Source organism: Pseudomonas sp. S4_EA_1b (genome assembly GCF_016307435.1).
Taxonomy (GTDB): domain Bacteria; phylum Pseudomonadota; class Gammaproteobacteria; order Pseudomonadales; family Pseudomonadaceae; genus Aquipseudomonas; species Aquipseudomonas rhodesiae.
Genome location: NZ_JAEILC010000035.1, coordinates 111,615 through 166,312, shown reverse-complemented (window position 1 = coordinate 166,312; position 54,698 = coordinate 111,615). Strand labels below are relative to the sequence as shown.

General features: G+C 60.7%; 55 protein-coding genes and 1 pseudogene (1 of these 56 only partly in view). 33 read left to right on the top strand and 23 right to left on the bottom strand.

Annotation, left to right across the window (positions count from 1 at the left end; translation table 11 throughout):
• Window positions 1-1,129, bottom strand: the 5' portion of a protein-coding gene (gene coaBC / locus YA0848_RS12345) for a bifunctional phosphopantothenoylcysteine decarboxylase/phosphopantothenate--cysteine ligase CoaBC (protein WP_034101477.1). It extends 80 nt beyond the left edge of the window; the window shows 1,129 of its 1,209 coding nt (coding positions 1-1,129); the start codon lies at window positions 1,127-1,129; the stop codon falls past the left edge of the window.
• A gap of 143 nt (window positions 1,130-1,272) precedes the next feature.
• On the opposite strand from coaBC, the gene radC reads away from it, so the two are divergent.
• On the top strand, window positions 1,273-1,947 hold the full coding sequence (gene radC, locus YA0848_RS12340; protein ID WP_034101476.1) for a RadC family protein: 675 nt from the start codon (window positions 1,273-1,275) through the stop codon (window positions 1,945-1,947).
• Window positions 1,948-1,976: 29 nt separating this feature from the next.
• Here radC and YA0848_RS12335 read toward each other — a convergent pair whose 3' ends face one another.
• The gene (locus YA0848_RS12335) at window positions 1,977-3,569 is read right to left on the bottom strand and encodes an ABC transporter substrate-binding protein (protein WP_034101475.1); all 1,593 of its coding nucleotides are present in this window, start codon (window positions 3,567-3,569) and stop codon (window positions 1,977-1,979) included.
• Between the two features lie 458 nt (window positions 3,570-4,027).
• Here YA0848_RS12335 and rpmB point away from each other — a divergent pair, with 458 nt between their 5' ends.
• Window positions 4,028-4,261, top strand: a complete 234-nt coding sequence (gene rpmB / locus YA0848_RS12330; protein ID WP_034101474.1) for a 50S ribosomal protein L28 — start codon at window positions 4,028-4,030, stop codon at window positions 4,259-4,261.
• An 11-nt stretch (window positions 4,262-4,272) separates the two neighbouring features.
• On the top strand, window positions 4,273-4,428 hold the full coding sequence (gene rpmG / locus YA0848_RS12325) for a 50S ribosomal protein L33 (protein ID WP_003176906.1): 156 nt from the start codon (window positions 4,273-4,275) through the stop codon (window positions 4,426-4,428).
• Window positions 4,429-4,499: 71 nt separating this feature from the next.
• Here the strand turns inward: rpmG and YA0848_RS12320 are convergent, their stop codons facing one another.
• On the bottom strand, window positions 4,500-4,862 hold the full coding sequence (locus YA0848_RS12320; RefSeq protein ID WP_034101473.1) for a cupin domain-containing protein: 363 nt from the start codon (window positions 4,860-4,862) through the stop codon (window positions 4,500-4,502).
• A gap of 229 nt (window positions 4,863-5,091) precedes the next feature.
• On the opposite strand from YA0848_RS12320, the gene YA0848_RS12315 reads away from it, so the two are divergent.
• On the top strand, window positions 5,092-6,585 hold the full coding sequence (locus tag YA0848_RS12315) for an aldehyde dehydrogenase (RefSeq protein ID WP_034101472.1): 1,494 nt from the start codon (window positions 5,092-5,094) through the stop codon (window positions 6,583-6,585).
• Window positions 6,586-6,767: 182 nt separating this feature from the next.
• Window positions 6,768-7,913: an MFS transporter gene (locus YA0848_RS12310; protein ID WP_047881773.1), complete on the top strand. Its 1,146-nt coding sequence runs from the start codon at window positions 6,768-6,770 to the stop codon at window positions 7,911-7,913.
• Here YA0848_RS12310 and YA0848_RS12305 read toward each other — a convergent pair.
• Together YA0848_RS12305 and YA0848_RS12300 are read right to left on the bottom strand one after the other, a co-directional pair.
• Window positions 7,910-9,478: a phospholipase D family protein gene (locus YA0848_RS12305; RefSeq protein WP_047881772.1), complete on the bottom strand. Its 1,569-nt coding sequence runs from the start codon at window positions 9,476-9,478 to the stop codon at window positions 7,910-7,912. The two genes, YA0848_RS12310 and YA0848_RS12305, sit on opposite strands and share 4 nt — an antisense overlap.
• 62 nt (window positions 9,479-9,540) lie before the next feature.
• Complete coding sequence (locus YA0848_RS12300) at window positions 9,541-10,965, bottom strand: aminotransferase-like domain-containing protein (RefSeq protein ID WP_034101469.1); 1,425 nt, start codon at window positions 10,963-10,965, stop codon at window positions 9,541-9,543.
• 164 nt (window positions 10,966-11,129) lie between these two features.
• On the opposite strand from YA0848_RS12300, the gene YA0848_RS12295 reads away from it, so the two are divergent.
• Window positions 11,130-11,354 (top strand): DUF1127 domain-containing protein, encoded by a 225-nt coding sequence (locus tag YA0848_RS12295; protein WP_047881771.1) that lies wholly within the window; start codon window positions 11,130-11,132, stop codon window positions 11,352-11,354.
• Here the strand turns inward: YA0848_RS12295 and YA0848_RS12290 are convergent, their stop codons facing one another.
• On the bottom strand, window positions 11,355-12,647 hold the full coding sequence (locus YA0848_RS12290) for an NAD(P)/FAD-dependent oxidoreductase (RefSeq protein WP_169902315.1): 1,293 nt from the start codon (window positions 12,645-12,647) through the stop codon (window positions 11,355-11,357).
• 113 nt (window positions 12,648-12,760) lie between these two features.
• Here YA0848_RS12290 and YA0848_RS12285 point away from each other — a divergent pair, with 113 nt between their 5' ends.
• Window positions 12,761-13,114, top strand: coding sequence for a YkgJ family cysteine cluster protein (locus YA0848_RS12285; RefSeq protein WP_169902316.1), 354 nt, complete (start codon window positions 12,761-12,763; stop codon window positions 13,112-13,114).
• On the opposite strand, the gene YA0848_RS12280 is transcribed toward YA0848_RS12285, so the two are convergent.
• Window positions 13,111-13,599, bottom strand: coding sequence for an Lrp/AsnC ligand binding domain-containing protein (locus YA0848_RS12280; protein WP_003176896.1), 489 nt, complete (start codon window positions 13,597-13,599; stop codon window positions 13,111-13,113). The genes YA0848_RS12285 and YA0848_RS12280 overlap by 4 nt on opposite strands.
• Window positions 13,600-13,754: 155 nt before the next feature.
• Between YA0848_RS12280 and dadA the strand changes: the two genes are divergently transcribed.
• The 6 genes from dadA to YA0848_RS12250 all read left to right on the top strand — a co-directional run bounded on the left by dadA (window position 13,755) and on the right by YA0848_RS12250 (window position 19,849).
• Window positions 13,755-15,056 (top strand): D-amino acid dehydrogenase, encoded by a 1,302-nt coding sequence (gene dadA, locus YA0848_RS12275; protein WP_034101464.1) that lies wholly within the window; start codon window positions 13,755-13,757, stop codon window positions 15,054-15,056.
• Window positions 15,028-15,381 (top strand): RidA family protein, encoded by a 354-nt coding sequence (locus tag YA0848_RS12270; RefSeq protein WP_034101463.1) that lies wholly within the window; start codon window positions 15,028-15,030, stop codon window positions 15,379-15,381. Before dadA ends, YA0848_RS12270 begins: the two co-directional genes overlap by 29 nt.
• A gap of 79 nt (window positions 15,382-15,460) precedes the next feature.
• Entirely contained in the window at window positions 15,461-16,534 is a 1,074-nt protein-coding gene (gene alr / locus YA0848_RS12265) for an alanine racemase (RefSeq protein WP_169902317.1), read from the top strand.
• 116 nt (window positions 16,535-16,650) lie between these two features.
• Window positions 16,651-17,199, top strand: coding sequence for a cupin domain-containing protein (locus tag YA0848_RS12260; protein ID WP_005792468.1), 549 nt, complete (start codon window positions 16,651-16,653; stop codon window positions 17,197-17,199).
• Between the two features lie 182 nt (window positions 17,200-17,381).
• Complete coding sequence (locus tag YA0848_RS12255; RefSeq protein WP_123479213.1) at window positions 17,382-17,792, top strand: c-type cytochrome; 411 nt, start codon at window positions 17,382-17,384, stop codon at window positions 17,790-17,792.
• Window positions 17,793-17,926: 134 nt separating this feature from the next.
• A complete protein-coding gene (locus YA0848_RS12250; protein ID WP_169902318.1) occupies window positions 17,927-19,849 on the top strand; it encodes an acetyl-CoA hydrolase/transferase family protein in 1,923 nt (640 codons plus the stop codon).
• 74 nt (window positions 19,850-19,923) lie between these two features.
• Here the strand turns inward: YA0848_RS12250 and YA0848_RS12245 are convergent, their stop codons facing one another.
• Complete coding sequence (locus tag YA0848_RS12245; protein WP_003195447.1) at window positions 19,924-20,496, bottom strand: xanthine phosphoribosyltransferase; 573 nt, start codon at window positions 20,494-20,496, stop codon at window positions 19,924-19,926.
• Window positions 20,497-20,554: 58 nt separating this feature from the next.
• On the bottom strand, window positions 20,555-22,564 hold the full coding sequence (gene rep, locus YA0848_RS12240) for a DNA helicase Rep (protein ID WP_034101459.1): 2,010 nt from the start codon (window positions 22,562-22,564) through the stop codon (window positions 20,555-20,557).
• Window positions 22,565-22,832: 268 nt separating this feature from the next.
• On the opposite strand from rep, the gene YA0848_RS12235 reads away from it, so the two are divergent.
• Window positions 22,833-24,506: a putative bifunctional diguanylate cyclase/phosphodiesterase gene (locus YA0848_RS12235; protein WP_034115448.1), complete on the top strand. Its 1,674-nt coding sequence runs from the start codon at window positions 22,833-22,835 to the stop codon at window positions 24,504-24,506.
• Window positions 24,507-24,531: 25 nt separating this feature from the next.
• Here YA0848_RS12235 and YA0848_RS12230 read toward each other — a convergent pair whose 3' ends face one another.
• Window positions 24,532-25,935 carry a NorM family multidrug efflux MATE transporter gene (locus YA0848_RS12230; RefSeq protein WP_099312914.1) on the bottom strand — a complete coding sequence of 468 codons (1,404 nt, stop codon included), beginning with the start codon at window positions 25,933-25,935 and terminating at the stop codon, window positions 24,532-24,534.
• 153 nt (window positions 25,936-26,088) lie between these two features.
• On the opposite strand from YA0848_RS12230, the gene YA0848_RS12225 reads away from it, so the two are divergent.
• Both YA0848_RS12225 and YA0848_RS12220 read left to right on the top strand, forming a co-directional pair.
• The gene (locus YA0848_RS12225) at window positions 26,089-27,009 is read left to right on the top strand and encodes a LysR substrate-binding domain-containing protein (RefSeq protein ID WP_034115446.1); all 921 of its coding nucleotides are present in this window, start codon (window positions 26,089-26,091) and stop codon (window positions 27,007-27,009) included.
• 180 nt (window positions 27,010-27,189) lie between these two features.
• A complete protein-coding gene (locus YA0848_RS12220; RefSeq protein ID WP_040266788.1) occupies window positions 27,190-29,166 on the top strand; it encodes a methyl-accepting chemotaxis protein in 1,977 nt (658 codons plus the stop codon).
• A 25-nt stretch (window positions 29,167-29,191) separates the two neighbouring features.
• Here the strand turns inward: YA0848_RS12220 and YA0848_RS12215 are convergent, their stop codons facing one another.
• Window positions 29,192-30,688, bottom strand: a complete 1,497-nt coding sequence (locus YA0848_RS12215; RefSeq protein ID WP_047881765.1) for a YifB family Mg chelatase-like AAA ATPase — start codon at window positions 30,686-30,688, stop codon at window positions 29,192-29,194.
• Between the two features lie 165 nt (window positions 30,689-30,853).
• Complete coding sequence (locus tag YA0848_RS12210) at window positions 30,854-31,114, bottom strand: accessory factor UbiK family protein (protein ID WP_034101453.1); 261 nt, start codon at window positions 31,112-31,114, stop codon at window positions 30,854-30,856.
• A 421-nt stretch (window positions 31,115-31,535) separates the two neighbouring features.
• On the opposite strand from YA0848_RS12210, the gene glnK reads away from it, so the two are divergent.
• From glnK to sutA, 4 genes are all read left to right on the top strand, one after another.
• Window positions 31,536-31,874 (top strand): P-II family nitrogen regulator, encoded by a 339-nt coding sequence (gene glnK, locus YA0848_RS12205; RefSeq protein ID WP_002555808.1) that lies wholly within the window; start codon window positions 31,536-31,538, stop codon window positions 31,872-31,874.
• Between the two features lie 34 nt (window positions 31,875-31,908).
• A complete protein-coding gene (locus YA0848_RS12200; RefSeq protein WP_034101452.1) occupies window positions 31,909-33,246 on the top strand; it encodes an ammonium transporter in 1,338 nt (445 codons plus the stop codon).
• A gap of 210 nt (window positions 33,247-33,456) precedes the next feature.
• A complete protein-coding gene (locus YA0848_RS12195) occupies window positions 33,457-33,882 on the top strand; it encodes a secondary thiamine-phosphate synthase enzyme YjbQ (RefSeq protein WP_034101451.1) in 426 nt (141 codons plus the stop codon).
• Between the two features lie 102 nt (window positions 33,883-33,984).
• A complete protein-coding gene (gene sutA / locus YA0848_RS12190) occupies window positions 33,985-34,323 on the top strand; it encodes a transcriptional regulator SutA (protein ID WP_034101450.1) in 339 nt (112 codons plus the stop codon).
• A 187-nt stretch (window positions 34,324-34,510) separates the two neighbouring features.
• Here sutA and YA0848_RS12185 read toward each other — a convergent pair whose 3' ends face one another.
• From YA0848_RS12185 to lptM, 6 genes are read right to left on the bottom strand one after another with little or no spacing between them, the layout of a single operon-like run.
• A complete protein-coding gene (locus YA0848_RS12185; RefSeq protein ID WP_034115442.1) occupies window positions 34,511-35,206 on the bottom strand; it encodes an HAD family hydrolase in 696 nt (231 codons plus the stop codon).
• On the bottom strand, window positions 35,203-36,102 hold the full coding sequence (gene xerC / locus YA0848_RS12180; protein WP_184316009.1) for a tyrosine recombinase XerC: 900 nt from the start codon (window positions 36,100-36,102) through the stop codon (window positions 35,203-35,205). The genes YA0848_RS12185 and xerC overlap by 4 nt, the downstream gene beginning before the upstream one ends.
• 2 nt (window positions 36,103-36,104) lie before the next feature.
• Complete coding sequence (locus YA0848_RS12175) at window positions 36,105-36,821, bottom strand: DUF484 family protein (RefSeq protein WP_034101447.1); 717 nt, start codon at window positions 36,819-36,821, stop codon at window positions 36,105-36,107.
• A gap of 13 nt (window positions 36,822-36,834) precedes the next feature.
• The gene (gene dapF / locus YA0848_RS12170; protein ID WP_034139781.1) at window positions 36,835-37,665 is read right to left on the bottom strand and encodes a diaminopimelate epimerase; all 831 of its coding nucleotides are present in this window, start codon (window positions 37,663-37,665) and stop codon (window positions 36,835-36,837) included.
• 3 nt (window positions 37,666-37,668) lie between these two features.
• A complete protein-coding gene (gene lysA / locus YA0848_RS12165; RefSeq protein ID WP_034101445.1) occupies window positions 37,669-38,916 on the bottom strand; it encodes a diaminopimelate decarboxylase in 1,248 nt (415 codons plus the stop codon).
• Window positions 38,917-38,925: 9 nt separating this feature from the next.
• Window positions 38,926-39,096: an LPS translocon maturation chaperone LptM gene (lptM, locus tag YA0848_RS12160; protein ID WP_034101444.1), complete on the bottom strand. Its 171-nt coding sequence runs from the start codon at window positions 39,094-39,096 to the stop codon at window positions 38,926-38,928.
• A gap of 238 nt (window positions 39,097-39,334) precedes the next feature.
• On the opposite strand from lptM, the gene cyaY reads away from it, so the two are divergent.
• The 3 genes from cyaY (at window position 39,335) to rnk (ending at window position 40,433) form a co-directional block, all read left to right on the top strand.
• Complete coding sequence (gene cyaY, locus YA0848_RS12155; protein WP_034101443.1) at window positions 39,335-39,667, top strand: iron donor protein CyaY; 333 nt, start codon at window positions 39,335-39,337, stop codon at window positions 39,665-39,667.
• 2 nt (window positions 39,668-39,669) lie between these two features.
• Window positions 39,670-39,888: a DUF1289 domain-containing protein gene (locus YA0848_RS12150; RefSeq protein WP_034101442.1), complete on the top strand. Its 219-nt coding sequence runs from the start codon at window positions 39,670-39,672 to the stop codon at window positions 39,886-39,888.
• 131 nt (window positions 39,889-40,019) lie between these two features.
• Window positions 40,020-40,433, top strand: coding sequence for a nucleoside diphosphate kinase regulator (rnk, locus tag YA0848_RS12145; protein ID WP_034101441.1), 414 nt, complete (start codon window positions 40,020-40,022; stop codon window positions 40,431-40,433).
• On the opposite strand, the gene YA0848_RS12140 is transcribed toward rnk, so the two are convergent.
• From YA0848_RS12140 to YA0848_RS12130, 3 genes are all read right to left on the bottom strand, one after another.
• A complete protein-coding gene (locus YA0848_RS12140) occupies window positions 40,430-43,270 on the bottom strand; it encodes a class I adenylate cyclase (RefSeq protein ID WP_169902320.1) in 2,841 nt (946 codons plus the stop codon). The genes rnk and YA0848_RS12140 overlap by 4 nt on opposite strands.
• A gap of 168 nt (window positions 43,271-43,438) precedes the next feature.
• Window positions 43,439-43,693 carry a TIGR02647 family protein gene (locus YA0848_RS12135; protein WP_034101439.1) on the bottom strand — a complete coding sequence of 85 codons (255 nt, stop codon included), beginning with the start codon at window positions 43,691-43,693 and terminating at the stop codon, window positions 43,439-43,441.
• A 94-nt stretch (window positions 43,694-43,787) separates the two neighbouring features.
• On the bottom strand, window positions 43,788-44,072 hold the full coding sequence (locus YA0848_RS12130) for a hypothetical protein (protein ID WP_034101438.1): 285 nt from the start codon (window positions 44,070-44,072) through the stop codon (window positions 43,788-43,790).
• Window positions 44,073-44,198: 126 nt separating this feature from the next.
• On the opposite strand from YA0848_RS12130, the gene YA0848_RS12125 reads away from it, so the two are divergent.
• Window positions 44,199-44,858, top strand: coding sequence for a glutathione S-transferase family protein (locus tag YA0848_RS12125; protein WP_034139776.1), 660 nt, complete (start codon window positions 44,199-44,201; stop codon window positions 44,856-44,858).
• Between the two features lie 39 nt (window positions 44,859-44,897).
• Here YA0848_RS12125 and argH read toward each other — a convergent pair whose 3' ends face one another.
• The gene (gene argH, locus YA0848_RS12120; RefSeq protein ID WP_169902321.1) at window positions 44,898-46,292 is read right to left on the bottom strand and encodes an argininosuccinate lyase; all 1,395 of its coding nucleotides are present in this window, start codon (window positions 46,290-46,292) and stop codon (window positions 44,898-44,900) included.
• A 393-nt stretch (window positions 46,293-46,685) separates the two neighbouring features.
• On the opposite strand from argH, the pseudogene YA0848_RS36660 reads away from it, so the two are divergent.
• The 8 genes and pseudogenes from YA0848_RS36660 to YA0848_RS12090 form a co-directional block, all read left to right on the top strand.
• A pseudogene (locus YA0848_RS36660) lies at window positions 46,686-46,802 on the top strand (sensor histidine kinase); the annotation flags it as partial.
• Window positions 46,799-47,545, top strand: coding sequence for a LytR/AlgR family response regulator transcription factor (locus YA0848_RS12115; RefSeq protein WP_169902322.1), 747 nt, complete (start codon window positions 46,799-46,801; stop codon window positions 47,543-47,545). The pseudogene YA0848_RS36660 and the gene YA0848_RS12115, both read left to right, overlap by 4 nt.
• Window positions 47,546-47,682: 137 nt before the next feature.
• On the top strand, window positions 47,683-48,624 hold the full coding sequence (gene hemC, locus YA0848_RS12110; RefSeq protein ID WP_034101434.1) for a hydroxymethylbilane synthase: 942 nt from the start codon (window positions 47,683-47,685) through the stop codon (window positions 48,622-48,624).
• Complete coding sequence (locus YA0848_RS36005; RefSeq protein WP_169902323.1) at window positions 48,621-49,370, top strand: uroporphyrinogen-III synthase; 750 nt, start codon at window positions 48,621-48,623, stop codon at window positions 49,368-49,370. The genes hemC and YA0848_RS36005 overlap by 4 nt, the downstream gene beginning before the upstream one ends.
• 42 nt (window positions 49,371-49,412) lie before the next feature.
• Entirely contained in the window at window positions 49,413-50,525 is a 1,113-nt protein-coding gene (locus YA0848_RS36000; protein ID WP_169902324.1) for a uroporphyrinogen-III C-methyltransferase, read from the top strand.
• A gap of 5 nt (window positions 50,526-50,530) precedes the next feature.
• A complete protein-coding gene (locus tag YA0848_RS12100; RefSeq protein WP_034101431.1) occupies window positions 50,531-51,772 on the top strand; it encodes a heme biosynthesis protein HemY in 1,242 nt (413 codons plus the stop codon).
• A 235-nt stretch (window positions 51,773-52,007) separates the two neighbouring features.
• The gene (locus YA0848_RS12095; protein WP_047881760.1) at window positions 52,008-52,529 is read left to right on the top strand and encodes a disulfide bond formation protein B; all 522 of its coding nucleotides are present in this window, start codon (window positions 52,008-52,010) and stop codon (window positions 52,527-52,529) included.
• A 210-nt stretch (window positions 52,530-52,739) separates the two neighbouring features.
• Window positions 52,740-53,198 (top strand): Rsd/AlgQ family anti-sigma factor, encoded by a 459-nt coding sequence (locus YA0848_RS12090; protein ID WP_034115436.1) that lies wholly within the window; start codon window positions 52,740-52,742, stop codon window positions 53,196-53,198.
• A 55-nt stretch (window positions 53,199-53,253) separates the two neighbouring features.
• Here the strand turns inward: YA0848_RS12090 and YA0848_RS12085 are convergent, their stop codons facing one another.
• Window positions 53,254-53,931, bottom strand: a complete 678-nt coding sequence (locus tag YA0848_RS12085; RefSeq protein WP_034101428.1) for an FKBP-type peptidyl-prolyl cis-trans isomerase — start codon at window positions 53,929-53,931, stop codon at window positions 53,254-53,256.
• Window positions 53,932-54,123: 192 nt separating this feature from the next.
• Here YA0848_RS12085 and YA0848_RS35995 point away from each other — a divergent pair.
• The coding region (locus tag YA0848_RS35995) for an AlgP family protein (protein ID WP_232925099.1) at window positions 54,124-54,698 on the top strand (575 nt) is incomplete at its 3' end.

Here is a 54,698-nt window from a genome sequence, read left to right as displayed (position 1 = left end):
TGGCGTGCAGCTGGCGGTCGATCACGCTGCAAGCGTTTTCCTCGCTGTTGAAGCCGATGCTCGGGTTGGCGACATCATTGGCAACGATCAAGTCGAGGTTTTTGTCTTTCAATTTGCGTGCGGCGTAGTCCAGCAGGTGCTCGGTTTCGGCAGCAAAGCCGACGCTGAACGGGCGGTCGGGACGCGTGGCGATGGTTGCCAGGATGTCCGGGTTGCGCACCATTTGCAGGAGCAGGCCGTCGCCGCTTGTAGGGTCTTTCTTGAGCTTTTGCGGGGCGACGACTTCCGGCCGGTAATCCGCCACCGCCGCCGAAGCGATAAACAGGTCGCACGGAATGGCTGCTTCACAAGCTGCAAGCATGTCGCGAGCGCTGACTACGTCGATTCGCGTGACGCGGTCCGGGGTCGGCAAATGCACCGGGCCGGTGATGAGCGTGACGCGTGCGCCTGCCTCAACCGCAGCTTCGGCCAGGGCGAAGCCCATTTTCCCTGAGCTATGGTTGGTGATGTAGCGGACCGGGTCGATGTTTTCCTGGGTCGGACCGGCGGTGATCAGTACGTGCTTGCCCGTCAGGGCCAGGTGCTGGAAACACTCGGCGGCGCATTGCGCCAGGTCAGTGGCTTCGAGCATACGGCCCAGGCCCACGTCGCCACAGGCCTGGCTGCCGGACGCGGGGCCGAACACTTTGAGGCCACGGTCTTGCAGGAGTCGGGTGTTGGCCTGGGTCGCCGGGTCGCGCCACATCGCCTGGTTCATGGCCGGGGCGATGGCAACGGTAGCGTCGGTGGCCAGTACCAAAGTGGTCAGCAGATCGTCGGCGATGCCTTGGGCCAGGCGGGCGATCAGATCGGCGGTGGCCGGGGCGATCAGCACCAGGTCGGCCCATTTCGCCAGCTCGATATGGCCCATGGCTGCTTCGGCGGCAGGGTCGAGCAGATCCAGGTGAACCGGGTGGCCGGACAGGGCCTGCATGGTCAGAGGGGTAATGAACTCACTGCCGCCGCGGGTCATGACCACGCGCACCTCGGCGCCCTGGTCGAGGAGCCTGCGAACCAACTCGGCGCTCTTGTAAGCGGCAATGCCGCCGCCGACGCCGAGAACGATGCGTTTCCGATACAGACGCTGCATTGGTTTGCCTTTCCAGTTCAGTGAAGCCAGTTTCAGTGACGCCTGCGATGCCCCTCCCCAGGTGAAATCGCAGGCAAAAAAGAGGGCCTACGATAACACAGCGACCGCCACGCAACAGCGGCGCACATGCACAGGGAGGTGGGATGAGTATTCGCGATTGGCCGGCGGCAGAGCGGCCACGGGAGAAACTTTTGGAATGGGGCGCGGCAAGTCTGTCCGACGCCGAGCTGCTGGCGATCTTCCTGCGTACAGGAGTGGCAGGCCGCAGCGCGGTGGACCTGGCGCGCCATCTGCTGACACAGTTCGGCGGCTTACGACCTTTGCTCGAGGCCAGCCAGACCTTGTTCAACCAGCAGTTGGGACTGGGGCCGGCGAAATTTGCGCAATTGCAGGCCGTACTGGAAATGTCCCGGCGGCATATGGCCGAACGCTTGCGCAAAGACTCCGTACTGGATAGCCCGGTGGTGGTGCGCGACTACCTCAAAGCGATGTTGCGGCATGAGCCTCACGAAATATTCGGCTGCTTGTTTCTCGACTCGCGGCACCGGGTGTTGGGTTTCGAGGCGTTGTCCCAAGGGACGATCGATGCCGCGATAGTTTATCCGCGACAAGTGGTCAAGCGCGCCCTGGCCTACAACGCGGCGGCGTTGATCCTATGTCATAACCACCCTTCCGGCAGCCTTGAGCCCAGTGCAGCTGATCGAAAATTGACCAAGCTGCTGCAAAAGGCGTTGGAGGTCGTGGATGTGCGGGTGCTGGACCACATCATCGTCGGCGACGGCGACCCGCTGTCGATGGCCGAGCATGGCTGGATGTGACCCCGCCCGGTGGGGGGCGGGGCCGGGGCTCAGGGCTTGACGCTGACCTTGGAGAAATCCTGGCGTCCGAATGGACTGACCTGATACCCCTCGACACCCTTGCGCGTCAGGGCGAAGGCGGTCGGGTGTGCCAGCGGTAGCCACAGCGCCTGTTGCTGGATCTGCGCCTGGGCCTGTTGATACAGCTTGCTGCGCACGCCTTGTTCACTGGTGGTCTTGCCGGCGCTGATCAGCTTGTCGAGCGTCGGGTCGCAGTAGCGCGCAAAGTTGGTGCCGGACTTCACCGCCGCGCAGGAAAACTGCGGCGTCAGGAAGTTGTCCGGGTCGCCGTTGTCGCCGGCCCAGCCCATAAACAGCAGGTCGTGCTCGCCGGCCTTGGCGCGGCGGATCAGCTCGCCCCACTCGATCACACGGATCTCGGCCTGGATGCCGACCTTGGCCAGGTCCGCCTGAAGCAATTGTGCGCCGAGGTTAGGGTTGGGATTCAGCAGGCTGCCGGTGGGGCGCGTCCAAATCGTGGTCTTGAAGCCGTCCTTGAGCCCCGCGCGGTCCAGCAGCGCTTTGGCTTTGGCGAGGTCCTGTGGATAACCCGGCAACTCCTTGGCAAAGCTCCAGGTGTTCGGCGGGTAAGGCCCGCTGGCGGCTTCGGCGGTGCTTTCGAATACGGCCTTGAGGTAGCTGGCCTTGTCGAATGCCAAGTTGATAGCCTGGCGCACTTCGGGCTTGTCCAGGGGTGGGTGCTGGCTGTTGATGGCCACGAAAGCGGTCATGAACGCAGCGGTTTTCTCCACTTTGAGAGCGGCATCCTTTTGGGCCTCGCCCACATCCAGAGGCTTGGGCGACAGGGCGATCTGGCATTCGTCGCGATGCAGTTTCTGTAGGCGCACATTGGCATCGGGGGTGATCGCGAAGATCAAGTTATCCACAGCCGGTTTGCCAGCGAAGTAATCCGGGTTGGCCTTGTAGCGAACTACGGCATCTTTTTGAAAGCGCACAAAAACGAAGGGGCCGGTGCCGATAGGGTGGCTGTTGAGTTTCTCCGGCGTGCCGGCCTTGAGCAGTTTGTCGGCGTACTCCGCTGGGTAGATAGACGCGAAGCCCATGCTCAGGGCCGAGAGAAATGTGGAGTCGGCGTGGTCCAGGGTGAAGCGCACCGTCAGTGGGTCGAGGGCGTCGATCTTCTTGATCAGCGTGGGCAATTGCAGGGATTGTGCATGGGGGAAGCCACTTTGAGCGATCTTGTGCCAAGGGTTGGCCGGGTCGAGCATGCGTTCGAAGCTGAAGCGCACGTCTTCGGCCGTCAGCGTTCGGCTTGGGGTGAAATACTCGGTGCGGTGGAATTTTACGTTGGGGTGCAGTTTGAAGGTGTAGGTCAGGCCATCGGGCGAGACTTCCCAGCTGTCGGCCAGGCTGGGCACGAGCTTGCCGCTGGTGGCGTCGTAGTCCACCAGACGGTTCATCAGCACATCGGCCGAGGCGTTGGTGGTGGTCAGCGAGTTGTACTGCACCACATCGAACCCCTCGGGGCTGGCCTCGGTGCAGACGCTCAAATTGCTGGCGGCAGAGGCCAGCGGCGTAATAAAGAGAGGGGCAAGCAAGAGCGGCAGGGCTGCGAGGCGCATATTAGGTTTCCTTTGCAGATCGTAGGCCCATCTGCGAGTGCAGTCTGGAAAAGTCCTACCGTAGAGGTCTGATCGATAAATGACTAGCCCATTTTTGCCTGTGCTTTTGCCGAAAATACTGTTTTGATGGCGCCTCGGTGAGTTTCTGCGTGCGCCTGATCGCGTGGGTGGGGGCTCGAACTGATTCTGTGCGACGAGCGGTCAGCTGTAAGGGCGGCCCCTCCTGGCAGCGGTTCGGGCGTTAGCGGCTTGGAATTAAGTCGGTAAAAACACACGGGCTGTTGTTGCACCTGGGTCTTTCTGGTATAAAGCAGCGCTCTTTTCTAGGGGCCCGGTTCCTTCGCTTGTAGGTGTAGCCGGTAAGACCCTAAAGAAACGCGGCGCCTGGCGCCAAATGACTGAGAGATTAAGCGGCCAACCCATGCCGGGTTGGGCATGTGGTTTTAGAGGGCTGAGGCATGTCGAGAGTCTGTCAAGTTACCGGTAAGGGTCCGGTGACTGGGAATAACATTTCCCACGCAAATAACAAAACCCGTCGTCGTTTCCTGCCGAACCTGCAGCATCACCGCTTCTGGGTTGAAGAAGAGAAACGTTTCGTGCGTCTGCGCGTATCCGCCAAAGGCATGCGTATCATCGACAAGCGTGGCATCACTGCCGTGCTGGCCGACATCCGCCGCGCTGCCAAGGTTTAAGGAGCTATATCATGCGTGAATTGATTCGAATGATCTCTAGCGCCGGTACTGGTCACTTCTACACTACCGACAAGAACAAGCGTACTACCCCGGACAAGCTCGAAAAGAAAATGTTCGACCCGCGCGTTCGCAAGCACGTGATCTACAAAGAAGGCAAAATCAAGTAATTGATTTCCTTCCTTGTGAAAAAAAGCCCGTATCTCACGATGCGGGCTTTTTTTTGCGTGCGATTTGCTGATCAGGCTTTCTGTTCGAACACCACGTAGATTTTGCGACAAGGTTCGAGCACTTCCCAGGTCCCGGTGAAACCGGCGGGGATCACGAAGCGGTCGCCAGCGCGCAGGGTCTTGGCGTTGCCCTGATCATCGCGCAGCACGGACACGCCTTGCACGATCTCGCAGTATTCATGTTCGGTGTAGTTAACTTTCCATTGCCCCACTTCGCCCTCCCAGACCCCCGCATTCATCTGACCACAGGGGCTGTTGTAGTGGTTGTAGAGGGTTTGCTCGGGGTCGCCCTTGAGGATTTTTTCCGCGCCAGGGCGGTAGCGTTCGGGGGCGGTGTTGGCTTGGCTAAAGTCGACGATGTCCTGGATGCTCATGTGCATGTCCCGTCTGGCCTGCGGTTGGTGAGGCCAAAGTCTATGTTTATTAAAATGAACATCGCAAGGGCGTTTGCCGCCGTTATGTCAAATATATTGAAACATCCCTGGCCGCTGGTTTAGGGTGGCAGCTGCCTTGGGCCGAACAGCTGGCTGGCGGGCAAGAATTCTTTGAGGCTGCCGGGCGACATCGCCTGGCCCTCGTATTCAATAAGAGGAGGACACTCGCATGACCACCCTGACCCGTGCCGACTGGGAACAACGCGCCAAGGATCTGAAGATCGAAGGCCGCGCCTACATCAATGGCGAATACACCGCCGCCGTTTCCGGCGACACCTTCGAGTGCATCAGCCCGGTCGATGGCCGCCTGCTGGCCACCGTTGCCAGCTGTGACGCCGACGATGCCCAGCGCGCCGTGGAAAACGCCCGTGCCACCTTCAATTCCGGCGTGTGGTCACGCCTGGCGCCGGCCAAACGCAAAGCCACCATGATCCGTTTCGCCGCGCTGCTCAAAGCCAACGCCGAAGAGCTGGCGCTGCTCGAAACCCTGGACATGGGCAAGCCTATCAGCGACTCCCTGTATATCGACGTGCCCGGTGCCGCCAATGCCTTGAGCTGGAGCGGTGAAGCCATCGATAAGATCTACGATGAAGTCGCGGCCACCCCCCATGATCAACTGGGCCTGGTGACCCGTGAGCCGGTCGGCGTGGTTGGCGCCATCGTGCCGTGGAACTTCCCGTTGATGATGGCCTGCTGGAAACTCGGCCCGGCACTATCCACCGGTAACTCGGTGATCCTCAAGCCGTCCGAAAAATCTCCGCTGACCGCCATCCGTATCGCGGCCCTGGCCGTTGAAGCCGGGATTCCGAAAGGCGTATTCAACGTTCTACCAGGCTACGGCCACACCGTGGGTAACGCCTTGGCGCTGCACATGGACGTCGACACGCTGGTGTTCACTGGCTCGACCAAGATCGCCAAGCAGCTGTTGATTCGTTCTGGTGAGTCGAACATGAAGCGTGTTTGGTTGGAAGCAGGCGGCAAGAGCCCCAACATCGTGTTCGCCGACGCCCCCGATCTGCAGGCCGCTGCCGAGTCGGCCGCCAGTGCCATTGCCTTCAACCAGGGTGAAGTGTGCACCGCCGGTTCGCGCCTGCTGGTGGAGCGCTCGATCAAGGACACATTCCTGCCCCTGGTGATCGAGGCCCTCAAAGGCTGGAAACCTGGCAACCCGCTGGACCCGGCGACCAATGTCGGCGCCCTGGTGGACACCCAGCAGATGAACACCGTGCTGTCCTACATCGAAGCCGGTCACGCCGACGGCGCCAAGCTGGTGGCGGGCGGCAAGCGCACGCTGGAAGAGACCGGCGGCACCTACGTCGAACCGACGATTTTCGATGGTGTGACCAATGCCATGAGAATCGCCCAGGAAGAAATCTTCGGCCCGGTGCTGTCGGTGATCACCTTCGACAGCGCCGAAGAAGCGATCAAGATCGCCAACGACACCCAATACGGCCTGGCTGCGGCGGTGTGGACTGCGGATATCTCCAAGGCGCACCTGACCGCCAAGGCGCTGCGCGCGGGTAGTGTGTGGGTCAACCAGTACGATGGCGGCGACATGACTGCGCCGTTCGGTGGCTTCAAGCAATCGGGCAACGGTCGCGACAAGTCGCTGCATGCGTTCGACAAGTACACCGAGCTGAAGGCCACCTGGATCAAGCTGTAAGCAACACTGCCGGGCCTGTGTAGGAGCGAGCTTGTGTGGGAGCCGGCTTGCCTGCGATAGCATCACCGAAGTGTGGCTGACACACCGAGGCGTTTGCATCGCGGGCAAGCCCGGCTCCCGCACAAGCTCGCTCCTACAGTTCGTTTTGAACCTAGAAAATAATTATCCACAGGAGCGTGGCAATGCGTTGGGCGACTTACTTTGCCGTCCTGGCTTCGGTACTCAGCGTGGGCTTGGCCCTGGGCGTCAGTATGCCGCTGGTCTCCCTGCGCCTGGAGAGCTGGGGCTACGGCAGTTTCGCCATTGGCGTAATGGCCGCGATGCCGGCCTTCGGCGTGCTGCTCGGCGCTAAGCTTTCCAGCCGCTTGGCCGCTTGGCTCGGTACGGCAAACCTGATGCGTTTGTGTCTGTGGGCGGGTGCGGTGTCCATCGGTTTACTGGCGATCCTGCCCAGTTATCCCGTGTGGCTGGTGCTGCGTTTGATGATTGGGGTGATCCTGACCATTGTTTTTATCCTTGGCGAGAGCTGGATCAATCAATTAGTGGTGGAGCAATGGCGTGGCCGGCTGGTGGCGCTGTATGGCTGCAGCTATGCGCTGAGCCAACTGTCGGGCCCGTTGTTGTTGGGTGTGATCGGCACCGGGCATGACTACGGTTTCTGGGTCGGCGTAGGGCTGCTGATGGTTGCGCCGTTGCTGTTGCTGGGGCGTTCCGGTGCGCCGACGGCCGATTCGTTTAGCGTCACTTTCGCCGAGCTTTGGCGTTTTTGCCGGAGCCTGCCGGCCATTGCATGGGCGGTGGCGCTGTTCGCCGCGTTCGAAGCGATGATCCTGACACTGCTGCCGGTGTACTGCCTGCAACAGGGATTCAGCGCCGAGATTGCCCTGGCGATGGTCAGCACGGTGGTCGTCGGCGATGCGTTGCTGCAATTGCCCATCGGCGCGCTGGCCGATTATTTGCCACGCCGTACTCTGTTTCTCGGCTGTGCGCTGCTGTTGCTGGCATCGAGCCTGGCGATTCCTGCGCTGCTGCACACGCTGCTGATCTGGCCGGTGTGGGTGCTGTTCGGCGCCAGTGCGGGCGGGTTGTTCACGCTGTCGTTGATTCTGATCGGCGAGCGCTACCGCGACGACGCGCTGGTGCGGGCCAACGCCCATATCGCGCAGCTATGGGGCATCGGGTGTCTGTTGGGGCCATTGATCGCTGGCGCCGGCAGCCAGTGGGTCAGCGGGCACGCACTGCCGTTGCTGATGGCTGCCGGGGCATTGGGGCTGGTGCTGTTGTTAGTGCGCCAAGGTGCTTTCGGCGCTACACAGCCTTGTTCTTAAAGCATGCGCTCCAGGCCGACCGAAGTAGCAAACCACGCATTGAACCGCCGCCACCAACTGCCTGGCTCGCGCGTCAGGGTGTGCAGTTGGCCGTCATCTTCGGTTACCCACACCACTTGGCCGTCTTGTAGTTTCGCCTCATAGCTGAGGGCGGGCGCCATGCCTTGCAGCGCCAGGTTGCGTACGTGCTCGGCCAGTTCGGGGCTGTCCACCAGCACCCCGACCTCGGTGTTCCACAGCACCGAGCGGGGATCGAAGTTGAACGAACCGATAAATGATTTCTCGCCATCAAAGATCATTGCCTTGCTGTGCAGGCTGGAGTCCGAACCACGGAACGAGCCGCGCCGGAACAGATGCGGCCCACTGCCGGCGCTCGGGTCGCCGGGTTGGCGGCGCAGTTCGTACAGCTTCACGCCGTGCTCCAGCAACGCTTTGCGGTACGGCGCGTAACCGCCGTGCACAGCCGGTACGTCGGTGGCTTCCAGGGAGTTGGTCAGCAGGCTGACTGATACGCCGGCATCGGCGAGCCCGGTGAGGTACACCAGCCCAGGTTGGCCTGGCACGAAGTACGCCGAAATCATCATCAGTTCACGGTTGACCCTTTCCAGCTCAGGTGCCAGTTGAGTGGTCAGCAGTAGCTGCGGGTCCGGGTCGGCCTTGGCCAGCACCTTGCTCGGTGCATCCCATAGCGCCTGGTTCCAGGCCCAGATCAGTTCGCGGCGCCAGATGTCCATGCGTGGTTGGGTCTGGTAGGCGCGCAAGCGGTTGTACAGGGCATGGTGTTGTTGGCGCGACTCCGCCAATGACGCCGCCAGGCCCGCGCGGGCGGCGGCCAGATCGTCTTTGGAGGGCAGGGTAGAGACGAAGTTGTCGATCGGCTTGCTCAAGGCGCTGTTCCAGTATTGATCGAAACTGTGACCCAATTGCTCGGCCACCGGCCCGACGCTGAGCATGTCGATATCGGTGAAATTCAGATTGGGCTCGGCGTCGAAATACTCATCCCCAAGGTTGCGGCCGCCGACGATGGCTGCACTGTTGTCCGCCAACCACAGCTTGTTGTGCATGCGCCGGTGTTGCAGCGACAAGTTGAATAGGCGGCCCATGGCCCGCGTAGCGCCCGTGCTGCGCCCCAGATGCAGCGGGTTGAACAGGCGGATTTGGATGTTGGGGTGGGCGGCGAGGGTGGCGATCACCTGGTCGAGGCCGTCGCTGGTGGTGTCGTCCAGCAGGATGCGTACACGCACGCCACGGTCGGCGGCTTTGAGCAGTTCGTCCACCAGCATGCGCGTGCTGATGCCGTCATGCACGATGTAGTACTGCAGGTCGAGGCTGGTCTGGGCGTTGCGGATCAGTTCGGCGCGGGCCATAAAGGCTTCGCTGCTGTTGGGCAGCAGGCGAAAGCCCGAGCGCCCTTGATAGGGCGCCGCCTGGGCCTGGATAGAGCGGCCGAACGAGGATTGTTCGGCCGGCAGTGCGTCACTGGGCACCCGAGGCGCAGTCACCGTGGCGCAGCCGCCCAGGGTGAGGGCTCCCAACAGTAGGAACGGTAAAAGCCGTTGGATCATCAAGGGAGTCGCTTCCGGATCAGGGCAGTAGTCGGCATATGACGGCTATTTGCCGTGAAAGGTCAGTCCGCTGATTCGGCCAGCATTTTGCTCGCGGCGATGCCGACCTTGCGCACTGCCTCTTCGATCTGCGGGGTTGGCTTGGCAGCGTAGTTCATGCGCAGGCAATTGCGGTACTTGCCGGATGCAGAAAAGATGCTTCCTACAGCCACCTGTACGCCTTGTTCTACCAGCACACGGTTGAGTTTGAGGGTGTCGAAGCCCTCCGGTAGTTCTACCCACAGCATGAAGCTGCCCTGAGGCCGGCTGGCGCGGGTGCCAGCGGGAAAATACCGGCTGACCCAATCGAGCATCAGGTCACGATTGCGCTGGTATTGGGTGCGCATCCGTCGCAAATGTGGTTCGAAATGCCCGCCCTTGAGGAATTCGGCGATCGCGATCTGCGGCTGTGTGGCCGTAGAACCGGTGCTGATGTATTTCATGTGCAGCACTCGCTCCAAATAGCGCCCCGGTGCGACCCAGCCAATACGCAGGCCTGGTGCGAGGGTTTTGGAGAATGAACTGCACAACAGTACGCGGCCGTCTTCATCGAAGGATTTGATCGTGCGCGGGCGTGGGTAGCTGTAGGCCAATTCGCCGTATACATCGTCTTCGATAATTGCCACATCGAAGCGCTGGGCCAGGTTCAGCAGCGCACGCTTGCGTGCCTCGGGCATGATGTAGCCCAGCGGGTTGTTACAGTTGGGAGTCAATTGGATGACCTTGATCGGCCACTGCTCTAAGGCCAGCTCCAGCGCTTCGAGGCTGATGCCGGTGAGCGGGTCGGTAGGAATTTCCAGGGCCTTCATGCCCAGGCCTTTGAGGGTCTGCATGGCGCCATGGAAGCTCGGCGAGTCTACCGCGACGATATCGCCGGGCTCACAGATGGCGTGGATGCTGGCGGAGAGTGCCTCGTGGCAGCCGGTGGTGATCACGATGTCTTCGGCGCCCAGTTGGCAGCCGGAATCCAATGACAGTCGAGCAATCTGCTCGCGCAACTCCATACAGCCGAGAATGTTGTCGTAATACAGGCCGGGAAGATCCTGGCGTCGACTGACGCGGGCCAGGCTGCGCAGCAGGGGTTTGAGGGTGGGTGACAACACATCGGGCATGCCGCGGCCCATCTGTATGACGTCTTTACGCGGTACGGCGCGAATAAGTTCCAGCACCTGATCCCATTGGGAAATCTCCACTGGGCGCTGGGCCGGACGGCCTATTTCCGGCAGGGCGGGCAGCTCACGGCCCACGGGTACGAAGTACCCGGACTTGGGCTTGGGGGTTGCCAGGCCGTTGTCTTCCAGCAAGCGATAGGCCTGTTGCACGGTGCTCAGGCTGACCCCGTGCTCCACACTCAACGCACGGACGGAGGGCAACCGGTCGCCGGGGCGATAGAAGCCTTGTTCGATGCGAGTGCCCAGCAGTTCGGCGAGGTTGACGTAGAGGGTCATGGCGGTCGCTCCCGGGACCAGTACAGATCTTGGGAAAATACAGGATTCAGCCGCCCAGTGGCAGTATCTGTATGGATTTAATAGATAAAGGTTGAATCTGTAATGGTTTTGCTCGCTCGCTCATTCTAGTCGCTCATGGCAACCGGCAAATGAGGGGCAACAAAATGAACGGCATAAGCGATGTGCGCCTGAGGTTACACAGTCAGGAATTGGAGGCTGACCACGCACGGGTCGCAACGCCAAGCGATATCAGCCGTTGGGGGCTGTTCTGGCGCCGTCGCCACACGCGCAAGGCTTTGCTGAGCATGACCGGCGAGCAACTGCGCGACATCGGCTTGAGTGCCCAACAGGCGCGCCAGGAAGGTCTGAAACCGTTCTGGCGCGATTGATCAGAGCAGCTCTTTGAGACGGTGCCAAAGCATGCCCAACGCCAGCAGCGGCGAGCGCAAATGCTTGCCACCGGGGAAGGTCATATGCGGCACCTGGGCGAACAGATCGAAACGCCCCTGCTGTTGGCCGCTGATCGCTTCGGCCAGCAGCCGGCCCGCCAGATGCGTGGCGTTGAGGCCATGGCCGGCGTACGCCTGGGCGTAATACACATTGGGCTGATCGGCCAGGCGACCGATCTGCGGCAGGCGATTGGCGCCGATGCCGATCATGCCGCCCCATTGGTAATCGATCTTCACGTCGGCCAACTGCGGGAACACTTGCAGCATTTTCGGACGCATATAAGCGCCGATGTCCTTGGGATCGCGTCCGGAATAATGACAAGCACCACCGAACAGCAGGCGACGATCGGCGGACAGCCGGAAGTAATCCACGGTGACTCGCTGATCACACACCGCCATGTTCTGCGGTAGTAGTTGCGTGGCCTGGGCTTCACTCAAGGGTTCGGTGGCGATGATATAGCTGCCGGCGGGTAATACCTTGCCGCTCAGGTGAGGGTTGAGACCGTTGAGATAAGCGTTGCAGGCCAGCACCAGCGTCTTTGCGCGCACCATACCCTGGGCGCTGTGGACTCGGACCTCGGAGCCGTAGTCGATGCGGGTCACTTCTGACTGTTCGAACAGCCTCACGCCCAGCCGCTCGGCGGCGGCAGCTTCGCCAAGGGCCAGGTTCAGCGGGTGCAGGTGGCCGGAACCCATGTCGATCATCCCTCCGACGTAGCGCTCGGAACCGATCACGCTGCTCATTTCGTTGGCTTGCAGCAAGCGCACTTCATGACGATAACCGAGGCTGCGCAGTTCTTCGGCATCTTCGGCCAGGCCCTGCAGATCGCGAGGTTTGTTGGCGAGGTCGCAATAGCCCCAGGTCAGGTCGCAAGGGATCTGGAAGCGCTCGACGCGCTCGCGCACGATCTCCACGGCTTCCAGGCCCATCTGCTTCATCTGGCGCACGCCGTCGGTGCCGATGACGTTGGCGAACTGGTCGAGCCCATGGCCGACGCCGCGAATCAGCTGGCCGCCATTACGTCCGCTGGCTCCCCAGGCGACTTTGCGCGCCTCCAGCAGCACTACGCTGAAACCGCGGTCGGCCAGTTCCAGTGCGGTGTTGAGCCCGGAAAACCCGCCGCCGACCACGCACACGTCAGCCGTGACTTCACCCTTCAACGCTGGGTAATCAGGCAGAGGCAGGCTGCTGGCGGCGTAGTAGGAATCGGCGTGCCGGGCGCTGGCGGTCATGGGCGCATCCCTGTTTGGAAAATTTGACGCAGGATACAGCGGTCGGACGATGCTGTCTGCGCAGGGGAATTTGCGGCAGAATCCACCCCTGTTCGCCGTTGAGTACCTGTTCGATGAGTTGCAACCGTCAGAAGATCAGCGCATTGCGCCGTCAGATTCCTTCGTTCGAGTGTGTTCCGGGCTGCCACGACTGCTGTGGGCCGGTGACCACATCCCCCGAGGAAATGTCGCGCCTGCCGCGCAAGACCGCTGCCGAGCAGGAAACCGCCATGGACGAGCTGAACTGCGTCCACCTGGGCCCCACTGGCTGCACGGTGTATGACGAGCGACCGCTGATCTGTCGGTTGTTCGGCACCACCCAAACCTTGCCATGCCCCAACGGGCGCCGGCCGGTGGAGTTGATTCATCCACGAGTGGAAAAACAGATCCACGAATATATGGCCAGCACCCGGCAGGTATTGGTTTAGTCCGGGATCGGCAGGTTCAGGCTCTCCTTTACCTCTTCCATCACGATATAGCTCTTGGACTCACGCACGTGGGGCAGCTTGAGCAGGATGTCGCCCAGCAGTTTGCGGTACGAGGCCATCTCGGAAATCCGCGCTTTCACCAGGTAGTCGAAGTCCCCGGACACCAGGTGGCATTCCAGCACATGGGGCAGTTTCAGCACGGCGCGGCGGAACTCTTCGAAGGTGTCTCCCGACTTGTAATCCAGGCTGATCTCGACAAATACCAGCAAACTCCCCTTCAAATGCTGCGGGTTCAGCCGTGCGTTGTAGCCCATGATGATCCCCTCGCGCTCCAGGCGCCGCACGCGCTCGGTGCAGGGCGTGGTCGAGAGGCCGACTTTTTCCCCCAGCTCAGTGAACGAGATGCGCCCGTCGGTTTGTAGAATGCGCAGGATATTGCGATCGATCTTGTCCAGCTCCCGTTTGGTCTGGGTGTTGGTACGCATAGGGGATACGCCTCTGTAAAAACGGTTTTTGCCGAGAATTGTCGCCAAATATAGGCATTTATATAGTGAAATGCACTGGTGATTGCTTTTTATACTGCGCCCATCATTGCTCGAATAACACACGTCGGCGGCCACGCCGCGATGAGGATATAAAAATGCGCGTTCTGGTCTTGGGTAGCGGCGTCATTGGTGTCACCAGTGCGTACTATTTGGCGCGGGCCGGTTTCGAAGTGGTGGTCGTCGACCGTCAACCCGCCGCAGCCATGGAAACCAGTTTCGCCAACGCCGGTCAGGTGTCCCCCGGTTACGCCTCGCCCTGGGCCGCACCGGGTGTGCCGCTCAAGGCCATGAAATGGCTGCTGCAACGCCACGCGCCGCTGGCCATCAAGGCCACCGCCGATATCGATCAATACCTGTGGATGGCGCAGATGCTGCGCAACTGCACCGCCAGCCGGTATGCAGTTAACAAAGAGCGCATGGTGCGTTTGTCCGAATACAGCCGCGACTGCCTTGATGAGCTGCGCGCCGAGACCGGTATTGCCTACGAAGGCCGCAGCCTCGGTACTACCCAACTGTTCCGTACCCAGGCGCAGTTGGATGGCGCGGCCAAGGACATCGCGGTGCTCAAAGAGTCCGGCGTGCCTTTCGAACTGCTTGACCGTGCCGGCATTGCTCGCGTCGAGCCTGCCCTGGCCAGCGTCACCGATATTCTGGCCGGTGCCCTGCGCTTGCCCAACGATCAGACCGGCGACTGCCAGATGTTCACCACGCGCCTGGCCGAGATGTGCACGCAATTGGGCGTTGAGTTCCGCTTCGAACAAGACATCCAGCGCCTCGATCACGCGGGCGACCGCATCAACGGCGTATGGATCGATGGCAAGCTGGAAACGGCCGATCGCTACGTGCTCGCCTTGGGCAGTTATTCGCCGAAGTTGCTCAAGCCGCTGGGTATCAAGGCCCCGGTGTACCCGCTCAAGGGGTACTCGCTGACTGTGCCGATCACCAACCCGGCGATGGCGCCCACGTCGACCATTCTCGACGAGACCTACAAGGTCGCGATCACCCGTTTCGACAACCGCATTCGCGTCGGTGGCATGGCTGAAATAGCCGGTTTTGACCTGTCGCTGAACCCGCGTCGACGTGAAACCCTGGAGATGATCGTCAACGACCTTTATCCTCAAGGCGGCGATTTGGCCCAGGCTTCGTTCTGGACCGGCCTGCGTCCGACCACACCTGACGGCACGCCGATTGTCGGTGCCACACCGTTCAAGAACCTGTTCCTGAATACCGGCCACGGCACTCTCGGTTGGACCATGGCCTGCGGATCGGGCCGTTTGCTGGCCGACCTGATGGCCAAGAAAACCCCGCAAATCAGCGCCGCAGGCCTCGATATTTCCCGTTATGGCAACCACCAGGAGTCCGCAAAACATGTCAATCCAGCGCCAGCTCACCAATGAGCGCATGAGCCAGATCGTTGTCCACAGCGGTACCGTGTACCTGGCTGGGCAAGTCGGCGACGATATGGGCGCCGGGATTGAACAGCAGACCCGTGAAACCTTGGCCAATATCGAGCGTTTGCTAGACCTGGCCGGTACCGACAAGACCCGATTGCTGTCGGTGACGATTTATTTGAAAGACATCGACGCCGATTTCGCCGGTATGAACGCGGTGTGGGACGCCTGGTTGCCCAAAGGGGTTGCACCGGCCCGCGCCACGGTTGAGGCCAAGCTGTGCGAGCCGCAGATTCTGGTAGAACTGTCCGTCGTGGCTGCTCTGCCGTAATACAGATCCCTCTCCCGGCGCTGAGGTTTGTTGATCAGCGCCGGTTTTTCTTCACTCTGCCGCCTAGAAGCCTGCCGCCATGCGTCCAGCCCGTGCCCTGATCGACCTCCAAGCCCTGCGCCACAACTACCAATTGGCCCGTGAACTCACGGGAGCCAAGGCACTTGCCGTGATCAAGGCCGATGCCTATGGCCACGGTGCCGTACGTGTGGCCCAGGCGCTGGAAGCCGAGGCCGACGGCTTTGCCGTAGCGTGCATCGAGGAAGCATTGGAACTGCGTGCCGCTGGCATTCGTGCGCCGGTGCTGTTGCTGGAAGGCTTTTTTGAAGCCGACGAGCTGCCACTGATCATCGAGCATGATTTCTGGTGCGTGGTGCACTCGCTGTGGCAACTGGAGGCGATCGAACAGGCGCGCTTGAGCAAGCCGCTGACCGTCTGGCTCAAGCTGGATTCGGGTATGCACCGCGTGGGCTTGCACCCTAAGGATTATCACGAGGCTTACCAGCGCCTACTGGCCACCGGCAGCGTTGCCAAGATTGTGCTGATGAGCCATTTCGCCCGCGCCGATGAGCTCGATTGCGTGAGCAGTGATGAGCAGGTGGCCGTGTTTGATGCGGCGCGCCAAGGCCTGAGCGCAGAGGTCAGCTTGCGCAATTCGCCATCGGTGATGGGCTGGCCGAATGTGTCCAGCGACTGGGTCCGGCCCGGCATCATGCTCTATGGTGCTACGCCTTTCGGCGAAGCGCAGTCTGTGGCCGCACGTTTGCAGCCGGTGATGACCCTGGAATCGAAAGTGATCTGCGTGCGTGAACTGCCGGCGGGTGAGCCCGTAGGCTACGGTGCCAGGTTCATCACGCCCAAGCCGATGCGAATCGGGGTAGTGGCCATGGGTTACGCCGACGGTTACCCGCGCCATGCTCCCACGGGTACGCCGGTGCTGGTGGCCGGGCAGCGCAGTCAGTTGCTGGGGCGTGTGTCCATGGACATGCTGTGCGTCGACCTGACGGACGTGCCTCAGGCCGGTCTGGGCTCTACGGTGGAGCTGTGGGGCAAGAACATTCTGGCCAGTGACGTGGCCGTCGCCGCCGAGACCATCCCCTACCAGATCTTCTGCAACCTGCGGCGGGTGCCAAGGCTCTACTCCGAGGCCTGACAGGTCGTCACGAATGGAGCTGGTCGGGATTTAGGCCAAAGTGTTGTAAATACTGAACGCTGTCGCCATGATAACGCTCAATTACAACAAAGCCTGAATCCTAGGAGGCACCTGCATTGGACGTCGGCGAACGACTGCAATCCATCCGTAAACTCAAAGGTCTTTCCCAGCGTGAGCTCGCCAAGCGCGCGGGTGTCACCAACAGCACCATTTCGATGATCGAAAAAAACAGTGTCAGCCCTTCGATCAGCTCCTTGCGCAAGGTGCTGGGTGGCATTCCCATGTCCATGGTCGAGTTCTTCTCTGAAGAGATCCTTCAGGAAATACCGACGCAGATCGTCTATAAAGCCAATGAGCTGATCGACATCTCCGACGGCGCCGTCACGATGAAACTGGTGGGCCGCGCGCATCCAAGCCGGGCCATCGCGTTTCTCAACGAGATCTACCCGCCGGGCGCCGACACAGGTGAAGAAATGCTCACCCACGAGGGCGAGGAAACCGGGATTCTGCTGGAAGGCCGGTTGGAGTTGGTGGTCGGTCTTGAAACTTTTGTGCTCGAAGCGGGCGATAGCTACTACTTTGAAAGCACCAAGCCCCACCGTTTTCGCAATCCGTTCGACGTGCCGGCGCGACTAATCAGCGCAGCCACACCCGCGAACTTTTAACAGAAGAGGCGTCCTGCCAGCATTGCAGAGCCGCCCGTAGCTGCATTCCGCCAGACTGAATCTCCCTTTGGTTAATAGGGTTGTTTCAGCCAGGCGGGCTAACCGTTATACTTTCGCCGCCTGCGAAACCGTGGCCGCAGGCGTGAATAGCCACCATTGAGGGTGAACGCGTGAACCTAATTATGAAAATGCTGGCTGCACCAGCAACCGTACTGGCTCTATGGGCTGTCAGCGCTCAAGCTGCCACCAATGATGAGATCGCCAAGCGCCTGGAGCCTGTGGGCCAGGTGTGTGTTCAAGGTCAGGAATGCAAAGGCATGGAAGTGGCCGTGGCTGCCGGCGGTGGTGGAGCGAAAACGGCAGATCAGATCATCGCCAAGCACTGCAACGCATGTCACGGCTCGGGTTTGCTTGGCGCGCCGAAAATTGGCGACACCGCGGCCTGGAAAGAGCGCGCTGACCACCAGGGCGGCCTCGATGGCATCCTGGCCAAGGCTATCACTGGCATCAACGCCATGCCGGCTAAAGGCACCTGCGCCGATTGCTCCGATGATGACCTCAAGGGCGCGATCAAGAAGATGTCCGGTCTTTAATCAGCCGATCTTCGTCAAAAATGCCGCTTACGAGCGGCTTTTTTGTGCCTGGGATTCATCCTGAAGACTGGTTATTGCAGCAAAGAGCCTGCAAGCTCGGTCCAACCCAAATCATGGAATGTCAGGAGGGTCGGATGGTGCAGTTGTGTTCAATCGAGCAAGCAGTTGACGACGTACTGGCGCGGTTGCCGGCGCATATCCACATGGGCCTGCCCCTGGGTTTGGGTAAACCCAATCTGTTCGTCAACGCGTTATATCGGCGTATTGCCAAGCTACCGGAACGAGCGCTGACCATTTATACCGCTCTAAGCCTGGGCCGCCCGACATTGGGCGACGGTTTGCAGAAGCGTTTCCTCGAACCCTTTATCGAGCGCGTGTTCGGTGATTACCCTGAATTGGACTTTCTCGCCGACCTGCATAAAGACAGCCTGCCGCCCAATATCCACGTGCAGCAATTCTTCATGCAGCCCGGCAGCCTGCTGCACAGCGTTTCGGCCCAGCAGGATTACGTCAGCAGCAACTACAGCCATGCAGCCCGCGACATCAACGCCGCCGGCCTGAACCTGGTGGCGCAACTGGTCGCCAGCAGTACCGAACACCCCGACCGCCTGAGCCTGAGCTGCAACCCCGACATTACCCTCGACCTACTGCCGATGATCGCCAAGCGCCGGGAGGCGGGTGAGACCATCCTGATCGTCGGCCAGGTCCACACCGATTTGCCCTACATGCCCGGTGATTCTGAGCTGGGCATGGACGTATTCGATTACCTGCTCGATGAGAAGGACAGCACCACGCTGTTTTCCACGCCCAATATGCCGGTGGGTTTCCAGGATCACTTTATCGGCCTGCATGCCAGTACCTTGGTGCGCGATGGCGGTACCTTGCAGATCGGCATCGGTTCCATGGGCGACGCGCTGACCGCCGCATTACTGGCGCGCCAGGCGGACAACGAAGCCTATCGCTTGCTGATGACGGACCTGGATGTGTACCGCTGGGCGCCGTTGATCAGCCGTGAAGGCGGCGTCGCGCCCTTCGCTCGTGGCCTGTATGGCTGCAGCGAAATGTTCGTCAATGGCCTGCTAGTGCTGGCCGACGCCGGCATTATGCGGCGCAAGGTGTACCCAGATGGGGCCACTCAGGAGCAGGCCAACGCCGGCTTGCTCGACGATGCGGCGCAGCCCGATGGTGTATCGATCCACGGCGGCTTCTTTCTTGGCCCGCGCAGTTTTTACCAGCGCTTGCAGGAAATGACCCATTCCAAGCGCCTTGAATTCAACATGACCCGTATCAGCTACATCAACGAGTTATACGGTCAGGAGGCGCTCAAGCGCCTGCAGCGCCAGGACGCGCGGTTTATCAACAGCGCGATCGTGGTGACGTTGCTGGGCGCGGGTGTGGCTGATCAATTGGAAGACGGCCGCGTGCTTAGCGGCGTGGGCGGGCAATACAACTTTGTGGCTCAGGGCCATGCGTTGGAGGGGGCGCGGTCGATCCTGATTCTGCGCAGCTGGCGCGAATCGGCCGGGGAGGTCAGTTCCAATATCGTTTGGGATTACGGCCACTGCACCATTCCACGGCATCTGCGGGACATCGTCATCACCGAATACGGCATCGCGGATTTACGCGGCCAGACGGACGCGAAGGTGATTGAGGCGTTGCTCAACATCACCGACTCGCGCTTCCAGGCCGACTTGATCGAGCAGGCGCAAAAGGCCGGCAAGTTGCCCAAGGATTTCCAGCTCGATCCGCGCTTCAGCGACAACACGCCGGAGCGGCTCCAGGGTATCCAGGCGCGGCATCGGCGTTTGTTCCCGGAGTATCCGCTGGGCAGCGATTTCACGGACGAAGAGCGGGATTTGTTGCGCGCCTTGAACTGGCTCAAGAGCAAATTCAAGCTGACGGAGATTCTGGAGTTGGGCAAGGCGGCGCTGGATGCACCGGAGCCGCAAGCGTTTCCAGCGCATCTGAGGCGGATGCGGTTGGATGCGCCGGAGGGTTTGAAGGAGGACCTCTACCAGCGCCTATTGCTCGCTGGCTTACAAGCAACCGCTCACTAAAAACCAACGCAAAGCCAATGTGGAAGGGGGCTTGCCCCCTCCCACATTTTGATCCGTGTTCACCTCGTAGCAAATTACTCGATAAAGGTGACGACGCCACCGGCCAGCGACTTCACCCGCGCCAGCGATTCAACCCGATAGCCCTGGGCATCCAGCTCCGCGCGGCCACCCTGGAACGACTTCTCGATGACGATCCCCAAACCGGCCACGGTGGCGCCGGCTTGCTTGATGATCGAAATCAGTGCCTGGGATGCCTTGCCATTGGCCAGGAAGTCATCGATCACCAGCACGCGGTCGCTGCTGGTCAGGTGGCGCGGCGAGATGGCCACGGTGCTTTCGGTTTTCTTGGTGAAGGAATACACCGTCGCCGACAGCAGGTTTTCGGTCAGGGTCAGGGATTGCTGCTTGCGCGCGAAGATCACCGGTACGCCGAGGTTCAGGCCGGTCATGATCGCCGGGGCGATGCCTGAAGCCTCAATGGTGACGATCTTGGTGATGCCCGAATCCTTGAACAGTGCAGCGAATTCGTCGCCGATCAGTTTCATCAGCGCCGGGTCGATCTGGTGGTTCAGAAATGCATCGACCTTGAGTACCTGATCGGAAAGCACGATGCCTTCTTCGCGAATTTTCTTGTGCAGTGCTTCCACGGAAAGCTTCCTCTAATGGCGCGTTGTGCGCCGAAAGTAGATTAAAAAGTAGTCGATTCTAGCGCTTTAACATCGCGCGTATATCCGCCAAGGCGGTGTTGCCGCGCACGGCCTTCACCTCGGTCGGGGTGTCGTCATTGCCTTCCCAGGCCAGGTCGTCCGGCGGTAACTCGTCGAGAAACCGGCTGGGGGCACAGTCGATGATTTCGCCGTATTGCTTACGCTTGGCGGCGAAGGTGAAGGCCAGGGTCTGACGCGCGCGGGTAATGCCCACGTAGGCCAGGCGCCGTTCTTCCTCGATAGTGTCGGCTTCGATGCTGGAGCGGTGCGGGAGGATTTCCTCTTCCATGCCCATGATGAACACGTAGGGGAATTCCAGGCCCTTGGAGGCATGCAAGGTCATCATCTGTACACCTTCGGCGCCATCTTCTTCTTCCTGCTGGCGTTCGAGCATATCGCGCAGTACCAGCTTGCCGATGGCGTCTTCGACGGTCATCTCGCCGTCTTCGTCTTTTTCCAGGGTGTTCTTCAGTGCTTCGATCAGGAACCAGACGTTGCCCATGCGGTAATCCGCGGCCTTGTCGCTGGAGCTGTTGGTGCGCAGCCAGTTTTCATAGTCGATATCCATGACCATGCTGCGCAGGGCGCTGATCGGGTCTTCGCCGGCACATTGCTCGCGCACTTTGTCCATGAAACGCTTGAAGCGCGACAGCCGATCGGTGAAGCGCGTGTCCAAATGTTCGCCCAGGCCGATTTCGTCGGTAGCGGCGTACATCGAGATCTTGCGCTCGGTGGCGTAGTTGCCGAGTTTTTCCAGGGTGGTGGAGCCGATTTCCCGACGCGGCACGTTGATCACGCGCAAGAAGGCGTTGTCGTCGTCTGGATTCACGATCAGACGGAAATAAGCCATCAGGTCTTTGACTTCCTGACGTCCGAAAAAGCTGTTACCGCCTGACAGACGATACGGCACCTGGTGGTGCTGCAATTTCAGCTCGATCAGCTTGGCCTGGTAGTTGCCCCGGTACAGGATCGCGAAATCGCTGTAAGGCCGGTCAGTGCGCAGGTGCAGGCTGAGGATCTCGACGGCCACGCGCTCGGCTTCGGCGTCTTCGTTGCGGCAGCGGATCACGCGGATCTCGTCGCCATGGCCCATCTCGCTCCACAGTTGCTTTTCGAACTCGTGAGGGTTGTTGGAGATCAGCACGTTGGCGCAACGCAGGATACGGCTGGTGGAGCGGTAGTTCTGCTCCAGCATCACCACCTTCAAGGACGGGTAGTCCTCCTTGAGCAGCATCAGGTTTTCCGGGCGGGCACCGCGCCAGGCGTAGATCGACTGGTCATCGTCGCCCACCACGGTGAACTGGTTGCGCGTCCCGATCAGCAGTTTTACCAGTAGGTATTGGCTGGCGTTGGTGTCCTGGTACTCATCCACCAGCAGGTAGCGCACCTTGTTCTGCCATTTCTCCAGGATGTCTTTGTGTTCCTGGAACAGCTTGACCGGCAGCAGGATAAGGTCGTCGAAGTCCACCGCGTTGAACGCCTTGAGCGTGCGCTGGTAGTGGGTGTAGACGATGGCGGCGGTCTGCTCCTTAGGGTTACGCGCGTTTTCCAGGGCTTCGGCGGGCAGGATCAGATCGTTTTTCCAGGCGCCGATCATGTTCTTGATCTCATCGACGCCGTCGTCGCCCGCGTATTCCTTTTGCATGATGTCGGTCATCAGGGCTTTGACATCGGTCTCGTCAAAGATCGAAAAGCCCGGTTTGTAGCCCAGCCGCACATGCTCCTTGCGGATGATGTTCAGCCCCAGGTTGTGGAAGGTACACACGGTGAGGCCACGGCCCTCGCCACCCTTGAGCAGGGTGCCGACGCGCTCTTTCATTTCGCGCGCGGCCTTGTTGGTAAAGGTCATGGCGACAATGTACTGAGCGCGGATGCCACAGTTCTGGATCAGGTGCGCGATCTTGCGGGTGATCACGCTGGTCTTGCCGGAGCCTGCGCCGGCGAGCACCAATAGAGGGCCGCCGACGTAGTTCACGGCTTCTTGCTGCCGGGGGTTGAGTCGGGACATACGGATTTTTTGGGGTCGTTGGTCAAAAGGGCGGGCATTTTAACAGGCTGGCAAGATTCTGCTGCCCTGGATCGACGGTGTGACGTACCACTCGATCTAAATTTGCCGGTTTTGCTACTTTGCCGCAGGATGTCGGGGCTTCTTGTGGTTGAAGCACTGACAAATGATTACAACCGGCGTGTTTGATAACTCTTATCATTGGTGATTATCAGGCCGCGCGTCATAATGCCCGCCGCCAATGAAATCTTGCAGAGTCTAGGGAGCTAGCTTGTCTACGCCTGTCGAACCCTTGCGTTTGCTGCTTCTGGCCGATACGCCTGAGTGGGCAGCGTTGTTGCGCGAGTGCCTGGCGCCGATGGGCGATGGGGCTGTGCTGATCAGCGCGCCAAGTTGGGATTCCGTGAGTCGTCTGTTCGATGACGACCAGAGCGCGGTGCTGTTGACCACACCTGCCCTGCAACCTGCCCCCGGCCGTTGCAGCTTGCCCTGCGTGCTGCTGCTTGAGCAGGAGCCGCTGGTTGCGCCCCTTGGCGTCAGCGATTGGCTGGTGCGTGATGCAATAGCTGTCGACACGCTACGCCGCTGCCTGCGTCATGTGCGCGAGCGCGGTGTACTGGAGACGACCCTGCAACGCCTGGCCGAGCAGGATCCGCTCACCGGTATCGCCAACCGCCAGGGCTTCCAGACCTTGCTGGCTGCGAGGCTGGCCGAGAATGACGGTCGCGGCCTGGCTCTCGGCCATCTGGACCTGGACAATTTCCGCCATGCCAACGATGCTCTCGGCCACCAGGCCGGCGATCGCCTGATTCTGCAGGTCGTGTCGCGGCTCAAGAGCCAGCTCGAAATCGGCGACCAGCTCGCCCGCCTGGGCAGCGACGAATTCGCCTTGCTGATCGACACACGCCGTGCGCCGCAGCGTGCTGAATGGATGGCCGAACGCATCATCGAAGCCATGGCCGAACCCTACTGGGTCGATGGCGAAAGCCTGCTGATCGGCTGCAGCCTGGGCGTGGCCCATGCCCGCGCTCGCGCCGGCGCCGACCCGCTGATGTGGCACGCCCATATCGCTATGCAGCAAGCTAAAAGCACCCAGGGTTGCACCTTTCATATCTTCAACGAACGCATCAATCGCAACGCCCGCAGTCTGGCCGATCTGGAGAGCGAACTGCGTCGTGCCCTGCGGCGCGATGAGCTGGAGCTGCATTACCAGCCGCGCCTGGACCTGGATGACGGCCATATCGTCGGTCTCGAAGCCTTGGTGCGCTGGCGCCACGGTGAGCGCGGCCTGCTCCCGCCCAGCGAGTTCGTGCCCCTGGCCGAGCAAAGCGGCTTGATCGTGCCGCTGGGCTATTGGGTGATCTCCCGTGCCCTGCGCGACATGCAGGATTTGCGCGAACGCGGCCTGCCGCCGCTGCACATGGCGGTCAACCTGTCGTTCCGTCAGTTTCAGGACAGCCAATTGCTCTCTACCCTCAGCCGCCTGATTGCTGAGCGTGGGGTGGAGGCGCAATGGTTGGAGTTCGAACTGACCGAAACCGCCGTGATGCGCCGCAGTGACTTGGTCAAACAAACCATGGATGCCCTTGGTCGCCTGGGCGTGCGGTTTTCCCTGGATGACTTTGGTACCGGTTTCTCATCGTTCGTGCACCTCAACAGCCTGCCGATTGCCCTGCTGAAAATCGATAAGAGCTTCGTGGGCGGCATGGAGGAGCGCGAAGAGAACCGCAAGTTGGTGCACGCCATGATCAATCTGGCTCACAACCTCAACCTGGAAGTGGTGGCCGAAGGCGTCGAAACCCCAGAGCAATTGGCGCTGTTGCGTTTGTTCGGTTGCGACCAGGCCCAGGGTTACCTGATCAGCAAGCCGTTGCCATTGCCTGAGCTGGTGGATTACCTGACTATCGGCAATGGCCGGCAAGCCATGCCGGGCGCGGCCAACTAGCGCGGCGAAGCAACGCAATAGGCTTCTAGTCCGTTTGCGCAGTCTGAAACGCTACTTGGTCCGCAGGTTCCTGGTGAATCATGCGTTTGATCTTCGCTTCAAACGCCCAGGTCAGGCTCACTGCCGCGCAGGCCAGCCCCAGTGCCAATCCCCACCATACACCGGTGGGGCCCCAACCCAGGGTGAACGCCATCAGCCAGGCCGACGGCGCACCGATCAGCCAGTAGCAACCCAAACCGACCAGGAAGGTGGTTTTGGCGTCCTTGAGCCCACGAATGCAGCCCATGGCGATGGTTTGCACGCCATCGAACAGTTCGAACCAGGCCGCCACGGCCAACAGGCTGACGGCCAGGACGATGACGTCATGGAACGCCGGGTCGTTATGGTCGAGGAACAGTCCGATCAGCGGGTCGGAATACAGCCACAGCACGGCGGCAAACCCCAACATCACCAAGGCGCCGAAACCGATTCCGACGCGTCCTGCCAGACGGGCCCGCAGCAACTGCCCGGCGCCGTAGTGCTGGCCGATGCGCATGGTCACTGCGTAGGACATCCCCGCCGGCACCATGAACGCCACCGAGACGATCTGCAGAGCGATCTGATGCGCAGCCAGTTGCGTGCTGCCCATGGTGCCCATGCACAGCGCCGCGAAGGCAAACAGCCCGACTTCCACCGCATAGGTGCCGCCAATCGGCAGCCCCAGCCGCCACAGTTCGCGCAGATAGTGGGTATTGAGGCGCAGCAGGCCGCTGCTCAGCGGGTAGGCGGCATACGCACGATTGCTGCGGATGTACCACATCAACGTCAGCGCCATGCCATTGGCGACGATCGCCGTGACCAGGCCAATGCCCATCAGGCCGAGTTTCGGCAGGCCGAACATACCTTCGATCAGTGCGTGGTTGAGCAGGTAGTTGAGCACCGTGCCGCCGAGGCTGATCACCATCACCGGCGTGGCTTTACCTATGGCGCTGGTGAAGCCACGCAGGGCCATGAAGCTCAGGTAGCCAGGCAGGGCGAACGGCAGGATCGTCAGAAATTGCCCCGCCGACTGCACGTTGGTTTCGGTCTGGCCGAACAGCAGTAACACCGGTTTGAGGTTCCATAGCAGCAGGCCGGCCGCCAGGGCCATCAACCAAGCGAGCCAAAGCCCTGCCTGGGTCAGACGCGTGGCGCCTTCGATGTCGCCCGCGCCATGACGGATGGCCACCAGCGTACCCACGGCGGCGATCACGCCGATGCAGAAGATCGACACGAACGAATAGCTCGCCGCGCCCAGGCCACCGCCGGCCAAGGCTTCGGGACTCAGGCGCGCCATCATCAAAGTGTCGGTCAGCACCATGAGCATGTGGGCCAACTGCGAGGCGATCAGCGGCCCGGAAAGCCGCAGAATGGCCCAGAGTTCGGTACGTGCCGGATGCTGCATAATCATCACGCTCTGAAAGTCATAGAATTGGGGGAGGGTTGATTCTCGGCGCTCTCAGCCCATTGCACAAAGGGATAAATGCGATCGTTCGCATGATTAAAACTCATGCTCCTATCGAGTCTGGTAGGGTTCTCGTATTGAGTTGTCGGAGCTTTCCCAATGTCTCGTCGTCTTCCACCGCTTTATGCCCTGCGTGCCTTTGAGGCCGCTTCCCGGCACAACTCTTTCACTCGCGCCGCCGAAGAACTGTCCATCACCCAAAGTGCGGTGAGCCGGCATATCCGCACCCTCGAAGAGCATTTCGCCTGTCGCCTGTTCCAGCGTAGCGGTCGCCACCTGCAACTTACCGAGGCCGCACGGCTGCTGTTGCCCGGCGTGCGCGAGGGGTTCGCCGCGTTGGAGCGGGCCTGCCACACCCTCAATAGCGAGGACGACATCCTGCGCATGAAGGCCCCCTCCACCCTGACCATGCGTTGGCTGCTGGCGCGGCTCAGTCGTTTTCGGCATTTGCAGCCGGGCAATGAGGTGCAACTGACCAGCGCGTGGATGAGCGTTGACGAAGTGGACTTCAACCACGAGCCGTTCGACTGTGCCGTCCTACTCAGCAATGGCCATTTCCCCACGGATTGGGAGGCGTGTCGCCTGTTTCCCGAGATGCTGATTCCCGTCGGCGCCCCCAACCTGCTCGACGACGGCCCCTGGGACGCGGCGCGACTGGCCAAGGCTGAGTTGCTGCACCCGACGCCGGATCGGCGCGATTGGCGCTACTGGCTGGAGCGCATGGGGCTGTCGTCCCAAGTGTCGCTCAAGGGGGGGCAAGTCTTCGATACCCTGGAACTAGGCATGATCGCGGCGGCGCGGGGGTACGGCGTGTCCATGGGCGACCTGCTGATGGTGGCCGAAGACGTGGCTCAGGGGAGGCTGAGCCTGCCATGGCCCAGCGCTGTGGCCAGTGGCGAGCACTATTATCTGGTCTGGCCGAAAACCCGTCCGGGTGGCGAGCGCCTGCGACGCCTCGCGGATTTCCTGCAGAGCGAAGTGCAAGCGATGGTGTTGCCTGCGGTGGAACGCTTCGATTGAAGTGCTTATAACGCTGGTGCGCAACCGTTTGCGCGATACCCCTGCGATTCGCTCAAGTATTGCAATCACCCGCCGAAGTAGGTGTGTTGGAACCATCGTGCACCAACGTTTGCCCACTTAGATAATTTGCCGAGCAGCGCTATGAGATCAGGATGATCCTGGCCTCGGCCAGGAGCTGTCATGTCTCAACCTCGTGCCCGGATTGCCTCCCAACTCGGTATGGCCCTTGCCGTGATCCTGGCTGTCGCCATTGGCGGCAGTACTGTTTTTGCCCTGCGTTCCCTGGATGCCGCCAACCTCGACACCCGCGAGGAACATTTGGCCAGCGAGGCGCGCCTGCTCGCCGACCAGCTGAATACGTTCCATAGCACGCTGCGTGAAAGCACTCAGCGCCTGACGGGGCTGTTCGAGAAGCGCTTCAGCGCGGGCTTGAGCGTGCGCGCGGACCAGCCCATCGCGGTCGCCGGTGTGCAGACCCCGAGCCTGTATCTGGGCAGCGAGGTGCTGAACAACAACTTCACCGAAGTGGATGTGTTCAAGCAGATGTCCGGCGGCGTAGCCACGGTGTTCGTGCGCAGTGGCGACGACTTTATCCGGGTCAGCACCTCCCTGACCAAGCAGGACGGCAGCCGCGCCATCGGTACTGTGCTGGACCGCCAGAGCCCGGCGTATGCGCGGGTGTTCAGCGGGCAGCCCTATATTGGTCGGGCGGTGTTGTTCGATCGCTCCTATATGACTCAGTACAGCCCGGTGCGTGACGCCAGCGGCAAAGTTATCGCGGTGCTGTTTATCGGTTTCGACTACACCGATGCGCAGAACGCCCAGTTCGAGAACCTCAAACGCTTCCGCATCGGCCAGACCGGTTCACTGGCCTTGCTGGATGAACAGAAACACTGGCTGGTGTCGCCGGCGGGTGTGCAGGCCCCGGAGCAAGCGGTGCCGGTGATGCTGGATCTGGCCAAAACCCCAGGCAAGGGACGTTTCTGGAGCGATAAGAGCGAAGACTTCTACAGCGTATCGGTACCGTTCGACGGCGGCCCGTGGGCAGTGGTCGCCAGCATGCCAAAGGCGGAAATCCGCGCGGTCACCTGGGCCGTCGGCCTGCGTCTGGTGATCGGCAGTGTGTTGGCGATGTTGCTGGCGGTGGGTGCGACGGTATGGTTGTTGCGCAGCAAACTGGCGCCGTTGGGCGATTTGGTGCGTCAGGCCGAAGCCCTGGGCGCTGGGGATTTGAGTGCTCGCCTGAACGTCTCCAGCCATGACGAGATCGGCCAACTGGCGCGGGCCTTCAACCAGATGGGGGAAGCGCTGTCGACCATGGTGTCGCATATCCGCAAGGCGGCCGAAGAGGTCAACGGTCGCGCTCAGGCGCTGTCCGGGTTGTCCGGGGGCGCCTATGAGGGCATGGAGCAGCAGTCCGGTGAAATCACTAGCATGGCCGGCGCGGTGGAAGAGTTCAGCGCCACATCGCTGAACATCGCCGACAACATGGGCAACACCGAACGTCTGGCTCAAGAGAACGCCCAACAGACCCGGATCGGACGCAACTCGATGCAGGAAGCCTCGTCGTCCCTGGAGCATATCGCTACGGCACTGAACAGCACCGCAACGGTGATCAACACGTTGGGTCAGCGTTCCCAGGAGATCGGCGGCATCGTCGGTGTGATCACCGCCATTGCCGAACAGACCAACCTGCTGGCGCTCAACGCCGCCATTGAGGCTGCGCGGGCCGGTGAGCAAGGCCGTGGTTTCGCTGTAGTGGCGGATGAAGTGCGCAATCTGGCCTCGCGTACACGTGAAGCCACCGATGAAATTTCCGGGATGATCCAAAGCATTCAGAAAGAAACCGGCAACGCCATCAGCACCATGGAGCAAGGCAAGGTTCTGATGCAGGAAGGCTTGTCGCGCAACGCCGACGTGGCGTCGGCCCTGGCGCGGATCGACGAACAAAGCCGCTCGGCCGGTCAGCAGTTCGCTGCGATTACCACGGCTACCCAGGAACAGAGCAGCACCGCGACTTTGCTTAGCAGCAACCTGCAGAGCATTGCGCTGGCCAACAGCGAACAGCGCGAAGTCGTCTCGAACCTGGCGATCACCGCCAAGGAGTTGGAGACACTGGCGTCGGGCTTGCGGCATGAGGTGGATCGCTTCCGCTGAAGCGCTGTTGATCAGGGAGGGATGCTCACATGATAGCCGCCGGGCGGTATTGCAGCGCCTCCTTCAGATGCTCGCGAGTGATCGTAGCCTCCTGCTCCAGATCAGCTAACGTGCGGGCCACCTTGAGTAAGCGGTGAGCCGCGCGCAAGGAGAGTGTCAGCCGCTCGCAGGCGCTCTCCAGCCAGCTCTCGTCGGCCTTCGCCAGCCTGCAATGCTCGCGCAACCCCGGCAGGTCCAGAAACGCATTGGCACAGCCCTGGCGTTTTTCCTGCTGCTCCCGCGCGTTGGCAACCTGTGCGGCCGCCGTTGCTGTGTTATCCCCGGCTGCCAGTGCCGGGTTCAGCGCCGTGGTTTCCCGTGCAACCGTCAGGTGCAAGTCGATCCGGTCCAGTAACGGCCCGGACAGTTTGTTGCGATAGCGCTGGATCTGCTCCGGCGTACAGCGACAGCGCCCGGTGGTGTCACCCAGATAACCGCAGGGGCAGGGGTTCATTGCGGCCACTAGTTGGAAGCGCGCCGGGAAACTTACCCGGTCGCGCGCGCGGGAAATCACGATATGCCCTGACTCCAGCGGCTCGCGCAGTACCTCCAGCACCTTGCGATCGAATTCCGGTAATTCATCCAGAAACAGCACACCGTGATGGGCCAGGGTGATTTCCCCCGGCTGGGGTTTCGAGCCACCGCCCACCAAGGCCGGCCCGGACGCGGAGTGGTGGGGTTGGCGAAACGGCCGATGGGGCCAATGGCTCAGAGGTGCCAGGCTGACCACCGACTGGATGGCCGCGACTTCCAGGGCTTCGTGTTCGGTCAAGGGCGGCAGCAGACCGGGCAAGCGGCTGGCGAGCAAGGTTTTGCCGGTGCCGGGCGGGCCGCTGAACAGCAGGTTATGTGCGCCAGCCGCAGCAAGCAGCAGCGCGCGCTTGGCCGCCAATTGGCCCTGCACTTCACTCAAGTCCGGATAGGGCTTGTTCAGATACAGCAAGCCATCGGACCTGTATGGCTCGATCGGCACCTGGCCATTCAAGTGCGCCACCACCTGCAGCAAGTGATCCACCGCAATCACCTTCAACCCCGATGCCAGGCAGGCTTCTTCGGCGTTCGCACGCGGAACTATCACCGTGCGTCCCGCCTTGCGTGCGGCCAGTGCCGCCGGCAGTACACCTTTCACCGCGCGTACCTCGCCGGACAGGGCCAGTTCGCCCAGGCACTCCACGTCATCGAGCATCAGCGCCGGCACTTGCACGCTCGCCGCCAGGATGCCCAAGGCAATCGCCAGGTCAAAACGACCGCCGTCCTTAGGCAGGTCAGCGGGCGCGAGATTGAGGGTGATGCGACGGGCAGGGTATTGCAGCGCGGAGTTGAGAATGGCGCTGCGCACGCGGTCTTTGCTTTCCTTGACTGCGGTTTCGGGCAGCCCCACCAGCGTCAGGGACGGCAGGCCGTTGGCCATATGCACTTCGACGGTGACGGCGGGCGCTTCGACGCCGATCTGGGCGCGGCTGTGGACGATGGCGAGGGACATGCTCGTTCCTTGAAAAGTGAGGGCCGCTTCCTGCGGTTTTTCAAGGGTAGACGAGGTGGGTAAGAGCGGGGCGGGGAGGTTTTACTGAACGTATCTTGGGTAGGTGGAGCGTGAGCCTGTTCGCGAAGATCTGCGCGAACAGGCTCGTCTCAACAGAGGTATGGGCTATTTCTGATCAGGCGTCAGCCGCGCTTCCAACTCCGCCACCTTCGCCTCCAGGCTCTCCAGCCGCGCACGCGTGCGGGCCAGCACGACCATCTGGCTGTCGAATTCTTCACGGCTGACCAGGTCGAGCTTGCTGAAACCGCTTTGCAGCAAGGCCTTGAACTGGCTTTCGATTTCATTGCGGGGCAATGGAGTTTCTCCGCTGAACAGGCGAGAGGCGTGGCCGCTCAGGGCGTCGAGGAAATCTTTGGGCGCGAGCATGGGAAATATTCCGGAAAAACTGTTGGCGGGCAGTGTATCACGCACCGTCTATAGTCTTTTTCACGGCCTTGAGCGCACGCTTTTCGCGCAGAGGGGCGGCGGGCCACGCACCGTTTTTGTGCGCATTACGCTCACCAAAACGACCCGCAGGTGGACATAAGTGGGCAAAGGATTGATTTCAGTGGTTTTTACGGAGCTGGCAAGGTTTCTGCTTAGACGATCATGACCCATGCACTGATGCAGTCGCTGTGACGAATGCAGTGCGCCGATGGATCAGGGGTACAGGTTTGTCACCAGTGGTTAGCTGGCGCCGCAACGGCATAGCCGAGGCGACGACGCGTTACAAAGCCAGGCACTGCGCTTAGACTTGAGACGGGTTTGTTTTCCTGGGGCAAGTCCACCAATTCGGGAGAGAGTTTTCATGAAGCTAGTCACTGCCATCATCAAGCCGTTCAAGTTGGACGATGTACGCGAGTCGTTGTCCGAGATCGGCGTGCAGGGCATTACCGTTACTGAGGTCAAAGGCTTCGGTCGGCAGAAGGGTCACACCGAGCTGTATCGCGGCGCGGAATACGTAGTGGATTTCCTGCCGAAGGTGAAGATTGATGTCGCCATTGACGACAAGGATCTTGACCGGGTTATCGAGGCGATAACCAAGGCCGCCAACACCGGCAAGATCGGTGACGGCAAGATCTTCGTGGTCAATCTGGAACAGGCTATTCGCATCCGTACCGGCGAAACCGATACCGACGCAATCTAAGCCGCCAAACCCCAACGCCCCAGGAGAAAACAATATGACTCTGCGTAAATTCGCAGGGCTCGGAGCCCTGTTGTCCATCGTAATGCCAAGCCTGGCCATGGCGGCAGACGAAGTGGCTGCTCCAGTCCTCAACTCCGGCGACACCGCGTGGATGCTGACATCCACTGCGCTGGTGCTGTTCATGACCATCCCTGGCCTGGCGCTGTTCTACGGCGGCATGGTTCGCTCCAAAAATATTCTGTCGGTGATGATGCAGTGCTTTGCCATCACGGGCCTGATCAGCATCCTGTGGGTTATTTACGGCTACAGCATCGCGTTCGATACCACTGGTATGGAACAGGGCGTGGTCAACTTCAATTCCTTCTTCGGCGGCATGGGCAAGGCGTTCCTGGCGGGTGTCACCCCGGCCAGCATCACCGGGCCGGCGGCGTTGTTCCCCGAAGCGGTGTTCATCACTTTCCAGATGACCTTCGCGATCATCACTCCGGCACTCATCGTCGGCGCCTTTGCCGAGCGCATGAAGTTCTCCGCCATGCTGATTTTCATGGCCATCTGGTTCACCCTGGTCTATGCACCGATCGCACACATGGTGTGGAGCGGCAACGGCGGCCTGTTGTGGGACTGGGGCGTGCTGGACTTCGCCGGCGGCACCGTGGTGCACATCAACGCCGGTGTCGCGGGCCTGGTGGCGTGCATCGTGCTCGGCAAGCGTAAAGGCTACCCGACCACGCCGATGGCGCCGCACAACCTGGGTTACACCCTGATCGGCGCGGCCATGCTGTGGATCGGCTGGTTTGGTTTCAACGCCGGTTCCGCGGCGGCCGCCAATGGCACCGCCGGCATGGCGATGCTGGTGACTCAGATCGCCACCGCTGCTGCGGCGCTGGGCTGGATGTTCGCCGAGTGGATTACCCACGGTAAGCCAAGCGCACTGGGCATCGCTTCGGGCGTGGTCGCTGGCCTGGTTGCCGTTACGCCAGCTGCCGGCACCGTAGGCCCGATGGGCGCCCTGGTGATTGGCCTGGTGGCCGGTGTGATCTGCTTCTTCTGCGCCACCAGCCTCAAGCGCAAGCTGGGCTATGACGACTCCCTGGACGCCTTCGGTGTGCACGGTATCGGCGGTATCGTCGGTGCGATCCTCACCGGTGTGTTCGCAGCCCCTGCGCTGGGCGGCTTCGGCACCGTGACGGACGTAGCGGCACAGGTCTGGATCCAGTGCAAAGGTGTGGGCTTCACCGTGATCTACACGGCGATCGTCACCTACGTCATCCTCAAGGTGCTGGACATGGTCATGGGCCTGCGTGTCACCGAAGAGGAAGAGGCGGTTGGCCTCGATCTGGCGCAACACAACGAGCGTGGCTACAACTTGTAAGTACGCGAAAAAAAGATGCCCGGCTTGCCGGGCATTTTTTTGTCTGGCGTTTGTCAGTCATAGGGCGCCAGGCCATTTTTGTGCAGTGATTGTGATGGGGCGCACACGGCATTTTTCAGCGTGCGAATGTCTTACAGGCATGTAGGCGTATTCGACACTTTGTTTTTTCCCAGAGCGCGCTAGAATGCGCGCCGATGGGCGGAGAACTGTATGTGGCAACAGACCCTGATTACCCTGCGGGCCAGGCCCCGGGGCTTTCACCTGGTGACCGACGAATTGCTTGCCGGCTTGCCTGAATTGAAGGCATGTCGTGTAGGACTGTTGCACCTGTGGCTGCAGCACACTTCGGCTTCGTTGACTATCAACGAGAACGCCGACCCGGCGGTTCGCCGTGACTTCGAACGTTTTTTCAACTCGCTGGTACCACAAGGCCGTGCAGGGTTCGAACACAACGACGAAGGTCCGGACGATCTGCCGGCGCACTTCAAGGCCAGTCTCCTGGGCTGCCAGCTGAGTTTGCCGGTGAAGGCCGGCCGCTTGGCGATGGGGACATGGCAAGGTGTTTATCTGGGCGAGCACCGTGATCATGGCGGTGCTCGTAAAGTCCTCGCCACTTTGCATGGTGATGGGGCATAGGCCACTGGTTAACCGGTGGACGTTGATTTTTTTCCAGCCGCCTCGACAGAGGATCAAGCTGGGCTATAACTAATCTGCTTTTCGCAAGTCATGAGGTAGAACATGAGCGACGATGATCTGGAAAACGACGAACTTGAAGTAGGTGACGACGACGAGGCTGATGATAGTCTCGACGCGGCAGCTGTTGACGACGACGTTACTGGCGAGGCCGATGACAGTGTCGGCGATGACGCAGCTCCTAAAGCCAAAGGCAAAGCCAAGGCCGCGGTTTCGGTCGATGAGTTGCCGAGCGTTGAAGCCAAGAACAAAGAGCGTGATGCCCTGGCCCGCGCGATGGAAGAGTTCCTCGCTAAAGGCGGCAAAGTGGTCGAAGTCGAGCCCAACGTGGTAGCCGATCCGCCCAAGAAGCCGGATAACAAGTACGGCAGCCGACCTATCTGAAGTCAGCCACCCGCTTGTAAGAAAAAGCCCGCCGTCGCTGCGGGCTTTTTCATGCCTGATGTTTTTGAGTCTTATGCGATTCAAATGTGGGAGGGGTTACCCCCGATAGCAGGGGATCAGTCCCTCAATTGCTGGCTGACCTATTGTAATCGGAGGCAAGCCTTCTCCCACCGCTGGATTTCCAGGATTATTGCCAGCTGCGGAGCAGTTCCGGCAACTCCGTCAGGCTGCGAATCTCCGCATCCGGGCGCTTATCCGCCTCCCAAGCCTTGCCCGTCGGGTTGAACCACACCGCACGCAGCCCCGCCTGCTGTGCGCCGGCAATGTCGTCCCCTGGATGATCACCCACATGCACTGCCGCGTCCGCATTCACGCCGCCACGCTGCAAGGCTTCCTGAAACAACCGTGCATCCGGTTTGGCAATGCCGACATCCTCGGCCCGCAGGGCGAAGTGAAAGTAGTCCGCCAGGCCGACCCGCTGTACGTCAGCGTTACCGTTGGTGATGACCCCCAGCAGGTATTGGCGACGTAGCGCCTGCAGCATGGGTTCGGCTTCGGGGAAGACCGTCAGTTGATGACGTGCATGGATGAACGCTTCAAAGCACACATCCGCCATTTCGGTGGCCTCGGGCTGTGGATAACCAGCCTCTTCGAATGCGTGCGTCAGTACCCGATGGCGCAACAGGCTGATGCGGTGCTTGAGTTCCGGGTGACGTTCCAGCACCTGTTGGCGCAATCTGGCGAAATGCTCCAGAGGCAGGTCTCCGACTTTGGACGCGTGGGTCGCCAGCCATTCGCGCATCGACGCTTCGGCGCTGATGATGACCGGTACGTTGTCCCAGAGCGTGTCGTCCAGGTCGAAAGTGATCAGCTTGATAGTCATGAGTCGCCGCCCTTGATGCGTTTGGCCCTTGGATGGGCGCTGTCGTACACCGTTGCCAGGTGTTGAAAATCCAGGTGGGTGTAGATCTGTGTGGTCTTGATATCGGAGTGCCCGAGCAGTTCCTGTACGGCGCGCAGGTCTTGGGACGATTCCAGCAGATGACCGGCAAAGGAGTGCCGCAGCATATGCGGGTGCAGGTTTTGCCCCAATTCGCGCTCGCCCGCGGCCTTGACCCGGACCTGAATCGCCCGTGGCCCGAGGCGTCGGCCCTTCTGGCTGATGAAGACTGCGTCGTCCGCCGGGTTAGCCAACGCCCGCAGCGCCAACCAATGCTGCAACGCTTCGCGGGCCTTGCTGCCCACGGGCAGTACGCGGGTCTTGCTGCCTTTACCGAGCACTTGCACTAAGCCGTCCGCCAGGTCCAGTTGGTCGAGATTCAAGCTGGTCAGCTCCGACAGGCGCAGGCCTGAGGAATAGAACAGCTCAAGGATTGCCTGGTCGCGGTGGGCGAGGAAGTCATCCTCTACCGCGCCTTCCAGCAATTGCAGGGCGCGATCGGTATCCAAGGTCTTGGGCAGGCGCCGTTCGCCCTTGGGTGGTGACAGGCCATTGGCCGGGTCGTGGTCGCACAGGCCTTCGCGATTGAGGTAGTGATAGAGCCCGCGCACCGCCGACAGTAGACGAGACAGGCTGTGCGAGGATTGCCCCTGCTGATGCAGGCGTGCGATCAAACTGCGCAGGCTTTGGATATCCAGCGCCTTCCAGCTGCCGATCTGCTGCTTTTCGCAGTAGGCCAGAACCTTGTTCAAGTCCCGCCGGTAGGCTTCCAGCGTGTGGGGTGACACCTGGCGCTCGTTGCGCAGGTGCGCGCAGTAAGCGTCCAGTTGCCGTTCCATAACTAGCGCACCGCGCGCAGGGAAGTGGTGAAGCGCGGCAGGACGCGGCCGAGCACTTCGGCGATATAGGTCAGGAACAGTGTGCCCACCGAGCTTTTGTAGTGCGCAGGGTCGCGGCTGCCAATTGCCAATACGCCATGCAGGCCTTGATGGCTGAGGGCGACCACGGCGGTGGAGCCGATCTGTTTGCGCTGTTCGGCGCCGAACAGGAAGTCCAGTTCATGTTCGCGCAAGGTGCCGCTGACGGTCTTGCCTTCGCACAGCAGCCCGCCGATTGCGGTTTGAGCTTCGCTGCCACTGACCCATCGGCCCACCGGCATCGGGTTGTCGCTGAACAGAATGAGGCTGACAAAAGGCACCTGGAAGTCCTGGCGCAGGCTGTCTTCCACGGCCATCACCGTTTCTTCCAGGCTGGTGGCGTCCAGCAGGGTCAGTATCAGGCGGCGGGTTTTGTCGAACAGGCGATCGTTGTCGCGGGCCACGTCCATCAGGTGCGAGAGCCGATGGCGCATTTCGATATTGCGCTCGCGCAGGATCTTCATCTGACGTTCCACCAACGACACGGTATCGCCGCGCTGGTGGGGGATGCGCAAGGCCGGCAGCAGTTCGTCATGTTCGACGAAGAAATCCGGATGAGCCTCAAGGTACGCCGCGACGGCAGCGGCCTCCAGAGTTTCGCTCGGGGATGCTTGTGCGGGTACTTGAGGCTTATCGGTCATTGGATTGGCTCACTCATAGACGGACCTGTCCTTCGTATACGCGCGTGGCCGGCCCGGTCATCATCACCGGGTGGCCCGGGCCCGCCCATTCGATGGACAAGCGCCCACCGGGCAGGTCGATCAGCAGCGGCGAATCCATCCACCCCTGGCTGATCGCGGCGACGGCAGCGGCGCAGGCGCCGGTGCCGCAGGCCTGGGTTTCGCCGGCGCCCCGTTCCCACACGCGCAATTGCGCGCGGTGACGGTCGATCACCTGCAAAAAGCCCACATTGACCCGCGCCGGAAAGCGCGGGTGGTTTTCGATTTTCGGCCCCAGTTCATGCACGGGGGCGTTATTGATATCGGTGACGCGCAGCACGGCGTGGGGGTTGCCCATGGACACGGCCGCCAGGTCGACCACTTTGCCGTCGACCTCTACGGCATAACTGGTCGCCTGCTCGCTGGCCTGGAACGGAATATCCGCCGGCACCAGACGTGGCGCGCCCATGTTGACGCTGATCTGGCCGTCGTTGCGGATATCCAGCTCGATCACGCCGCTCTTGGTCTCGACGCGAATCTGGCGCTTGGCGGTCAGGCGTTTGTCCAGCACGAAGCGCGCAAAGCAGCGCGCACCGTTGCCGCACTGTTCCACTTCGGAACCGTCGGAGTTGAAGATCCGGTAACGGAAATCCACCTCCGGGTTAGTGGGCGCCTCAACGATCAGTAACTGGTCGAAGCCGACGCCGGTATGCCGGTCGCCCCACTGTTTGGCGTGCTTGGGCAGGATATGCGCGTGCTGGCTGACCAGGTCGAGAACCATGAAATCATTGCCCAGCCCGTGCATCTTGGTAAAACGCAGCAGCATGGCTTACTCCGGCAGCAGGCTTTCGCCAGCATACAACTCGGCTACCGTCTCGCGGCGACGCACTTCAAACGCTTGATCACCGTCCACCAGCACCTCGGCGGTACGGCCGCGGGTGTTGTAGTTGGAACTCATGACAAACCCGTAGGCACCGGCCGAATGCACGGCCAGCAGATCGCCTTCTTCCAGGGCGAGCTGACGATCCTTGGCCAGGAAGTCACCGGTCTCGCAGATCGGGCCGACGATGTCATAGGCGCGCGCTTCACTGTTGCGCGGCGTTACGGCGGTGACATTCATCCAGGCCTGGTACAGCGCCGGGCGGATCAGATCGTTCATCGCCGCGTCGACGATGGCGAAATCCTTATGCTCGGTGTGCTTGAGGTACTCGACCTGGGTCAGCAGTACGCCCGCGTTAGCGACGATATAGCGGCCCGGTTCGAACATCAGCGCCAGATCGCGGCCCTCGATGCGCTCGCGCACGGCCTGGATGTAATCGGCAATCAGCGGCGGCTCTTCATCGCGATAACGCACGCCGACGCCACCGCCCAGATCGATGTGGCGCAGGTAAATGCCACAGTCGCCCAGGCGGTCGATCAGTGCCAGCAGGCGGTCGAGCGCATCCAGGAACGGTGGCAGCGTGGTCAATTGCGAGCCGATATGGCAGTCGACACCCAGCACTTCCAGGTTCGGCAGTTGGGCGGCGCGGATGTACACGTCCTCGGCGTCGGCAATTGCGATGCCGAACTTGTTCTCTTTGAGACCGGTGGAAATGTACGGGTGGGTGCCGGCATCGACATCCGGGTTGACGCGCAGGGAGATCGGCGCACGAACACCCATCTCGGCGGCCACCACCTGGAGGCGCTCCAGCTCTTCGCTGGACTCGACGTTAAAGCAATGCACGCCGACTTCCAGTGCGCGGCGCATATCTTCGCGGCTCTTGCCGACGCCGGAGAACACGATTTTGTCGGCCTGGCCGCCGGCGGCCAAAACACGTTCCAGCTCGCCACGGGACACAATGTCGAAACCGGCGCCCAGGCGCGCCAGGACATTGAGCACACCCAGGTTCGAGTTGGCCTTGACCGCGTAGCACACCAGGTGCGGCACGCCATTCAACGAATCGGTAAACGAGCGGTATTGCGCTTCGATGTGCGCACGGGAGTACACGTACGTCGGGGTGCCAAAGCGTTCGGCAATCGCGGACAGCGCCACGCCTTCCGCGAACAGCTCGCCGTCCCGGTAGTTAAAAGCGTCCATGGGGTTCCCTTATTCGAAGGTGTCGTGCTTATGCGCTTTTGCTGGCTTTTGCGACGATTGCGCCTGTTCGTTCGGGTCTTTGCTGTCATCGGGCAGGTACAGTGGGCCTTTTTGACCACAGGCACTAACGAGGCAAGCGACCGCGACGAGCGCAGCAAGGGAAGAGATCAGGCGCTTCATGGCGAAATCCTTGAATATGCATTAATTGCGCCCGAGTATACCCACCACCCGCCAGCTTGCCTATGCGCTGGAATACCCGTCCGGCGGGGGTTTGCCGTCTTAAGCGCGAAGCAGACTACGCTGGCTTGGGATATTTCATACCGAGATTGGTAATGAAATCGGTATCCTTTGCAATCGGCGAAGCTCGCCCGTATCGTGCGGCGCTTGAGCAGAACCAGACACTTTCGAGGTTGCCACAATGAGTTTGACCGAAGCCCGTTTTCACGACTTGGTGGATGCGACCCAGCAGGCGCTGGAGGATATTTTTGATGACAGCGGCCTGGACGTGGACCTGGAAAACTCGGCAGGCGTGCTGACCGTCAAATTCGAGAGTGGTCAGCAGCTGATCTTCAGTCGCCAGGAACCGCTGCGTCAGTTGTGGCTGGCCGCTCGCTCTGGTGGCGTTCACTTCGATTACGACGAAGAAAGCGGCAAATGGCAGTGCGACAAGAGTGAAGAGTTGTTGGGCGAAATGCTCGCGCGCCTGGTCGAGGAATATACCGGCGCCGAGCTGGACTTCGACGAGATCTGACCGTGACCCAGCCTGCACCCGTACGCCCGCCCAAGCCGTTGTTCAGCAATGTCAGCCCGGCGGTGCCGTCACCTTGTATCAGTTTGTGTCGTCTGGATGAGCACAAAGTCTGCCTTGGCTGCTTCCGGCATGTCGAAGACATTCGCGAATGGCGCTCCGCCGACGATGATCGGCGTCGGGTGATCCGCGCCGAAGCCGAGCAGCGCAGGGCCCGCGCCTGAGGCCGTCTTGTTTATTTGTGACGCTGTGTTAGTGTCCGGCTACGCCTCAACTCATCGAGGCCCGTGAGAACCCCGCCTTTTTCTGGCGGGGTTTTGCTTTTTTGTGCAGAAAAAAGGAGTCTGCCTGAATCATGACCACCGCACCGTCCATCATCCTCACCCGCCTTGACGTGCAGCGTCTGGAGCAACTGATCGATCGCTTGGGCGACGAGTCTCCCGGCGTCGAAGCGTTGCAAGCCGAACTCGACCGCGCCGAAGATGTGGTCGGCCACGATGAAGTGCCTGCGGGTGTCGTGACCATGAATTCCAGCGTGCATTGCCGCGAGCAAGGCAGCGGTAAGGACTACCACCTGACTCTGGTCTACCCCAAAGACGCCAACGCCGACGCCGGCAAGATCTCGATCCTGGCGCCTGTCGGCAGCGCGCTGCTCGGCCTGCAGGTGGGCCAGCATATCGACTGGCCGGCTCCGGGTGGCAAGACCCTCAAACTGGAACTGCTCAGTGTCGAAGGCCAGCCAAAAGATGGTGGCGCCTTTCCTCTCTAAATCTGGCTCAGCGCTTCGTTGAGCGACCGTTCCAGTTCGGCCTTATAGCGCAGATACAGGTTGCTTGGGCTTTGTACATCACCGAGCAGGCCTGACAGGTCCAGGTCGGTGATGTAGCAGCGGTAGCGCTCGGGTTCCCGGCGCTGCCCGACAATTTCCTGGGCGACCACGGTGAAGAGTTGATCGCCGAATTCCAGCTCGGAAAACTCCCGCTGATTGCAGTACAGGGTGATGCTCACTTGGCCCGGTGCCGCCTTGCCGATAATCGCCTGCACGTCATAGAACGGTTTGTTCGCCGGGGTCAAAGGCGCTGGCCGAGGTTCGACGCCACGGGCGCGGCCGCTGCCTGATGGCAACAACTGGTAATACAGCGTTTGCACGGCACTCATCGGTTGCTGCGGGTCCAGCGGCGACAGCGCATCGCGGCGATAAATGATCGATTGCAAAAAGCGCTGCAACGGCACCAACAGGCTCTGTTCATCATGGAAGGGCAAGCGCTGTTGCCAGAGCGAGTTGAACTCATCGAGCACGTACAACTCGGCGAAATCTTCATTGACCCGGTAGAACACCTGCACGCAGGCCGCCATGCCCATGGGCAGCAAGAGCGCCAGGTCGTGATCTTCCAGGGCCATGGCGTCCAGGTGCAGGGGGCTATAGCTGGCCAATTCTTCGCTGAGGTAGGCGATCAGCGCGTCCTGGGTGGCCAACGAAACGTGGGTGGCCTGGCCGGGCATCAATTCCATCACATGGTAGTGCTGCTGCACTTGCAGCAGATAGCGATGGTTGGACTGACCCAGCAGCAGGTGTTGCGCGGTATCGAAGACTTCCTCAACACGCTGCGCGATAAATTGCGCACGGTTGTGACAGAAGCAGCGCACCCGCAGGCGCGGCAGATGGTCCGGTGGCAGTTGGTTGAGGTAATCCCGTAAGCAATCGAGCAACGCATGGGGCCCGTCGTAGCGGCTGACCATCACCTCGTTCCAGCTGTTGAGGGTCACTTGGTCGAGGGTCAGCACCAGGTTATCGCGCACCCCGGCGTAACTCAGGGAATCGGTGCGCTCGGTGGTCATCAGAATGTTCAGCTCGCGGTGATGCTTGAGCGGGTCGACGCCGACATTGATCAGCAACAGCACCTCCTCGGGCACCGCCGAACGCAGCAGGCGCTCCTCATCGACGCTGGCCAGGGGCAGAGCGATGGTCTGTTGCAGGCTGCCCAACAGATTGAACAGCTCGAATTCGGTCATGTCGCTGACACCGGGGTGCAGGGCCAGCCGTGTGCTGCTGTCGATGACGCCGTTGCGATGGCACCAGGTGAGCATTTCCAGCAGATCGCGGCTGCGCTTGATCGGCGCGAAGTGTTCGCACTCCAGAGCAGTGAGATTGCCGTTATATAAACTCCAGTGATGCTGGCCCGGCTCTTTGCGGTTAGGCGATTGAAGCAGGGTGAGGGTGTCTTCGGCCAAGTCCGGGGCGATACCCGGGTTGATGAATTCGACTTTGCCGGCTTTGCGCTCGAACGCGGCGTACAGGCGTCGGCCCAGCACATTGAGGTCGCGCTTGTTGATCAAACTGACGGTCTGTTCGGTGCGGGCGAATTGGGTCAGGAAGCGGTAGCTGTGGTTGAGCTCGTTGACCAGGGCGCGGCGTTCGGAAGCCACTTGGCGCACCTTCCACTGGCTTCGGCTATCCAGTAACGCCAGTTGACGCGGGTCCCAACCCCACTCCTGGGCCAGGCGTTCGAGCAACAGGTGTTGCCAACTGCTGGCGCGCTGCCCGGCGCTGAGCTTGCGGTTGACCTTCAGGTACAGACTGCGCCGCACCAGCTCCAGCCGTTCCGGCTCGTTACGCTGCTTGAGGTAGCCCTCGATATGGCGGTAGACCACAACGTAGGGGTCCAGCTCGTCCAAGTCCATTTGATTGGCGTACACGGCCTGTTTGAAGCGCAGGCTCAGGCATTGCACCTGCGGGTGTTCGCTGGCGTAGACCTCGGTCAGCAACAGCTTGAGCACCGACTTGTACGGCGACTCGATGCCTTTGAACAACTGCCACAGCCCGGCGCCCATGAATTCGCCCGGTGGGATGCGCGCCAGATGGCCAAGGTCCAGGGTTTCGTCGGCGCGAATAAAGCGCTTGGACAGCAGCGTATGGGTGAATTCGGCGTAGCGGGTTTCTTCATATACCGGCACCAGCCACCAGATCGGTGTACGCCCGGCCAGCCAGATGGCGGTGCGATAGAATTCATCGAGCAGCAAATAGTGCTGGGTCGTGCCGCAGTCGTCGGAGCTGAGTTGGGTGTCGCGCTCGCCGAGTACGAAGCGCGTCGGTTCGATCAGAAAAAAGTGCGCCTCGGCGCCCATGCTCTGGGCCCAGGCCTCCAGCAATTGGCACTTTTTGCGCAGTTCAGCCAGCTCGTTTTCGCCCAGATCCGCCGCGTGGCATACCCACACATCCATGTCGCTTTGGTCGGCCTGGGCCAACGTGCCAAGGCTGCCCATCAGGAACAGCCCATGGATCGGTCGGGGTGGGTTGCCATGGCGCGGTTTATAGGCGAACGAGCGGGTCAGGCGCTGGGCTTCGATCAGTGCTTGGGGGGTAGGCTCGAAATTCGACAGCCCCGCCGGCGTGCTGCCCGAGACATAACCGGGCAAGAGCGGGTGATTGACGTGAAAGAACAGCGGCAACAGGGTCAGTACGCTTTGCTGGCGAGGTGTCAGCCCCTCGACGGCGCGGGCCATGCGGCCTTCATTGAGCGCCATGAAACGCGCGCGCAACTGTGCAAGCACCTTGCGGTCGATGCCTTCGTCCAAGTCGGGGCGGATTTCATGGGTGCGGGTCATGTCGAACTCGTTGGCTCGCAGAGCCCGGCGTGGGCGGCCGTGTAGGAGTTTACAGTCAGAAACGTAGGAGGTTTAGAGGGAAATGGTTTTTTGGCGTCAGAATTTTACAGTCGCTCAGGCGACGCCCTCGGAATCCGCGGCGGCGGACTCCATGGGCGGCATCCGGAATCAGGCGGCTTCTTTGTTCGTGGCAGTGGTCAAGATGGTCAGCAGGGTTTGCGCTTGCTCGGCAGCATCGCGGCCAAGGCTGGTCAGATAGCCCCCATCCGGCTGGTCGATCAGTTTTTTATCGAAGAGACGTTTGACTGCGGCGATAGCGCTGGGCGCGGCGGTCTGATGGACTTTCAGGCCTTCCTGGGTGCTGTCCAAGGGGAAGAGTGCAAGGATTTCCAGTTCGGCAACCAACTCAGGGGTATACGACATAAGGACTCCAGACTTTCTAAATTTATTAGAGGCTAGCAGGCCATAAGGTGAACTCACTTTGCCGAACTGTCCAGCGTGTTGCTGCGTCTCGGAGCTATTCCTTTTCCGGCGGCAGCTCGGGCAGTGCGCGTAGCGCTGTTTCGTACCATTGGGTATCGAACGCGCGACCCTCGTACAGCATGGCGCCAATTTCGAAAGCCAGCACATGAGCCATCAGGTTAAGAATTTCTTCCCGCTCATAGCCCACCAACGTCAGCTTGTTGAATGTGGCCTTGGCGGCGGGTGGGTTGTCACTTTCGATCTGGTTTTCGATCGCTCCGATCAGCATATGTTCGGCAAAAGCTTCTTCGTCATTGTCGATATCAGTGGGCTCGCTCATGGCGGTGCTCCTCAAGGAAAGGGCGCCAGTCTACCCCCATTCAAGCAGGTGATGCTGCTGGTCAAGCGGCCACCGGGCGTCTATAACGCTTGCAGCCAACCCCGCACACGGCCTGGAGGCTTTGCGATGCTCAAGCTTTACGGATTTTCGGTCAGCAACTACTACAACATGGTGAAACTGGCGCTGCTGGAGAAGGGCCTGCCCTTCGAAGAAGTACTGTTTTATGCCGGGCAGGCCCCTGACGTACTGGCGGTCAGCCCGCGCGGCAAGGTGCCGGTGCTGGAGGTGAAGCAGGGCTTTATCAATGAAACCAGCGTGATCTTGGAATATATCGAACAAACCCAGGAAGGGCCGTCACTGCTCCCGGCCGACCCGTTCGAGCGCGCCCAGGTGTTGGCCTTGTGCCGGGAAATCGAGCTCTATATCGAACTGCCCGCGCGCGCCTGCTTTGGCGAAGCATTTTTTGGCGTAGCGGTTGCGGAGGCGATCAAGGAAAAATCCAAGGCGGAATTGCTCTTGGGCATCGCTTCGCTGGGGCGGCATGGCAAGTTTGCGCCGTTTGTAGCGGGGGAGAGCTTCACCATTGCGGATCTGTACTTCATGTACAGCTTGAACCTGGCCTGCGGGGTCGGCGAGAAGTTGTTCGGGCTGGACTTGCTGGCGCAGTTGCCGGCGGCCAAAGCGTTGCTGGATCGCCTTAACGCAATGCCCAACGCGCAAAAAGTGGAGGCGGACAGGCAAGCCGCGATGCCGGCGTTCCTGGCCATGGTGGCGGCGAAAAAGTGATCAAGTGTGGGAGGGGGCAACCCCCTCCCACTACTGTACTCAGCGGTTGGCGAGCAGGGCCTGGCCGCGCGCGACCGCTGCCTTGACCTGCGCCGGCGCGGTGCCGCCCACATGGTTACGGGCGTTGACCGAACCTTCCAGGGTCAGCACGGCAAACACGTCCTGCTCGATCTGATCGCTGAACTGGCGCAGTTCTTCCAGGCTCATTTCCGCCAGGTCCTTGCCGGTGTCCACGCCGTATTTCACGGCGTGGCCGACGATTTCGTGGCAGTCGCGGAACGGCAGGCCACGACGCACCAGGTAGTCCGCCAGGTCAGTCGCCGTGGAGAACCCGCGCAAAGCCGCTTCGCGCATGATGGCGTGCTTGGGCTTGATCGCTGGGATCATGTCGGCAAACGCGCGCAATGAATCGCGCAAGGTGTCGGCGGCGTCGAACAGCGGTTCCTTGTCTTCCTGATTGTCCTTGTTGTAGGCCAATGGCTGGCCCTTCATCAAGGTCAGCAGGCCCATCAGCGCGCCGAATACACGGCCGCTCTTGCCACGTACCAGCTCTGGCACGTCGGGGTTTTTCTTTTGCGGCATGATCGAGCTGCCGGTGCAGAAACGGTCCGGCAAATCGATGAACTGGAATTGTGCACTGGTCCACAGCACCAGCTCTTCGGAGAACCGCGACAAGTGCATCATCGCGATGCTGGCGGCGGCGCAGAATTCGATGGCGAAGTCACGGTCCGAAACGCCATCCAGAGAGTTGCCGCCCACGGCGTCGAAACCCAGCAGTTGCGCGGTGTATTCGCGGTCGATCGGGTAGGTCGTACCGGCCAGCGCGGCGCTGCCCAAAGGCATGCGATTGGCGCGCTTGCGGCAGTCCACCAGGCGCTCGTAGTCGCGGCTGAGCATTTCGAACCAGGCCAACAGGTGGTGGCCGAAGGTCACGGGCTGTGCGGTCTGCAGATGGGTGAAGCCGGGCATGATGGTGTCCGATTCACGCTCGGCTTGCTCAAGCAGGCCTTTTTGCAGGCGGGTGATTTCGGACAGGATCAGGTCGATTTCGTCACGCAGCCATAGGCGAATATCGGTAGCGACTTGGTCGTTACGGCTGCGTCCGGTGTGCAATTTCTTGCCAGCCACACCGATACGATCGGTGAGGCGGGCCTCGATATTCATGTGCACGTCTTCCAGGTCGACGCGCCAGTCGAACGTACCGGCTTCGATCTCACCGCGGATGGTGGTCAGGCCGTCGATGATGCTGTCGCGCTCGGCCTCGGTCAGCACGCCGACCTTGGCCAGCATGGTGGCGTGGGCGATGGAGCCCATGATGTCGTGGCGGTACAGGCGCTGGTCGAAGGTGACGGAGGCGGTGAAGCGCGCGACGAAGGCGTCGACGGGTTCACTGAAGCGGCCGCCCCAGGACTGGTTGGTCTTGTCGGTGCTCATGGATTCGCTCGTGAGTTGCTTTAATAAAAAGGCGTGGAAGTGTGGCGCCGATCATAACAGGGTTGCTCGCGGAGGCGGTGGCGCGGGTCGTCGGCATTTTTATTTGTGCAAAGGATGGCTAAGTGCCTTGCCGTCGATCGCGTCCGGGACGAGACTGGAAAAAGAGACTTATTGAAACGATATTTGACGATTGAGCAATGTCGTCTCGGCAAGCGTCTACAGTTGGACTGATAGTGTGTGAATGCACCAAAGTCGGGTAATGCGGTCAGAGCCCAGACTAACCATTAAACAAGGGGGGTATTCGGATTGTGTATCAGCAAACCCTACGACGATGCCCGAAGGCAGCGGGTCTTGGGCGCTAATGAACAGGTCCGGGTAAATATGGGTGCCACCTTCGGGGCACTTTTTGCCGCTCGCACGAGTCTTAGCGTGGATCGCTGTGACGCAAGTCACCGCACCTGTCTACGTTATCCTTGTGCGAGACTCACGCAGGAATCCAGCGCAATATGAATGTCCTGATCGTTGATGACGAACCCCAAGCCCGCGAGCGACTGAGTCGTTTAATCAGTGAACTCGAGGGTTATACCGTTCTTGAACCGAGCGCCACCACCGGTGAGGAGGCGTTGACGCTGATCGACAGCCTCAAGCCCGATGTGCTGTTGCTCGATATCCGTATGCCGGGCCTGGATGGTCTGCAGGTTGCTGCCCGCCTGAGTGAGCGCGAATCGCCACCGGCCTTGGTATTGTGTACGGCTCAGGACGAGTTTCCCGCGCAGACGCTGGAAGACAGTGGCGTGAGCTTCGTGACCAAACCGGCGACGGCCGAAGCGTTGCTCAAAGCCCTGAAAAAGGCCGAGCGCCCCAGCCGCGCCCAGCTCGCCGCGTTGACCCAGCCCGCCGCCCAAAGTGGCAACGGCCCCCGCAGCCATATCAGTGCACGTACCCGCAAAGGCATCGAGTTGATCCCTCTGAATCAAGTGGTCTACTTCATCGCCGATCACAAGTACGTCACGCTGCGTCACGAAGCGGGTGAAGTCTTGTTGGATGAACCGCTCAAGGCCCTTGAAGATGAGTTCGGCGATCGCTTCGTGCGTATCCACCGCAATGCGTTGGTGGCCCGAGAGCGTATCGAGCGTCTGCAACGTACGCCGCTGGGGCACTTTCAGTTGTTCCTCAAAGGGCTCAACGGCGATGCCTTGATTGTCAGTCGTCGGCATGTCGCCGGCGTGCGCAAAATGATGCAGCAGCTTTAGCCCGAGGGCTGTAGCGGGGCTGCATTCCTAATCCCGGTGCGACGAGGCCAGGGAGGCCCCGCACTTGCTGATTCAAATCAAGGCGTATTTGCCTGAGCTGTTATTATCTGCCGTATCTATTCAGTACGGATTGATCCATGTCCCCTCGCGAAATCCGCATCGCCACCCGTAAAAGCGCCTTGGCCCTATGGCAGGCCGAATACGTCAAAGCTCGCCTTGAGCTGGCCCACCCCGGCCTCAAGGTGTCCCTGGTGCCCATGGTCAGTCGCGGCGACAAGCTGCTCGACTCACCGTTGTCGAAGATCGGCGGCAAGGGCCTGTTCGTCAAAGAACTGGAAACCGCGCTGCTGGAGAACGAAGCCGACATCGCCGTGCACTCGATGAAAGACGTGCCCATGGACTTCCCTGAAGGTCTGGGCCTGTTTTGCATCTGCGAGCGTGAAGACCCCCGCGACGCTTTCGTTTCCAATACCTACGCTTCACTGGACGAGTTGCCCCTGGGCAGCATCGTCGGTACCTCCAGCCTGCGCCGTCAGGCCCAGCTGTTGACGCGCCGTCCGGATCTGCAGATTCGCTTTCTGCGCGGCAACGTCAATACGCGCTTGGCCAAGCTGGATGCCGGTGAGTATGACGCGATCATCCTCGCCGCCGCCGGTTTGATCCGCCTTGGCTTCGAAGACCGCATCACCTCGGCCATCAGTGTCGAAGACAGCCTGCCCGCCGGTGGGCAGGGCGCCGTGGGTATCGAATGTCGCAGCGCCGACAGTGAAATCCATACTCTGCTCAAGCCTCTCGACCATCGTGATACCGAAGTTCGCGTCACCGCCGAGCGTGCCTTGAACAAGCACCTCAATGGCGGCTGCCAAGTGCCGATTGCCTGCTACGCCGTACTTGAAGGCGATAACTTGTGGCTGCGCGGTCTGGTGGGCGATCCGGAAGGCGGCACCTTGCTGACCGCCGAGGTGCGTGGCCCGCAATGCGAAGCGACGGCTTTGGGCATCCAAGTGGCGCAAGAGCTGCTGGAGAAAGGCGCCGGCGCCATCCTGCAAAAAGTCTACGGCGAGGCCGGCCCGCAGTGACCGGCTGGCGTGTGCTGCTGACGCGGCCTGCCGAGGAATCGGCGGCGCTGGCGACGGTGTTGTCCGACGTAGGGATCTACAGCAGCAGCCTGCCCTTGCTGGATATCGAGCCCTTGTCGATCACCCCTGACCAGCAAGCGCTGTTGCGTGACCTCGGCCGCTACTGTGCCGTGATTGTCGTCAGCAAACCCGCCGCGCGCCTGGCCTTGCAACAGCTGGATCGCCACTGGTCCGAGGTGCCCTGGTTCAGTGTGGGGGCAGCTACTGCGCAGGTGCTGGCCGATCAAGGCTACACGGTTCACTATCCGCACACCGGCGATGACAGCGAGGCCTTGCTTGAACTGCCGGCATTACGCGAGGCTATTGCGCGCCCCGATGCACGGGTGCTGATCCTGCGTGGTGAGGGCGGCCGCGAATTGCTGGCAGAGCGTTTGCGCGAGAGAGGTGCTAGTGTCGACTACCTGGAGTTGTACCGGCGGTTCCTTCCGACCTACGACACCGGTGTGTTGATGCAGCGCATCCAGTTGGAACGCTTGAACGGCGTGGTGGTCAGCAGTGGGCAGGGGTTCTTGCACCTGCAAGCCCTGGCCGGCGCCGATTGGCCGGAGGTGGCACAGCTGCCGTTGTTCGTGCCCAGCCCAAGAGTCCAGGAAATGGCGCGGGCTGCCGGTGCAGAAAAAGTGGTGGATTGTCGCGGCGCGAGTGCCGCGGCTTTGTTAGTGGCGTTAGGCGGCTATGTCTTATAAAAACATCCCGCCCCCACTCTCTGATACGCAAAGGACGGATACGTGAGCGAAACAGCCTTGCCTAAAGATGAAGCTCAACCCGCACTTGATGCGCCGGTCGAGACACCGGTCACCGCGCCGCGCCGTGGCAATGGCCTGGCGGTCGTCGCCTTGCTGCTCGGCGCTGCCGGAGTGGCCGCCGGCGGTTGGGGGATCTGGCAGGTCCGTGCCCTGCAAGCCAGTCACCAGCAGCAACTGGGCCAGGTGCAGACCCTGGATGAGCAATCCCAAACTCTCAAGCAAACCCAGCAACAACTGGCCGCGCGACTGGCTCAACTGCCGGGTGCGGATGAGCTGGAGGAGCGTCGCCGTCTAGTGGCCCAATTGCAGGGTGATCAGCAACACCTGAGCCAGCGCTTGGAAACCGTTCTGGGTGCCAGCCGTCAGGACTGGCGTCTGGCCGAGGCCGAGCACTTGATCCGTCTGGCGAGCCTGCGCCTGTCGGCCTTGCAGGACATCAATAGCGCCCAGGCGCTGGTGCAGGGCGCTGACGAGATTCTGCGCGAGCAAAGCGATCCCGGCGCCTATGCGGCCCGTGAGCAATTGGCCAAGAGCCTGGTCGCTCTGCGCAGTACCGAACAGCCGGACCGCACCGGGCTGTACCTGCAATTGGCCGCCCTGCGCGATCAAGTGGTGCAGCTGGCGGCGATTGCGCCGGAGTATCAACTGACTGAACCCGCCGCTGAAGGTCGTCCCACCACCGATACCGAGGGACGTTGGAGCCAGTGGTGGGAGCAGATTTCTCGCTACTTCCGCATTGATTTCAACCCAGACGACAACATCCGTCCGTTGCTTGCCGGTCAGGGGCTGAACCAAGTGCGTCTGGCCCTGAGCCTGGCGCTCGAACAGGCGCAATGGGCGGCGCTCAATGGTGAGTCGGCGGTGTATAGCCGCTCACTGGGTGAGGCGCGCAGCGTGCTGCAGGACAACTTCAATCAGGACAACCCGCAGAGCAAAGCGATGCTGGCGCGCATCGCCGAGCTTGAGCCCAAAGCCGTGTCGGTGGTGACACCGGACCTGGCCGCGAGCCTCGCCGCGGTGCAGGCGTATCTTGATCGTCGCCACCTGTCTGCCGATGAAGCCAAGGCGGCTGCCAAGCCGGCGACCCAGGAGTAGAGCCGATGAAGCGTTTCTATGTGATCCTGGTGCTGGCGATCGCGATCGCCCTGGCACTGGCTGTGGGCATCTCGAAACACACCGGCTACGTGCTGATTACTTATCCACATGTGCTGCATTACGAGTCGAGCCTGTGGGCGACCCTATTCGCCGTGTTTGCCATCATTCTGGCGATCTACCTGGTCCGCGTCTTGCTGAGCCTGGTTACCACGTCGGGCGGCGTGGTCAACCCTTGGTCGCGGCGTAATCGCAGCCGCCGTACACAGATCGCTATCGAACAGGGCCAGATGGACCTCGCCGAAGGGCGCTGGGCCAGTGCCGAACGCCATTTGCGGCGTGCCGCCGAAGCCGAACGCCAACCGTTGTTGTACTACCTGGGCGCGGCGCGAGCCGCCAATGAACAGGGGCGTTACGAAGAGTGCGATGCTTTGCTTGAGCGCGCTTTGGAGCGCCAGCCCCAGGCTGAGCTGGCGGTCGCCTTGAGTCATGCGCAACTGCAACTGGACCGTGGCGATACGGACGGTGCGCTGGTCACGCTACAGGCAATGCACGAGCGTCATCCGCATAACGCGCAGGTGCTACGTCAGTTGCAGCGTTTGCATCAACAGCGCGGTGACTGGTCGTCGGTGATTCACCTTTTGCCGCAGCTGCGTAAGGACAAGGTGCTGCCCGCCGGCGAACTGGCCGAGCTGGAACGTCGCGCATGGGGTGAAAACCTCAGCCTTGCGGCTCAGCGTGAGGAGCAGGACGAAGCTGGCCAGCAGTCCCTTGAGCGGGCTTGGCAGCAGCTTACCTCTGCCCAGCGTCAGGAGCCGCAGTTAGTGCTGGCTTACGCCGAGCAACTGCGCCAATTGGGTGCCGACGCCAAGGCCGAAGAGGTCTTGCGTGGTGCGATCAAGCGCGGTTACGACAGCCATCTCATTCGCCTCTACGGTCTTTTACGCGGCAGCGACTCGGCTCGGCAGTTGAAGTTCGCCGAAGGTTGGCTCAAGGATCATCCCGGTGATGCCAGCCTGTTACTGACCTTGGGACGCTTGTGCCTGCAAAACAGCTTGTGGGGAAAGGCGCGCGACTATCTGGAAAGTAGCCTGCAGGTGCAGCGCAACCCTGAGGCTTGCGCCGAGCTGGCGCGTCTGTTGGCGCAGTTGGGAGATACCGAACGCAGCAACCAGTTGTTCCAGGAAGGCCTGGGGTTGTTGGATCGCCGTTTATTGGCGTCACCTTTGCCAGTCCCTGCCCGGGTTTGATGTAGGAAGGAGCGGAGGGTTGACTCAGATATGTCAAACCCTCACCCCCTTTGATGCACGCGAACAGGGAGGGTCAGTGTCTGGCAGCAAACTCCTACGCGCCGTCGCCTGAAGTCTTCCATCCTCTGGTGGGATGTCTGCAGGCTCTCACGGAATCGTCTGGTCTAACGTATATTGAAAGCGTTCAGGCCTTTCCTCTACCGTAGCGATCTACTTTTCGCGATGCGGATAAAGCATGTCTTTGGCCCCTTCTCGCTCCTTGTTTTTTCTGGCGTTCCTGGCCGGTGCGCTGACGTTGGGCGCATCCTATTACCTTGAGTTCGGCGTCTCGTTACGCCCGTGTTTCTTATGCCAACTGCAGCGGGTTTTTCTGGCTGCTTTCACGCTGATCAATTTGATCGCTGCCCTCCATAACCCCAAACGTCCCGTCATCTCGCTATATGGGCTGGCCAGCGTGGCGTGCGCGACGCTGGGCGCTATCACGGCGGTACGCCAGATACTGCTGCAAAATGCCGCACCCGACCAAACCGCCGATTGCTGGCCCAGCCTCAACCATATGCTCGAAAATCTTTCGCTTTGGCAGGCGCTGCAACAGGCCGTCGAAGGCACTGTCGACTGCGTGGAAATCAACTGGACGTTGTTCGATTTAAGCCTGCCGGAGTGGAGTCTGCTGTTTTTCGTGGGGATGCTGATTCTGGGCATCACGCAGTTTTCACGACCGTTACTTCGCCGTCGCCTGTACCCGACGAGGCCATAAAAGCAGGCTGAGGTTTGTAGGACGGGATTAAACACTTGTATGAACTTTCTGTCCTGCGTACCTTGAAGCCATAGTCATGCGGGCATAATCTGGCCCGCACGCGTTATTCAAACCAGTTGTCTGATGCAGCCCTGTCCCGCTGCTGCTTTATCCTTGAAGTGTTGCGCGGGCATCAGGCGGCAGCGCCCCTAATAGGGAAGAGAGATCATCATGTTGGAACGTTGCAAGAATGCTCGCGAACGCTGGGGCGGGGTGCACAAGCTGATCGACAGCTGGTTGAAGGCACGTCACGAATTGATTCGGGCTTTTGATGCGCTCGGTGCCGAGCCCGAGGCGTTGGCCGAGAAGCGTGAACCGTTGCAGGATTTCTGCGTGGTGTTGGTGGATTACGTGTCCGCAGGGCATTTGAGCATCTACACCCAGCTCACCAAGGAGGCGGAAGCCTTCAAAGACCAGCGCGGTCTGGATTTTGCAAAGACCCTTTACCCACGCATCGATGTGATCACCGAGAAGCTGCTGGCATTCACCGATCTGTGCGATCAAGGCAAGTGTGTCGCCGAGAAATTCAAAGAATTGGGTGCGCTGCTCCACGAGCGTTTCGAGCTGGAAGACTGCCTGATTGAAGTGCTGCACAACGCTCACAAAGAAAACACTGTCGCTCAGGCCTGACTTCGGGATACGCGATAAAAAAAACGGTGCGCAGGTCGCACCGTTTTTTATTGGCTCAAGAACGGGTATCGAGCAATTCGATCTCGAAAACCAAGGGCGTGTACGGCGGGATCAATTCGCCGGCACCGTCGGCGCCATAAGCCTGCGCCGATGGAATCACCAGGCGCCACTTCGCACCCACGGGCATCTGTTGTAGAGCACTGCTCCAGCCGCTGATCACGCTGTCCAGGCGAAACCACTGAGGCTGTGTGCTCTTGTCGAAAACCGTTCCGTCGGGCAGCCGACCGACATATTTCACTTGAACCTGACCATTGGCTTTCGGCGTGGGGCCGGTACCTGGCGTGAGTTCCGTGAGCAGAATTCCATCCGCCAATTCACGAACGCCTTTCATGGTTTTTTCCTGGGTCAGGAATTGTTGTTCGGCAGCGAGTGCTTTTTCACTCAGGGGCGCTTGGGCGTCCGCTTCGCTCTGCGCTTCGTGCTGCGCGAGGATCTGCTCGATACGCGCGTTATCCAAGGCCAGTGGCTTGCCTTGATAGGCTTGTTTGAGGCCGTCGATCAGGGCCTGGATCTGCAGGTCTGGAACCTCCTGGCGCAGGCGCTCACCGAGGCTGGCGCCCAGGCTGTAGGCGAGGTCATGCCGATCCGGCTCGATGGTTTTAGACGGCGACGGCGCGCTCGCATTGGCTACCGAAATCGCCAGGCCAAGCACAAGAAAAAGGTAACGCGACATGGACATTCTCCGGCCGAAAGTGCGATGGATTATGCCAGTGTGGAAACGTAAAAAGTGCCGCCCATTTTCGTTCTCACGATAAGAATTTTCGTACGGTGCAACGCGAGGCAATCGATACTGTCAACATGCGCTAGCGGCGGTAAGAGCAGAGGGCTAGTATGAGCCGCACCCACGTCAGCCAGGAGGTAAACCATGTCGGCCAAACAGAAGCCTGTTAATACCCCGTTGCACTTACTCCAACAACTGTCGGGCAGCTTGCTCGAACATCTGGAAAGCGCCTGTTCCCAAGCGTTGGCCGATGCAGAAAAACTGCTCGCCAAGTTGGAAAAACAGCGCGGTAAGGCGCAAGAAAAGCTGCACAAATCCCGCACCAAATTGCAAGATGCCGCCACCGCCGGCAAGGCCAAGGCACAAGCCAAAGCCAAAGACGCTGTTAAAGAACTTGAGGACTTGCTGGACGCTCTCAAGGATCGCCAAGCTGAAACCCGCGCCTACATTTCTCAACTCAAAAAAGATGCTCAGGAAAGCCTGAAACTGGCCCAGGGCGTTGGGCGTGTAAAAGAAGCCGTGGCTAAAGTGCTGGGTGCTCGTACACCGGTAAAAGCTGTTGCAGCAAGCGCGGCGAAGAAGCCTTCGGCCAAACCAGCGGCTAAAACCGCTGCCGTTAAGCCAGCAGCCAAGTCAGCAGCTAAAACCGCTGCCGCTAAACCAGCAGCCAAACCAGCAGCTAAAACTGCTGCCGCTAAACCAGCAGCCAAACCAGCAGC

What these genes read in the sequence shown, in the direction of transcription:
- YA0848_RS12335 (WP_034101475.1), bottom strand. Translation starts at nt 3,569, where the DNA reads ATGCGCCTCGCAGCCCTGCCGCTCTTGCTTGCCCCTCTCTTTATTACG.
- YA0848_RS12225 (WP_034115446.1), top strand. Translation starts at nt 26,089, where the DNA reads ATGTCTCGTCGTCTTCCACCGCTTTATGCCCTGCGTGCCTTTGAGGCC.
- YA0848_RS12210 (WP_034101453.1), bottom strand. Translation starts at nt 31,114, where the DNA reads ATGCTCGCGCCCAAAGATTTCCTCGACGCCCTGAGCGGCCACGCCTCT.
- YA0848_RS12310 (WP_047881773.1), top strand. Translation starts at nt 6,768, where the DNA reads ATGCGTTGGGCGACTTACTTTGCCGTCCTGGCTTCGGTACTCAGCGTG.
- YA0848_RS12175 (WP_034101447.1), bottom strand. Translation starts at nt 36,821, where the DNA reads ATGACCGATAAGCCTCAAGTACCCGCACAAGCATCCCCGAGCGAAACT.
- YA0848_RS12315 (WP_034101472.1), top strand. Translation starts at nt 5,092, where the DNA reads ATGACCACCCTGACCCGTGCCGACTGGGAACAACGCGCCAAGGATCTG.
- YA0848_RS12220 (WP_040266788.1), top strand. Translation starts at nt 27,190, where the DNA reads ATGTCTCAACCTCGTGCCCGGATTGCCTCCCAACTCGGTATGGCCCTT.
- YA0848_RS12085 (WP_034101428.1), bottom strand. Translation starts at nt 53,931, where the DNA reads ATGTCGCGTTACCTTTTTCTTGTGCTTGGCCTGGCGATTTCGGTAGCC.
- YA0848_RS12200 (WP_034101452.1), top strand. Translation starts at nt 31,909, where the DNA reads ATGACTCTGCGTAAATTCGCAGGGCTCGGAGCCCTGTTGTCCATCGTA.
- YA0848_RS12100 (WP_034101431.1), top strand. Translation starts at nt 50,531, where the DNA reads ATGAAGCGTTTCTATGTGATCCTGGTGCTGGCGATCGCGATCGCCCTG.
- YA0848_RS12270 (WP_034101463.1), top strand. Translation starts at nt 15,028, where the DNA reads ATGTCAATCCAGCGCCAGCTCACCAATGAGCGCATGAGCCAGATCGTT.
- YA0848_RS12140 (WP_169902320.1), bottom strand. Translation starts at nt 43,270, where the DNA reads ATGACCCGCACCCATGAAATCCGCCCCGACTTGGACGAAGGCATCGAC.
- YA0848_RS12125 (WP_034139776.1), top strand. Translation starts at nt 44,199, where the DNA reads ATGCTCAAGCTTTACGGATTTTCGGTCAGCAACTACTACAACATGGTG.
- YA0848_RS12130 (WP_034101438.1), bottom strand. Translation starts at nt 44,072, where the DNA reads ATGAGCGAGCCCACTGATATCGACAATGACGAAGAAGCTTTTGCCGAA.
- YA0848_RS12095 (WP_047881760.1), top strand. Translation starts at nt 52,008, where the DNA reads ATGTCTTTGGCCCCTTCTCGCTCCTTGTTTTTTCTGGCGTTCCTGGCC.
- lptM (WP_034101444.1), bottom strand. Translation starts at nt 39,096, where the DNA reads ATGAAGCGCCTGATCTCTTCCCTTGCTGCGCTCGTCGCGGTCGCTTGC.
- dapF (WP_034139781.1), bottom strand. Translation starts at nt 37,665, where the DNA reads ATGCTGCTGCGTTTTACCAAGATGCACGGGCTGGGCAATGATTTCATG.
- glnK (WP_002555808.1), top strand. Translation starts at nt 31,536, where the DNA reads ATGAAGCTAGTCACTGCCATCATCAAGCCGTTCAAGTTGGACGATGTA.
- hemC (WP_034101434.1), top strand. Translation starts at nt 47,683, where the DNA reads ATGTCCCCTCGCGAAATCCGCATCGCCACCCGTAAAAGCGCCTTGGCC.
- YA0848_RS12185 (WP_034115442.1), bottom strand. Translation starts at nt 35,206, where the DNA reads ATGACTATCAAGCTGATCACTTTCGACCTGGACGACACGCTCTGGGAC.
- YA0848_RS12195 (WP_034101451.1), top strand. Translation starts at nt 33,457, where the DNA reads ATGTGGCAACAGACCCTGATTACCCTGCGGGCCAGGCCCCGGGGCTTT.
- radC (WP_034101476.1), top strand. Translation starts at nt 1,273, where the DNA reads ATGAGTATTCGCGATTGGCCGGCGGCAGAGCGGCCACGGGAGAAACTT.
- YA0848_RS12300 (WP_034101469.1), bottom strand. Translation starts at nt 10,965, where the DNA reads ATGACCCTCTACGTCAACCTCGCCGAACTGCTGGGCACTCGCATCGAA.
- rpmB (WP_034101474.1), top strand. Translation starts at nt 4,028, where the DNA reads ATGTCGAGAGTCTGTCAAGTTACCGGTAAGGGTCCGGTGACTGGGAAT.
- xerC (WP_184316009.1), bottom strand. Translation starts at nt 36,102, where the DNA reads ATGGAACGGCAACTGGACGCTTACTGCGCGCACCTGCGCAACGAGCGC.
- YA0848_RS12230 (WP_099312914.1), bottom strand. Translation starts at nt 25,935, where the DNA reads ATGATTATGCAGCATCCGGCACGTACCGAACTCTGGGCCATTCTGCGG.
- dadA (WP_034101464.1), top strand. Translation starts at nt 13,755, where the DNA reads ATGCGCGTTCTGGTCTTGGGTAGCGGCGTCATTGGTGTCACCAGTGCG.
- YA0848_RS12250 (WP_169902318.1), top strand. Translation starts at nt 17,927, where the DNA reads ATGGTGCAGTTGTGTTCAATCGAGCAAGCAGTTGACGACGTACTGGCG.
- argH (WP_169902321.1), bottom strand. Translation starts at nt 46,292, where the DNA reads ATGAGCACCGACAAGACCAACCAGTCCTGGGGCGGCCGCTTCAGTGAA.
- YA0848_RS12090 (WP_034115436.1), top strand. Translation starts at nt 52,740, where the DNA reads ATGTTGGAACGTTGCAAGAATGCTCGCGAACGCTGGGGCGGGGTGCAC.
- cyaY (WP_034101443.1), top strand. Translation starts at nt 39,335, where the DNA reads ATGAGTTTGACCGAAGCCCGTTTTCACGACTTGGTGGATGCGACCCAG.
- sutA (WP_034101450.1), top strand. Translation starts at nt 33,985, where the DNA reads ATGAGCGACGATGATCTGGAAAACGACGAACTTGAAGTAGGTGACGAC.
- YA0848_RS12285 (WP_169902316.1), top strand. Translation starts at nt 12,761, where the DNA reads ATGAGTTGCAACCGTCAGAAGATCAGCGCATTGCGCCGTCAGATTCCT.
- YA0848_RS12255 (WP_123479213.1), top strand. Translation starts at nt 17,382, where the DNA reads ATGAAAATGCTGGCTGCACCAGCAACCGTACTGGCTCTATGGGCTGTC.
- rep (WP_034101459.1), bottom strand. Translation starts at nt 22,564, where the DNA reads ATGTCCCGACTCAACCCCCGGCAGCAAGAAGCCGTGAACTACGTCGGC.
- lysA (WP_034101445.1), bottom strand. Translation starts at nt 38,916, where the DNA reads ATGGACGCTTTTAACTACCGGGACGGCGAGCTGTTCGCGGAAGGCGTG.
- YA0848_RS12135 (WP_034101439.1), bottom strand. Translation starts at nt 43,693, where the DNA reads ATGTCGTATACCCCTGAGTTGGTTGCCGAACTGGAAATCCTTGCACTC.
- YA0848_RS12215 (WP_047881765.1), bottom strand. Translation starts at nt 30,688, where the DNA reads ATGTCCCTCGCCATCGTCCACAGCCGCGCCCAGATCGGCGTCGAAGCG.
- rpmG (WP_003176906.1), top strand. Translation starts at nt 4,273, where the DNA reads ATGCGTGAATTGATTCGAATGATCTCTAGCGCCGGTACTGGTCACTTC.
- rnk (WP_034101441.1), top strand. Translation starts at nt 40,020, where the DNA reads ATGACCACCGCACCGTCCATCATCCTCACCCGCCTTGACGTGCAGCGT.
- YA0848_RS12320 (WP_034101473.1), bottom strand. Translation starts at nt 4,862, where the DNA reads ATGAGCATCCAGGACATCGTCGACTTTAGCCAAGCCAACACCGCCCCC.
- YA0848_RS12115 (WP_169902322.1), top strand. Translation starts at nt 46,799, where the DNA reads ATGAATGTCCTGATCGTTGATGACGAACCCCAAGCCCGCGAGCGACTG.
- YA0848_RS12290 (WP_169902315.1), bottom strand. Translation starts at nt 12,647, where the DNA reads ATGACCGCCAGCGCCCGGCACGCCGATTCCTACTACGCCGCCAGCAGC.
- YA0848_RS12305 (WP_047881772.1), bottom strand. Translation starts at nt 9,478, where the DNA reads ATGATCCAACGGCTTTTACCGTTCCTACTGTTGGGAGCCCTCACCCTG.
- YA0848_RS12280 (WP_003176896.1), bottom strand. Translation starts at nt 13,599, where the DNA reads ATGCGTACCAACACCCAGACCAAACGGGAGCTGGACAAGATCGATCGC.
- alr (WP_169902317.1), top strand. Translation starts at nt 15,461, where the DNA reads ATGCGTCCAGCCCGTGCCCTGATCGACCTCCAAGCCCTGCGCCACAAC.
- YA0848_RS12295 (WP_047881771.1), top strand. Translation starts at nt 11,130, where the DNA reads ATGAACGGCATAAGCGATGTGCGCCTGAGGTTACACAGTCAGGAATTG.